The sequence below is a fragment of the Micromonospora sp. DT233 genome, assembly GCF_049841815.1.
Classification (GTDB): Bacteria; Actinomycetota; Actinomycetes; order Mycobacteriales; family Micromonosporaceae; genus Micromonospora.
Genome location: NZ_JBNCLB010000014.1, coordinates 1 through 54921, shown reverse-complemented (window position 1 = coordinate 54921; position 54921 = coordinate 1). Strand labels below are relative to the sequence as shown.

58 protein-coding genes, 3 tRNA genes and 1 pseudogene (1 of these 62 only partly in view) are annotated in these 54921 nt (G+C 73.2%); 22 read left to right on the top strand and 40 right to left on the bottom strand.

Translation table 11 applies throughout. The annotated features are described in order from the left end of the window. Positions 1 to 1637 carry the 3' portion of a phosphoribosylformylglycinamidine synthase subunit PurL gene (purL, locus tag ACLQ2V_RS23400; protein WP_425720703.1) on the top strand. 1129 nt of this gene lie to the left of the window's left edge, so 1637 of the gene's 2766 nt are visible here — the last part of the coding sequence; its start codon lies beyond the left edge, outside the window; the stop codon is at positions 1635 to 1637. Positions 1638 to 2470: 833 nt separating this feature from the next. Continuing rightward, positions 2471 to 2725 carry a hypothetical protein gene (locus tag ACLQ2V_RS23395; RefSeq protein WP_425720702.1) on the top strand — a complete coding sequence of 85 codons (255 nt, stop codon included), beginning with the start codon at positions 2471 to 2473 and terminating at the stop codon, positions 2723 to 2725. A 222-nt stretch (positions 2726 to 2947) separates the two neighbouring features. On the opposite strand, the gene ACLQ2V_RS23390 is transcribed toward ACLQ2V_RS23395, so the two are convergent. Continuing rightward, the gene (locus ACLQ2V_RS23390) at positions 2948 to 5098 is read right to left on the bottom strand and encodes a carboxypeptidase-like regulatory domain-containing protein (RefSeq protein WP_425720701.1); all 2151 of its coding nucleotides are present in this window, start codon (positions 5096 to 5098) and stop codon (positions 2948 to 2950) included. 157 nt (positions 5099 to 5255) lie between these two features. Between ACLQ2V_RS23390 and ACLQ2V_RS23385 the strand changes: the two genes are divergently transcribed. From ACLQ2V_RS23385 to amcA, 5 genes are all read left to right on the top strand, one after another. Further along, positions 5256 to 5621: a sterol carrier family protein gene (locus ACLQ2V_RS23385; RefSeq protein ID WP_425720700.1), complete on the top strand. Its 366-nt coding sequence runs from the start codon at positions 5256 to 5258 to the stop codon at positions 5619 to 5621. Between the two features lie 161 nt (positions 5622 to 5782). Further along, positions 5783 to 7321, top strand: coding sequence for an amidophosphoribosyltransferase (gene purF / locus ACLQ2V_RS23380; RefSeq protein WP_425720699.1), 1539 nt, complete (start codon positions 5783 to 5785; stop codon positions 7319 to 7321). 63 nt (positions 7322 to 7384) lie between these two features. Next, positions 7385 to 8536 (top strand): phosphoribosylformylglycinamidine cyclo-ligase, encoded by a 1152-nt coding sequence (gene purM, locus ACLQ2V_RS23375; RefSeq protein ID WP_425720698.1) that lies wholly within the window; start codon positions 7385 to 7387, stop codon positions 8534 to 8536. 129 nt (positions 8537 to 8665) lie between these two features. Continuing rightward, complete coding sequence (amcB, locus tag ACLQ2V_RS23370; RefSeq protein WP_425720808.1) at positions 8666 to 9772, top strand: cyclophane-forming radical SAM peptide maturase AmcB; 1107 nt, start codon at positions 8666 to 8668, stop codon at positions 9770 to 9772. Then, positions 9741 to 9977: a multiple cyclophane-containing RiPP AmcA gene (amcA, locus tag ACLQ2V_RS23365; protein WP_425720697.1), complete on the top strand. Its 237-nt coding sequence runs from the start codon at positions 9741 to 9743 to the stop codon at positions 9975 to 9977. The genes amcB and amcA overlap by 32 nt, the downstream gene beginning before the upstream one ends. Before the next feature lie 145 nt (positions 9978 to 10122). On the opposite strand, the gene ACLQ2V_RS23360 is transcribed toward amcA, so the two are convergent. Together ACLQ2V_RS23360 and ACLQ2V_RS23355 are read right to left on the bottom strand one after the other, a co-directional pair. Next, the gene (locus ACLQ2V_RS23360; RefSeq protein WP_425720696.1) at positions 10123 to 10338 is read right to left on the bottom strand and encodes a DUF3073 domain-containing protein; all 216 of its coding nucleotides are present in this window, start codon (positions 10336 to 10338) and stop codon (positions 10123 to 10125) included. 310 nt (positions 10339 to 10648) lie between these two features. Next, the gene (locus tag ACLQ2V_RS23355) at positions 10649 to 11731 is read right to left on the bottom strand and encodes a Glu/Leu/Phe/Val family dehydrogenase (RefSeq protein ID WP_425720695.1); all 1083 of its coding nucleotides are present in this window, start codon (positions 11729 to 11731) and stop codon (positions 10649 to 10651) included. 213 nt (positions 11732 to 11944) lie between these two features. Between ACLQ2V_RS23355 and ACLQ2V_RS23350 the strand changes: the two genes are divergently transcribed. Beyond that, positions 11945 to 12784, top strand: coding sequence for a hypothetical protein (locus ACLQ2V_RS23350; RefSeq protein WP_425720694.1), 840 nt, complete (start codon positions 11945 to 11947; stop codon positions 12782 to 12784). A gap of 276 nt (positions 12785 to 13060) precedes the next feature. Next, on the top strand, positions 13061 to 13270 hold the full coding sequence (locus ACLQ2V_RS23345) for a BldC family transcriptional regulator (protein WP_007073996.1): 210 nt from the start codon (positions 13061 to 13063) through the stop codon (positions 13268 to 13270). 204 nt (positions 13271 to 13474) lie between these two features. Here the strand turns inward: ACLQ2V_RS23345 and ACLQ2V_RS23340 are convergent, their stop codons facing one another. Then, a complete protein-coding gene (locus ACLQ2V_RS23340; protein ID WP_425720693.1) occupies positions 13475 to 13855 on the bottom strand; it encodes a PPOX class F420-dependent oxidoreductase in 381 nt (126 codons plus the stop codon). 54 nt (positions 13856 to 13909) lie between these two features. Here ACLQ2V_RS23340 and ACLQ2V_RS23335 point away from each other — a divergent pair, with 54 nt between their 5' ends. Then, entirely contained in the window at positions 13910 to 14689 is a 780-nt protein-coding gene (locus tag ACLQ2V_RS23335) for a class I SAM-dependent methyltransferase (RefSeq protein WP_425720692.1), read from the top strand. 146 nt (positions 14690 to 14835) lie between these two features. Here ACLQ2V_RS23335 and ACLQ2V_RS23330 read toward each other — a convergent pair whose 3' ends face one another. Continuing rightward, positions 14836 to 15123 carry a hypothetical protein gene (locus tag ACLQ2V_RS23330; protein ID WP_425720691.1) on the bottom strand — a complete coding sequence of 96 codons (288 nt, stop codon included), beginning with the start codon at positions 15121 to 15123 and terminating at the stop codon, positions 14836 to 14838. A gap of 160 nt (positions 15124 to 15283) precedes the next feature. Between ACLQ2V_RS23330 and ACLQ2V_RS23325 the strand changes: the two genes are divergently transcribed. Next, entirely contained in the window at positions 15284 to 16141 is an 858-nt protein-coding gene (locus ACLQ2V_RS23325) for a 3-hydroxyacyl-CoA dehydrogenase family protein (RefSeq protein ID WP_425720690.1), read from the top strand. Then, positions 16138 to 16881, top strand: coding sequence for an enoyl-CoA hydratase/isomerase family protein (locus ACLQ2V_RS23320; RefSeq protein ID WP_425720689.1), 744 nt, complete (start codon positions 16138 to 16140; stop codon positions 16879 to 16881). The genes ACLQ2V_RS23325 and ACLQ2V_RS23320 overlap by 4 nt, the downstream gene beginning before the upstream one ends. 63 nt (positions 16882 to 16944) lie before the next feature. Here ACLQ2V_RS23320 and ACLQ2V_RS23315 read toward each other — a convergent pair whose 3' ends face one another. Beyond that, on the bottom strand, positions 16945 to 18285 hold the full coding sequence (locus tag ACLQ2V_RS23315) for an ABC transporter substrate-binding protein (RefSeq protein ID WP_425720688.1): 1341 nt from the start codon (positions 18283 to 18285) through the stop codon (positions 16945 to 16947). A gap of 170 nt (positions 18286 to 18455) precedes the next feature. On the opposite strand from ACLQ2V_RS23315, the gene ACLQ2V_RS23310 reads away from it, so the two are divergent. Then, positions 18456 to 18845, top strand: a complete 390-nt coding sequence (locus ACLQ2V_RS23310; RefSeq protein ID WP_425720687.1) for a hypothetical protein — start codon at positions 18456 to 18458, stop codon at positions 18843 to 18845. Positions 18846 to 18904: 59 nt separating this feature from the next. Here the strand turns inward: ACLQ2V_RS23310 and ACLQ2V_RS23305 are convergent, their stop codons facing one another. Then, positions 18905 to 19360 carry a hypothetical protein gene (locus ACLQ2V_RS23305; protein ID WP_425720686.1) on the bottom strand — a complete coding sequence of 152 codons (456 nt, stop codon included), beginning with the start codon at positions 19358 to 19360 and terminating at the stop codon, positions 18905 to 18907. Between the two features lie 163 nt (positions 19361 to 19523). On the opposite strand from ACLQ2V_RS23305, the gene ACLQ2V_RS23300 reads away from it, so the two are divergent. Together ACLQ2V_RS23300 and ACLQ2V_RS23295 are read left to right on the top strand one after the other, a co-directional pair. Next, on the top strand, positions 19524 to 20240 hold the full coding sequence (locus ACLQ2V_RS23300) for a DUF2786 domain-containing protein (RefSeq protein ID WP_425720685.1): 717 nt from the start codon (positions 19524 to 19526) through the stop codon (positions 20238 to 20240). Between the two features lie 127 nt (positions 20241 to 20367). After that, positions 20368 to 21180: an alpha/beta fold hydrolase gene (locus ACLQ2V_RS23295; protein ID WP_425720684.1), complete on the top strand. Its 813-nt coding sequence runs from the start codon at positions 20368 to 20370 to the stop codon at positions 21178 to 21180. Between the two features lie 118 nt (positions 21181 to 21298). Here the strand turns inward: ACLQ2V_RS23295 and ACLQ2V_RS23290 are convergent, their stop codons facing one another. The 12 genes and pseudogenes from ACLQ2V_RS23290 to ACLQ2V_RS23235 form a co-directional block, all read right to left on the bottom strand. Further along, positions 21299 to 21808, bottom strand: a complete 510-nt coding sequence (locus tag ACLQ2V_RS23290) for an SRPBCC family protein (RefSeq protein ID WP_425720683.1) — start codon at positions 21806 to 21808, stop codon at positions 21299 to 21301. Positions 21809 to 21975: 167 nt separating this feature from the next. Further along, on the bottom strand, positions 21976 to 22320 hold the full coding sequence (locus tag ACLQ2V_RS23285; protein WP_425720682.1) for a cadmium resistance transporter: 345 nt from the start codon (positions 22318 to 22320) through the stop codon (positions 21976 to 21978). A gap of 34 nt (positions 22321 to 22354) precedes the next feature. Continuing rightward, positions 22355 to 22825 (bottom strand): hypothetical protein, encoded by a 471-nt coding sequence (locus ACLQ2V_RS23280; protein ID WP_425720681.1) that lies wholly within the window; start codon positions 22823 to 22825, stop codon positions 22355 to 22357. Between the two features lie 978 nt (positions 22826 to 23803). Further along, a pseudogene (locus ACLQ2V_RS23275) lies at positions 23804 to 23977 on the bottom strand (ImmA/IrrE family metallo-endopeptidase); the annotation flags it as partial. A 381-nt stretch (positions 23978 to 24358) separates the two neighbouring features. Further along, positions 24359 to 24432 (bottom strand) — tRNA-Phe (locus ACLQ2V_RS23270). Positions 24433 to 24534: 102 nt separating this feature from the next. Beyond that, positions 24535 to 24608 (bottom strand) — tRNA-Asp (locus ACLQ2V_RS23265). A gap of 40 nt (positions 24609 to 24648) precedes the next feature. Continuing rightward, positions 24649 to 24721, bottom strand: a tRNA-Glu gene (locus tag ACLQ2V_RS23260). A gap of 153 nt (positions 24722 to 24874) precedes the next feature. After that, on the bottom strand, positions 24875 to 25684 hold the full coding sequence (locus tag ACLQ2V_RS23255; protein WP_425720680.1) for a polysaccharide deacetylase family protein: 810 nt from the start codon (positions 25682 to 25684) through the stop codon (positions 24875 to 24877). A 70-nt stretch (positions 25685 to 25754) separates the two neighbouring features. Continuing rightward, a complete protein-coding gene (locus ACLQ2V_RS23250; RefSeq protein ID WP_425720679.1) occupies positions 25755 to 26714 on the bottom strand; it encodes a MerR family transcriptional regulator in 960 nt (319 codons plus the stop codon). Continuing rightward, positions 26704 to 27324 (bottom strand): isopentenyl-diphosphate Delta-isomerase, encoded by a 621-nt coding sequence (idi, locus tag ACLQ2V_RS23245; protein ID WP_425720678.1) that lies wholly within the window; start codon positions 27322 to 27324, stop codon positions 26704 to 26706. The genes ACLQ2V_RS23250 and idi overlap by 11 nt, the downstream gene beginning before the upstream one ends. 55 nt (positions 27325 to 27379) lie before the next feature. Then, entirely contained in the window at positions 27380 to 28861 is a 1482-nt protein-coding gene (crtI, locus tag ACLQ2V_RS23240; RefSeq protein ID WP_425720677.1) for a phytoene desaturase family protein, read from the bottom strand. A 29-nt stretch (positions 28862 to 28890) separates the two neighbouring features. Further along, positions 28891 to 30042: a polyprenyl synthetase family protein gene (locus tag ACLQ2V_RS23235; protein WP_425720676.1), complete on the bottom strand. Its 1152-nt coding sequence runs from the start codon at positions 30040 to 30042 to the stop codon at positions 28891 to 28893. A gap of 65 nt (positions 30043 to 30107) precedes the next feature. Between ACLQ2V_RS23235 and ACLQ2V_RS23230 the strand changes: the two genes are divergently transcribed. Both ACLQ2V_RS23230 and ACLQ2V_RS23225 read left to right on the top strand, forming a co-directional pair. Next, positions 30108 to 31028, top strand: a complete 921-nt coding sequence (locus ACLQ2V_RS23230; protein WP_425720675.1) for a phytoene/squalene synthase family protein — start codon at positions 30108 to 30110, stop codon at positions 31026 to 31028. An 82-nt stretch (positions 31029 to 31110) separates the two neighbouring features. After that, positions 31111 to 31953: a DUF2231 domain-containing protein gene (locus ACLQ2V_RS23225; RefSeq protein ID WP_425720674.1), complete on the top strand. Its 843-nt coding sequence runs from the start codon at positions 31111 to 31113 to the stop codon at positions 31951 to 31953. Positions 31954 to 32008: 55 nt separating this feature from the next. On the opposite strand, the gene ACLQ2V_RS23220 is transcribed toward ACLQ2V_RS23225, so the two are convergent. From ACLQ2V_RS23220 to ACLQ2V_RS23165, 12 genes are all read right to left on the bottom strand, one after another. Beyond that, positions 32009 to 33160 carry a LysM peptidoglycan-binding domain-containing protein gene (locus ACLQ2V_RS23220; protein ID WP_425720673.1) on the bottom strand — a complete coding sequence of 384 codons (1152 nt, stop codon included), beginning with the start codon at positions 33158 to 33160 and terminating at the stop codon, positions 32009 to 32011. Positions 33161 to 33175: 15 nt separating this feature from the next. Beyond that, positions 33176 to 33643 carry a pilus assembly protein TadG-related protein gene (locus tag ACLQ2V_RS23215; protein WP_425720807.1) on the bottom strand — a complete coding sequence of 156 codons (468 nt, stop codon included), beginning with the start codon at positions 33641 to 33643 and terminating at the stop codon, positions 33176 to 33178. 29 nt (positions 33644 to 33672) lie between these two features. Beyond that, positions 33673 to 34176: a TadE/TadG family type IV pilus assembly protein gene (locus tag ACLQ2V_RS23210; RefSeq protein ID WP_425720806.1), complete on the bottom strand. Its 504-nt coding sequence runs from the start codon at positions 34174 to 34176 to the stop codon at positions 33673 to 33675. 113 nt (positions 34177 to 34289) lie between these two features. Then, entirely contained in the window at positions 34290 to 34640 is a 351-nt protein-coding gene (locus ACLQ2V_RS23205) for a TadE/TadG family type IV pilus assembly protein (protein WP_425720805.1), read from the bottom strand. Positions 34641 to 34921: 281 nt separating this feature from the next. Continuing rightward, positions 34922 to 35122 (bottom strand): hypothetical protein, encoded by a 201-nt coding sequence (locus ACLQ2V_RS23200; RefSeq protein ID WP_425720672.1) that lies wholly within the window; start codon positions 35120 to 35122, stop codon positions 34922 to 34924. Positions 35123 to 35152: 30 nt separating this feature from the next. Further along, the gene (locus ACLQ2V_RS23195) at positions 35153 to 36022 is read right to left on the bottom strand and encodes a type II secretion system F family protein (protein ID WP_425720804.1); all 870 of its coding nucleotides are present in this window, start codon (positions 36020 to 36022) and stop codon (positions 35153 to 35155) included. A gap of 34 nt (positions 36023 to 36056) precedes the next feature. Further along, positions 36057 to 37013: a type II secretion system F family protein gene (locus ACLQ2V_RS23190; RefSeq protein ID WP_425720803.1), complete on the bottom strand. Its 957-nt coding sequence runs from the start codon at positions 37011 to 37013 to the stop codon at positions 36057 to 36059. Then, positions 36962 to 38596 carry a CpaF family protein gene (locus ACLQ2V_RS23185; RefSeq protein WP_425720671.1) on the bottom strand — a complete coding sequence of 545 codons (1635 nt, stop codon included), beginning with the start codon at positions 38594 to 38596 and terminating at the stop codon, positions 36962 to 36964. The genes ACLQ2V_RS23190 and ACLQ2V_RS23185 overlap by 52 nt, the downstream gene beginning before the upstream one ends. Beyond that, positions 38586 to 39386, bottom strand: a complete 801-nt coding sequence (locus ACLQ2V_RS23180; protein WP_425720670.1) for a ParA family protein — start codon at positions 39384 to 39386, stop codon at positions 38586 to 38588. The genes ACLQ2V_RS23185 and ACLQ2V_RS23180 overlap by 11 nt, the downstream gene beginning before the upstream one ends. 2 nt (positions 39387 to 39388) lie before the next feature. Continuing rightward, entirely contained in the window at positions 39389 to 40045 is a 657-nt protein-coding gene (locus tag ACLQ2V_RS23175; protein ID WP_425720669.1) for an SAF domain-containing protein, read from the bottom strand. Beyond that, positions 40042 to 40950: a hypothetical protein gene (locus ACLQ2V_RS23170; RefSeq protein WP_425720802.1), complete on the bottom strand. Its 909-nt coding sequence runs from the start codon at positions 40948 to 40950 to the stop codon at positions 40042 to 40044. The genes ACLQ2V_RS23175 and ACLQ2V_RS23170 overlap by 4 nt, the downstream gene beginning before the upstream one ends. A 17-nt stretch (positions 40951 to 40967) precedes the next feature. After that, complete coding sequence (locus ACLQ2V_RS23165; protein WP_425720668.1) at positions 40968 to 41534, bottom strand: hypothetical protein; 567 nt, start codon at positions 41532 to 41534, stop codon at positions 40968 to 40970. A 611-nt stretch (positions 41535 to 42145) separates the two neighbouring features. Between ACLQ2V_RS23165 and ACLQ2V_RS23160 the strand changes: the two genes are divergently transcribed. Beyond that, positions 42146 to 42919 (top strand): prepilin peptidase, encoded by a 774-nt coding sequence (locus ACLQ2V_RS23160; protein WP_425720667.1) that lies wholly within the window; start codon positions 42146 to 42148, stop codon positions 42917 to 42919. Positions 42920 to 42962: 43 nt separating this feature from the next. Here the strand turns inward: ACLQ2V_RS23160 and ACLQ2V_RS23155 are convergent, their stop codons facing one another. Together ACLQ2V_RS23155 and ACLQ2V_RS23150 are read right to left on the bottom strand one after the other, a co-directional pair. After that, on the bottom strand, positions 42963 to 43595 hold the full coding sequence (locus ACLQ2V_RS23155; RefSeq protein WP_425720666.1) for a phosphatase PAP2 family protein: 633 nt from the start codon (positions 43593 to 43595) through the stop codon (positions 42963 to 42965). 11 nt (positions 43596 to 43606) lie between these two features. Then, entirely contained in the window at positions 43607 to 44077 is a 471-nt protein-coding gene (locus ACLQ2V_RS23150) for a hypothetical protein (protein ID WP_425720665.1), read from the bottom strand. 162 nt (positions 44078 to 44239) lie between these two features. On the opposite strand from ACLQ2V_RS23150, the gene ACLQ2V_RS23145 reads away from it, so the two are divergent. Beyond that, the gene (locus ACLQ2V_RS23145; RefSeq protein WP_425720664.1) at positions 44240 to 45094 is read left to right on the top strand and encodes an SAM-dependent methyltransferase; all 855 of its coding nucleotides are present in this window, start codon (positions 44240 to 44242) and stop codon (positions 45092 to 45094) included. 50 nt (positions 45095 to 45144) lie between these two features. Here ACLQ2V_RS23145 and ACLQ2V_RS23140 read toward each other — a convergent pair whose 3' ends face one another. Then, positions 45145 to 45393, bottom strand: a complete 249-nt coding sequence (locus tag ACLQ2V_RS23140; protein WP_425720663.1) for a DUF6289 family protein — start codon at positions 45391 to 45393, stop codon at positions 45145 to 45147. Positions 45394 to 45482: 89 nt separating this feature from the next. Here ACLQ2V_RS23140 and ACLQ2V_RS23135 point away from each other — a divergent pair, with 89 nt between their 5' ends. Then, on the top strand, positions 45483 to 46043 hold the full coding sequence (locus ACLQ2V_RS23135) for a hypothetical protein (RefSeq protein ID WP_425720662.1): 561 nt from the start codon (positions 45483 to 45485) through the stop codon (positions 46041 to 46043). A 295-nt stretch (positions 46044 to 46338) separates the two neighbouring features. On the opposite strand, the gene ACLQ2V_RS23130 is transcribed toward ACLQ2V_RS23135, so the two are convergent. Beyond that, on the bottom strand, positions 46339 to 47454 hold the full coding sequence (locus ACLQ2V_RS23130) for an SGNH/GDSL hydrolase family protein (RefSeq protein WP_425720661.1): 1116 nt from the start codon (positions 47452 to 47454) through the stop codon (positions 46339 to 46341). 225 nt (positions 47455 to 47679) lie between these two features. Here ACLQ2V_RS23130 and ACLQ2V_RS23125 point away from each other — a divergent pair, with 225 nt between their 5' ends. Then, positions 47680 to 48393: a GAF and ANTAR domain-containing protein gene (locus tag ACLQ2V_RS23125; RefSeq protein WP_425720660.1), complete on the top strand. Its 714-nt coding sequence runs from the start codon at positions 47680 to 47682 to the stop codon at positions 48391 to 48393. Further along, positions 48390 to 49094 (top strand): GAF and ANTAR domain-containing protein, encoded by a 705-nt coding sequence (locus ACLQ2V_RS23120; RefSeq protein WP_425720659.1) that lies wholly within the window; start codon positions 48390 to 48392, stop codon positions 49092 to 49094. Before ACLQ2V_RS23125 ends, ACLQ2V_RS23120 begins: the two co-directional genes overlap by 4 nt. A 66-nt stretch (positions 49095 to 49160) precedes the next feature. On the opposite strand, the gene ACLQ2V_RS23115 is transcribed toward ACLQ2V_RS23120, so the two are convergent. The 5 genes from ACLQ2V_RS23115 to ACLQ2V_RS23095 form a co-directional block, all read right to left on the bottom strand. Further along, the gene (locus ACLQ2V_RS23115; RefSeq protein ID WP_425720658.1) at positions 49161 to 50060 is read right to left on the bottom strand and encodes an SDR family oxidoreductase; all 900 of its coding nucleotides are present in this window, start codon (positions 50058 to 50060) and stop codon (positions 49161 to 49163) included. 49 nt (positions 50061 to 50109) lie between these two features. Further along, a complete protein-coding gene (locus tag ACLQ2V_RS23110; RefSeq protein ID WP_425720657.1) occupies positions 50110 to 50691 on the bottom strand; it encodes a hemerythrin domain-containing protein in 582 nt (193 codons plus the stop codon). Next, positions 50684 to 51898 (bottom strand): hypothetical protein, encoded by a 1215-nt coding sequence (locus tag ACLQ2V_RS23105; RefSeq protein ID WP_425720656.1) that lies wholly within the window; start codon positions 51896 to 51898, stop codon positions 50684 to 50686. The genes ACLQ2V_RS23110 and ACLQ2V_RS23105 overlap by 8 nt, the downstream gene beginning before the upstream one ends. Positions 51899 to 52150: 252 nt before the next feature. Then, positions 52151 to 53545, bottom strand: a complete 1395-nt coding sequence (locus ACLQ2V_RS23100; RefSeq protein WP_425720655.1) for a M20/M25/M40 family metallo-hydrolase — start codon at positions 53543 to 53545, stop codon at positions 52151 to 52153. Beyond that, complete coding sequence (locus ACLQ2V_RS23095) at positions 53542 to 54090, bottom strand: STAS domain-containing protein (protein WP_425720654.1); 549 nt, start codon at positions 54088 to 54090, stop codon at positions 53542 to 53544. Before ACLQ2V_RS23095 ends, ACLQ2V_RS23100 begins: the two co-directional genes overlap by 4 nt. Positions 54091 to 54921 lie beyond the last annotated feature (831 nt).

Here is a 54921-nt window from a genome sequence, read left to right as displayed (position 1 = left end):
TCCTGGCCAGCGAGTCCCAGGAGCGGATGCTGCTGGTCGTCGCCCCCGAGAAGCTGGAGGCGGTGCTCAAGACCGCCGAGAAGTGGGGCGTCTGGGCCACCGCGATCGGCGAGGTCACCGCGCCCTCGGCGGACGGCCGGCCGGGCCGGCTGGTCATCACCTGGCGCGACCAGCTCGTGGTGGACGTCCCGCCGGGCTCGCTGGTCGACGACGGCCCGGTCTACGCCCGGCCGATGCGGGAGCCGGCCGACCTGATCCTGATCCAGGCCGACCGGGCCGAGACGCTGCCCCGGCCGACGAACCCGGAGGCGCTGCGGGAGACCGTGCTGCGCATGATCGCCTCGCCGAACCTGGCCGACAAGACCTGGGTCACCGAGCAGTACGACCGCTACGTGCTGGGCAACACCGTGCTCGCCCAGCCGGAGGACGCCGGCGTCATCCGCATCGACGAGCGCACCGGCCTGGGCGTCGCCCTGTCGCTGGACGGCAACGGCCGCTACGCCCGCCTCGACCCGTACAACGGGACGAAGCTGGCGCTGGCCGAGGCGTACCGGAACGTGGCCGCGACCGGCGCGAAGCCGATCGCCGTGACCAACTGCCTCAACTTCGGCTCGCCGGAGGACCCGGGCGTGATGTGGCAGTTCGCCGAGGCCGTGCGCGGCCTGGCGGACGGCTGCCTGGAGCTGGGCATCCCGGTGACCGGCGGCAACGTCAGCTTCTACAACCAGACCGGCGCGGCGGCCATCCACCCGACCCCGGTGGTCGGCGTGCTCGGGGTGCTGGACGACGTCGCTGACCGGGTGCCGATGGGCTTCGTCCCGCGCGCCGCAGGCGATCACGACCAGCTCTTCCTGCTCGGCGAGACGCACGTGGAGCTCTCCGGCTCGGAGTGGGCCTGGGTGACCCACCAGCACCTCGGCGGCATCCCGCCGCAGGTGGACCTGGGCCGGGAGCGGCAGCTCGCCGAGCTGCTGGCCGAGGCCGCCCGGGTCGGGCACGTCAGCGCCGCCCACGACCTCTCCGACGGCGGGCTGGCGCAGAGCCTCGTCGAGTCCTGCCTGCGGCGCGGCGTCGGCGCGCAGATCGCGGTGCCGGAGCAGTTCACCGGCGGCTCGATGCCGTTTGTCTTCCTGTTCAGCGAGTCGGCCGGGCGGGTCCTGGTCGCGGTGCCGCGCGGCCACGAGAAGGCGTTCACCGCGCTCTGCGCCGAGCGCGGGGTCCCGTGGGAGCTCATCGGGGTCACCGACCAGGCCGGCGGCGCCCTCGAGGTGCGCGGCCAGTTCCGGATCGGCCTGGACGAGCTGCGCGCCACGCACGGCGCGACGCTGCCCCGGCTCTTCGGCGGCACCGAAGTTGCTGGTGCCGAGGTTGCCGGTGCTGCCGGCCTCGGCTCCGCCGAGGCGACCGGCTCGGCGGAGCCCGCCGGTGCGGTGGGCGACGAGGCGGAGCAGATCGCCGCGCCGCCGGCCGATGCGGGGCACGCCCGCGCCGCCGAGCCGGCCGAGGCCCCCGCCTCCCAGCCGGACGCGGATGTCCCGGGCGACGCGTCCGTGACCGGTCCGCAGGCCGAGACGGAGCGGGCCGACGGGGCGACCGGCCCGGCGGCCCCCGGCGACGGCGGGCCCCACCAGCGCTGAGCAGGTGACCCCGGTCGTCCTCGCCCAACCCGGTTCCGGTGCCCGGTTCCGGCGAGGGCTGGCCGGGGCGGCGAGGCGCTTGCCTCGTTGGCCAGCACCCCGGGCGTGCCGGTGAGGGCTGGCCGGGGCGGCGTTGGCGCTTGCCGCGTTGGCCAGGACTTCGGGCGTGCCGGCCACCGTGCGCGGCTGCGTCTTCGGCCGGGACATGGCCGAGCGCGGCTTCGCCGGTGACGTGACGGGGTCGCCGTGGAAGTGGCCGTGTCGGCGGTCGTACCGGTGCTGCGCCGAGCCGTCCTCTCCGCCGCCTGATTCCAGGCCCCCGGCCTCGGCGTGCGGCCGGCCTCGGCGGCCCCTGGTGACGGCGGGCCGGGCCAGCGCTGAGTGGGTGACCTTTGGGGTCTTCGTCCACCCCGGCCACGGTGCCCGGTGCGACCGCGCCGGCCGGAGCCACGCCGGCGGGACGACCTGTGTCGCCAACCAGGGAACCGTCAGTTCTTTGCCGGCGCGGTCAGGAACGATTCATTCACCCTTGGGAAAACGGGGCGGGATTGGAGTCCCTGAATGAAAGAGCGCGCGTGGGAGTTGCATTCACGGCCAACAGTATTGTGTGATGGGCCAGAATTGCGAGACAGTGTCCCTTGTTCCAAGGGCACTGATGCGACGCCGGCTCGTGGAGGTCGTCCTGTCGTGCCGATCAGCGTCGGCTGAGCGACCGGCCTGCAATATCGGGCCGAGGCGGCGAGGCCCCCGGGCTGCAACCCGGGGGTCGCCTTGACCGACGCCGCCCGTGACATGTCCCAGGCAAGGACCGATTACAGGAGGAACGACGTCAGGTGACTACGGTAACGAGAGGAACCGGGCAACACCAGCCCGGAGAGCCGGTCAGCACGGAGAACGCTCTGATCGGCGCGCTTGTGCTGGTCGTGGTCATGTCCATCGGGGCGGTGCTCTGGATCGCCCTCGCGTACGGCCAGAGCATCGACACGATCGGTCAGGCGGCGATCACCGCGATCGGCGGGGTGGCGGTCGCCTCGATCAGTGCCATCACGGTGGTGCTGCGGAGGAGACCGGCCAGGAGGCGCACGTAGTCGTGCGCGTTGGACCGATTTGGAGACCGTGGACACTCCACGTTCACCGGTGACGTGAACTTCCGAGAATCCGGGTGTGGCTGCGCCGCTTGGTCCGCGCACCGGTTTGGTCGGAGGTGGTGGCGGTGCGGGAGGGGCGATCGCCGAAAGACGAGGAGAGCGGTCGCCCAGCCGGGCAGCCGCTCTCCTCGTTCGAATGCGGGGCGAAGTCGCCCGCGCCGGTCAGTCGTTGTCCAGCCAGTCCAGCCGCCGACCGGTGCGATCCTGTTGCTGCGGCGGCGGGCCGTCCGGCCGGCCCCGCTCCGCCGGGGGCTGGTCACCGTAGTAGCCGCCGCCCGGCTGCTGGTCGTAGCCGGCCGGCTGGTCGTAGCCGGCGCGCTGCGGGGCGGCCTCCTGGCCGTACCCGCCGGGCTGACCGTAGCCGCCGGGCTGACCGCCGTAGCCCTCGGCACCGTAGCCGCCGCGCTGGTCGTAGCCGCCGTACCCGCCCTGCTGGCCGGCCTCGTAGCCGCCCTGTTGGCCGTAGCCGCCGCCCTGCTGGCCGGCACCGTACCCGCCTTGTTGGCCGTAGCCGCCGCCCTGTTGGCCGGCCTCGTACCCGCCTTGTTGGCCGTAGCCGCCGCCGGCGGGCTCGCCGCCCTGGGCGCCGTACTGCGCCGGCTCGGGCTGGCCGTAGCCGTGCCCCTGGTCGGCCTGGTAGGTGCTGGTCGGGTAGGGGTCGGCCGGCGGGGTGTAGGAGGAGGTGCCCTCGCCGGTGTACCGCCCGGTCGGCTCGTCGTAGCGTTCGCCGTAACCGCCGCCGCCCTGGCCCTGGGCCGGGTAACCGGCCGCGCCGCCCGCCGCGCCGTAGTCACGGCTGCCGTATCCGCCGCCGGACGCCGGGGCGTCGGCGCCGTAGCCGCCAGTGCTGCCGTAGCCCGCGCCGGAGGCCGGTGCCGCGCCGTAGCCGCCGTCGGCCGGTGCGCCGCCGTAACCACCGGCGGCCGGCGCTGCGCCGTACCCGCCGCTGGGGGAGGCGCCGCCGTACCCGCCGCCGGAGGCCGGGGCGTCGGCGCCGTAGCCGCCCGCCCCGCCGCTGCCGTACCCCGCGCCGGAGGCGGGGGCGCTGCCGTAGCCGCCGGCCGCGCCGTAGCCGCCCTGGGTCTCGGAGCCGTAGCCGCCGCTCGCACCCCAGCCGCCGGTGCCGTAGGGCTCCGGCGGGGCGCCGTACGGGTCCGGCGGGACGTCGTCGACGACCGGTCGGTGCATCATCGTGGGCGCGTCGCTGAGCGAGGCGCCGCCGACCATCGTCGGGTCGGGGCCGGCACCCACCCGGTCGACCACCCTGGTCCGGTCGTCCGCGCCGGCGAAGGCACCCCGGGCGGCGGGCACCGCGGCGGCACCCCCGGGCGGGGCGTCGTCGGGGTCGTCGCCGTTCTCCCGACGCTTCATCCAGAGCAGCACGAACGTGCCCACGCCGATGGCCACGAAGAGGCCGCCGAGCAGGATGAGCAGCCAGGAACCGAAGCCGCCGGAGTCCTCGTCCTCGGCGGCGGCGTTCTCCGGTGCGGCCGGTGCGGCCTCGGTGGGCTCCTCGGCGGTCTCCTCGAGCGGCCCCTCGGTGGGCTCCGGTTCCTTGGTGGCCGACGGCGTGGGGCTCGGGGTCGTCTCGACCCGGATCGCCAGGATGATCCGCTGCCCGCTCACGCTCTGCCCGGCCGAGGCGGTGAAGAACTTGGTGGCCCGGACCTCGCCCTGGATCGCGCCGAGGTCGATCCGGCCCGGCGCGATCGGCCTCGACGTGCTGCCGGAGAAGCGCCAGTTGCCGCTGTCGTTGCTGGTGGTCTCGTAGCGGTGCCCGGCGCTGTCCTGGAGCATGACGACGGCGTTCGGCACGGACTGGCCGTTGGCGCTCGCCACCACCTTGCCGGAGACGGACTTGACGGTCTGCACCTGCGGCTTGGTCGGCTCCGGCTCGGCCTTGCCGCGGACGGTGATCCGGAGGGGGGCGGAGGCGGCAGCGCCGCCCTCCGGCGCGATGCCGACCGAGGCGGTGACGCCGCTGGCGTCGGGCGCGTTGTCGCCGGCCCGGATCTTCAAGGGTTGGATCCGCGGGCCACCGGTGAACTTGATCGGGCCGCAGCCGTCGGCGCAGCTCACCCCGGCGGGCAGGCCGCTGAGGCTGATGGTGGCGGCCGCGTCCTCCTCACCCTCGCCGGGCGTCACGCGGACCACCACGGTGGCGTCGCTGCCGGCGTTCAGGCTGATCGAGCCAGGGACGACGGTGATCTCGGCCGCCAGTGCGGGTGTGGCGGGGACGGCCAGCAGTGCGCCGAATGCCACCGCCACGACCACACCGGCCCGCTGCTTCCAGGCACGTCGGTGTGCTGACACGTCCACCGCCTTCCGGGCTACTTCCCTGGCCGCGGGGCACCGGGCCGGGGATGATCACGGTTCGAATACGCCGACGGCAACTATGCCTTGTCTGACCGGATCGGCGCGACCCAGGGGCAGTGGCGAAAGCGTCGGACGCGAGTCGTATCGTCCCGTTGTGTCCTCTCCGCACAGCAATTCACCGGCCGTCGCCGTCGCCCTGGCCGCGCTCGACGAGGGCCGTACGCCCGAACGGCCGGTGTTCCGGGAGGCGGTCCGTGCCCTGTTGACCGCCTTGGTGGAGCGTGCACCCGGCCGATCGGTGGAGGTGCGGGTCCCACCTTACGGTGCAGTTCAGTGCATTCTCGGTCCCCGACACACCCGGGGCACCCCGCCGAACGTGGTCGAGCTGGACCCGGCGACCTGGTTGGAGTTGGCCACGGGGCGGCGAAGCTGGTCGGAGGCCGTGGCCGAAGGGCGCGTGCGGGTCAGCGGGGCGCGGGCGGACCTCTCCGCGTACCTGCCGCTCCAGGCGGGTGGGTAGTCCGGCGCGCTGATCACGCAGAGGGAGCGATTCGTGACTTTATGTGTCGACATGGATTCGCGTACACTGTCAGCCGACGACAGTGGTCCCCGGCCGAGGAAACGCGGATCCGCCCCCGAGATCCCGCCCGGCCAGTCCAGACCAGCATGAGGGAGCGGTAGGTGCCCCGAGGCGACGGCCGGCTGAGCCACGACCTTGACCCCCAACGACCCGGCCCACAGGACGCCTGCGGCGTCTTCGGCGTCTGGGCGCCGGGGGAAGAGGTCGCCAATCTGACCTATTTCGGGCTCTACGCCCTGCAACACCGTGGCCAGGAGGCCGCCGGGATCGCCGTCAGCGACGGCTCGGGCGTGGTGGTCTACAAGGACCTCGGCCTGGTGGCCCAGGTCTTCGACGAGCCCACCCTGGCCAGCCTGCGGGGGCACGTGGCGATCGGTCACGCGCGCTACTCGACCACCGGCGGCTCGACCTGGGAGAACGCCCAGCCGACCATCCGCTCCACCACCAGCGGCACCACGATCGCGCTGGCCCACAACGGCAACCTGGTCAACACCGCCGAGTTGCAGCGCGAGGTGGCCGAGCGGGGCCTGGTCGCCGACGGCTCCACCAACGACACCTCGCTGGTGACGATGCTGCTGGCCAGCCGCCCCGACCTCTCGGTCGAGGCCGCCGCGCTGGAGGTGCTGCCCCAGTTGCGCGGCGCGTTCAGCTTCGTCTTCATGGACGAGTCGACGCTCTACGCGGCCCGCGACCCGCACGGTGTGCGGCCGCTGGTGCTGGGTCGGCTGGAGCGGGGCTGGGTGGTGGCCAGCGAGACCGCCGCGCTGGACATCGTCGGCGCGAGCGTCGTGCGCGAGGTGGAGCCGGGCGAGCTGATCGCGATCGACGAGAACGGCCTGCGTTCGGCCCGGTTCGCCGCGCCGGAGCCGAAGGGCTGCCTCTTCGAGTACGTCTACATCGCCCGCCCGGACGCGACCATCGCCGGGCGCAACGTGCACTCCGCCCGGGTGCAGATCGGCCGCCAGCTCGCCAAGGAGCACCCGGTCGAGGCCGACCTGGTCATCCCGGTGCCGGAGTCCGGCACCCCGGCCGCCATCGGCTACGCCGAGGAGTCCGGCATCACCTACGGTGCCGGGCTGATGAAGAACCCGTACGTCGGGCGCACCTTCATCCAGCCGTCGCAGACCCTGCGTCAGCTCGGCATCCGGCTCAAGCTCAACCCGCTGCGGGAGAACGTGCGGGGCAAGCGGCTGGTCGTCGTGGACGACTCGATCGTGCGCGGGAACACCCAGCGGGCGATCGTGCGGATGCTGCGCGAGGCCGGTGCCCTGGAGGTCCACGTCCGGATCTCCTCCCCGCCGGTCAACTGGCCGTGCTTCTACGGCATCGACTTCGCCACCCGGGCGGAGCTGCTGGCCAACGGGCTCGACAACGAGGGCATCCGGCGCTCCATCGGCGCCGACACCCTGGGCTACGTCTCGTTGGCCGGTCTGATCGCCGCGACCGAGCAGCCGAAGACCCGGCTCTGCCGGGCCTGCTTCGACGGGGAATACCCGATCGACCTGCCGGCCGGCAACCTCATCGGCAAGCACCTTCTCGAAGGAGTGGGACGCCGGGTCGCCGATGCCCCGGACGTCCTCGGCCACAACGCCGCACCGCTTGTCGCCACTTCGGGCGGCGCGACCGCACACCGCCCGTAGCACCGCCCGACGCGGGCGGACCGGTCACCGCCGGACCCCGCGAGAACCACAAAGGGGAGAACCGTGACGCACGTGTCCGAGCGCAGCGGCACAGAGAGCAGCCCGACCGGCGGCGGCGACCGCCAGCCCTGGACGGCCGGCGGCAACCGCCCGGCGCGCAAACGCTCGGCCTCGTACGCTGACGCCGGCGTCTCGATCGAGGCGGGCGACCGCGCGGTCGAGCTGCTCAAGTCCAAGGTGAAGCAGACCCGCCGCCCGGAGGTCATGGGCGACCTGGGCGGCTTCGCCGGCCTCTTCCGGCTGGACACGAAGAAGTACAAGAACCCGATCCTGGCGTCCTCCACCGACGGGGTGGGCACCAAGCTGGTGATCGCCCAGCAGCTCGACATCCACGACACCATCGGCATCGACCTGGTCGCCATGGTCGTCGACGACCTGGTGGCCTGCGGCGCGGAGCCGCTCTTCCTGCTCGACTACATCGCCTGCGGCCAGGTCGTGCCGGACAAGGTCGCCGAGATCGGCGCCGGCATCGCCGACGGCTGCCGGTACGCCGGCTGCGCGCTGCTGGGCGGCGAGACGGCCGAGCACCCGGGCGTGCTGCGCCCGGACGAGTACGACGTCTCCGCCACCGGTGTCGGCGTGGTCGAGGAGAGCGACATCCTCACCCCGGACCGGGTGGAGATCGGTGACGTGGTCATCGCGATGCGCTCCTCTGGCCTGCACTCCAACGGATACTCGCTGGTGCGGCACGTGCTGCTGGGCGCGGGCCGGATGCGGCTGGACGTGGTGCTCGACGACTTCGGCCGGCAGCGCACCCTGGGCGAGGAGCTGCTCACCCCGACCAAGATCTACGCGCAGGACTGCCTCAAGCTGATCGCCGAGGCCGAGGTGCGCTCGATCGCCCACGTCACCGGCGGCGGCATCCCGGGCAACCTGGTCCGCATCCTGCCGGAGCACGTCGACGCGGTGGTCGACCGCTCGACCTGGAAGCCGCAGCCGATCTTCGACCTGATCCAGTCCAAGGGCCGGATCGAGGACGCCGAGATGGAGTCGACCTTCAACATGGGCGTCGGCATGTTCGCGATCGTCTCCGCCGAGGACGCCGACCGGGCGTTGGCCACCCTGACCGGCCGGGGCGTGGACGCCTGGCCGGCCGGCGAGATCATCGAGGGCACCGGCAAGGTCCAGATGGTGGGTCAGCACACCCGGGGCTGATCACCCAGCGCTGATCATCCGAACACCTGATCGGGGGTTCACCCGAGCGGCCGTCGCCGCCTAGCCTGAAGGGCACCCATCGGGCCAGGGAGGAGGGTGATGGCTGCTCGGGACCGGCCGGCGAGCGGGATGCGGGGTCTGGCCCCGGTCCCGTCGTACGTGGTGATGCAGCCGACCACCCTGTGCAACCTCGACTGCGCGTACTGCTACCTCCCGCACCGCTCGGCCGACCGGCGGATGCCGCTCGCGGTGGCCGAGGCGGTCGCCGCGTCGGTCAACCCGTGGGCGGCGGCCGGCCGGTTCTCCGTGGTGTGGCACGGCGGGGAGCCGCTGGCGGCGGGCCGGGAGCACCTGGCCGCGCTGCTCGCCCCGTTCGGCCCGCAGGTCGAGCACCACGTGCAGACCAACGCGACCCTGCTCGACGACGACTGGTGCCGGTTCCTCGCCGAGCGCCGGGTGCGGGTCAGCGTCAGCGTGGACGGCCCGCGCGGGCGCAACGGCGACCGGGTGACCCGGGCGGGCCGCCCGGCGTACGACCGGATCGTGCGCGGGATCGACGCGCTGCGCCGGCACGGCCTGCCATTCTCGGCGCTGGCGGTGGTCGGTGACCCCGCCCCGGGCCGGGCCGCCGAGCTGTACGACTACTTCCTCGGGCTGGGCTGCGACGTGCTGGGCGTCAACATCGAGGAGACCGAGGGGGTCAACACCCGCAGCAACGCCCACGACGCGGCGACGGTGCGGGCGTTCTGGGCCGAGCTGGTGGCCGCGTGGCGGCGCGACCCGCGCATCCACCTGCGCGAGGTGGAGTGGTCGCTGCGGTACACGGCGGCGGTGCTCGACGGCACCGCCGACGGCCTGCTGCCCCGCCACCTCGACCCGATCCCCACGGTGGCCTACGACGGGTCGGTGATCGTGCTCAGCCCGGAGCTGGCGGGCTTCACCGACGCCCGGTACGGCGACTTCAGCAGCGGCAACGTGCTGACCGCGCCGTTGGCCGAGATCCTCGCCGGGGCACCGCGCACGACGCCGTGGGTGGGCGAGTTCCTGGCCGGCGTGGAGGCGTGCCGGGTGTCCTGCCCGTACTTCGGCTTCTGCGGGGGAGGGCACGCCGCCAACCGCTACTTCGAGCTGGGCCGGTTCGACGGCACGGAGACCGAGCACTGCCGCAACAGCAAGATCCGCCTACTGGAGGGAGTGTTGGACCATGCCCGAGATCACCGGACACCGGCAGTCTGAGCGCAGCGGGAGAGTCACCGGCGACCCGGTCGGCGACCGGGTGCGGGACACCGCCACCGGCCTGGCCGAGCTGCTGCAGGAGGCGGCGGACGCGCGTCGGCTCCGGTCGGAGGCGGCGGGGGGCGAGGGGGCCAGCGCCGTCTGCGCCTGGAACCACTTCGAGAACATCCCGACGTTCTACAACTGGAACAACCGCCCGCGCTGAGGGTACGCCTCCGAGATCAAGGACCTGCCGATCGGCCGGCTGGGTGCCCGGCGAGGCAGATCCTTGATCATCGGTTGGCAGCCGGCTCCGGGACGTACGCACACGCGAGCACGCGGACTACCGCGTGCTCGGTTGTTCCCGGAGGTCAACGGGTTGGACGGGCCCAGGTATCCGGGTCGTCGTCCGTGTGGTCCTCGTCGTCGTCGTCGACATACTCTTTGTAGTCGTCGTCGAAGTCGTTGTTCGACTTACCAGCACCCGCCAGTTCGCGCTGCAAGGCGGTGAGGTCGGTGTTCGGGGTGTTGTACTTCAACTCCCGGGCCACCTTCGTCTGCTTGGCCTTAGCACGGCCGCGCCCCATGGCTCGACCCCCTCGCACAGAATTCGGGGCAGCCCAAAGGCGGTCCCCGATGACGTCAGGCATCTCTCGTGGGTCTTACGGTACATGGGGATGCCGGCCTTCGACACCTCGGGTTACCGCAGGCCGCCTCTGCGCGTCGCAGTCGCCCCGCACGTGGGCGATTCCGCCGCCGTAAGGGGCGTGCGCCGAGCCGCCCGTGACGCGGGCCGGACCGGCCGGCGGAGACCGGCCCCGTCGGCGTCGGTGTCGGTTGTCCGCCTTAGCCGCCGGATGTCCCGTCCGAGGCGATATCGCCCCCGGGCGGGGCGCATCAGCGCAGGTGGATGCTGCGCAGCCGGCCGATCTCGGTCATCCGGCGCTCGGCGAGCCGATCGGCGGCCACCGCCGGGGGGACGCCCTCCTCGTCGGCCAACCCCAGGATCTGCCGGGTGGTGTCGTAGATCCGGGTGGCCCGCAGCTTGGCCCGGTCGAAGTTGAAGCCCTCGATCTCGTCGGCGACCTGGATCACGCCGCCCGCGTTGACCACGTAGTCGGGGGCGTAGAGGATGCCCCGGTCGGCGAGGAGCTTGTCGATCCCCGGGTGGGCGAGCTGGTTGTTGGCCCCACCGGCGACCACCTTCGCCCGCAGCGCCGGCACCGTGTCGTCGTCGAGGGCACCGCCCAGCGCGCACGGGGCGTACACGTCGATGTCGGCGGCGACCAGCGTGGCCGTGTCGTCGACCAGCTCGACCTGCGGGTGGTGGGCGCGGGCCCACTCCCGCGCCCGCGGGTCGACGTCGGTCGCCACCACCTCGGCGCGGTCGTCGAGCAGGTGCCGGGTCAGGTGCTTGCCGACCTTGCCCAGCCCGGCGATCCCGACCCGCCGGCCGCGCAGCGTCGGCGCGCCCCAGACGTGCTCGGCGGCGGCGCGCATGCCCTGGAAGACGCCCCAGGCGGTGAGGACCGAGGAGTCCCCGGCGCCGCCGTGCTCGACGCTGCGGCCGGTGACGTAGCGCGTCTCGCGGGCGATCACGTCCATGTCGGCGACGGTGGTGCCGACGTCGCAGGCGGTGTAGTAGCGCCCGTTGAGCGACTCGACGAACCGCCCGTACGCGCGCAGCAGCGCCTCGCTGCGCAGCCGCTGCGGGTCGCCCCAGATGACCGCCTTGCCGCCGCCCAGGTCCAACCCGGCCAGGGCGTTCTTGTACGCCATGCCGCGCGCCAGGTCGAGCACGTCGGCCAGCGCCGCCGCCTCGTCGGGGTACGGGTAGAACCGGGTGCCGCCGAGCGCGGGACCCAGCGCGGTGGAGTGGATCGCGATGATCGCGCGGAGGCCGCTCTGCGCGTCCTGGCAGAACACGACCTGTTCGTGACCCGCGGCCGATGGGCCGTCGGTGCTGGCGAATACGCCCATTGCTGGCTCCCGTGTCGGTGTGCGTCCGGTGGGACGCGGCCCCTGTGGCACCGGCGGGGTGTTGCCGGTGGGGTCGAGCCTAGTGTCGGCCGTTCCGTACTGTCGCCGACGTCACTTTCCGGTGCGGACGTTCGGTGCCTGAGCAGCGGCATCGGCCGGGCGATCGGGGGCGCTGCCCGCGTCCGGCTTCGATGCTCGTGGGAGGATCGCGCAGTGCCGTCGCTCTTTGCTTCGTACCTGCGGGTGTACGAGCCGCTGACCGCCTTCGACCGAGACCGTCAGTCCTACTGGCGGCGCTACGCCGCCGAGGGGCGTGCCGTGGCCCCCTCAGAGGGGCCGGGGCGGCAGCGCACGGCGGTCATCGAGGCGCTGGGCGCGGGCTGGACCAGGCTGCCCGACCTGCCCGAGGAGGCGTACGTCCTGGAGACCGAGGACACCCTGCTGGTCTGCCCGTGGAACCTGCGGATCCGGGTGGCCGAGGCGGCGTTGAGCGCCCGCGAGGGGGTGCCGGCGGTGCTGGCGGACGCGTTCGTCCCACCGATCCTGGCCGGCCAGGCCAAGGCGGTGGTGGAGGACTGGCGCAGCGGGGCGCGGGTGCTGGAGCACGGCGTCCCCCGGGTGCACGAGCAGATCGCCACCTGGGGCGTGCCGCTGCGCTGGTTCGTGCTGTTCGACGCCGAGGAGCGGGACCTGGTGGCCGAGGCGGAGCGGCGCTCGCTGCGCTACCGCACGGAGATCTCCAAGGCGCGTCGCCGGTCGTCGCGGGCGCTGTCGGTGTTGCGCAAGACCGTCGGCGAGGCGCCGATCACGGAGGCGGTGGAGGAGGCCGCCCGGTGGCTGGAGGAGTTCCACCCCCGTTCGATGGTGGAGCTGGACTACGGCGGTCTGGTCCAGTTGCTCTCCGCCGAGACGCTCGCCTCGGACGACTCCCCGGCGCTCGTCGCGGCCGGGCTGGCCGGGCTCGCCAAGGGCGAGGCGGAGGAGGCTTCGACGGCGTACGACACGCTGGTGGCCCGCTGGCGGGCGATCCAGCTGCTGGAGCGTTCCAACTAGGCGTGACCTGGTGGAAGTTCCACCTCGGCGGGCCGGGGGGAGCGCTCCCAGTCGGAAGGCGGGTCGTAGTTGGAGCATCACGACCAGTGAATATGAGTCCGAATAAGATGGGTTCTGACGCGTATTAGTCGTATATATCGGGCATGGTTCATCCGTCCGTCTAGGGACCTTCGGCCGTTCGGCCCATGTCGGACATCGGGGACTAGCCGGACCATGGGAGGCGCGTCGGCCGGCGGGACCCCGGCCGATGTCTATACCTGTGGAGGAGTGACCGATATGGCATCGCGAACGCACGAACCGGAGCCGCTGCTCACACCGGCCGAGGTGGCGTCGATGTTCCGTGTCGACCCGAAGACGGTGACCCGGTGGGCGAAGGCTGGCAAGCTCAGCGCCATCCGGACCCTGGGGGGGCACCGCCGATACCGTGAGTCGGAGGTTCGCGCCCTGTTGCAGGGGCAGATCCCCCAGCAGCGCCAGGGGGACTGAGCAACCCCCGCTACCACCAACAGTTCTCCGCCAGGGGCGGCAGGCCGACGGCCTGCCGCCCCTGGCGCGTCCGGCCTTAGCCCCGCCCCGACGACCCCAGCCACCGCAAACGCCCGTGGCGACCCAAGGTGATCAGGACGCCATGGACCCTACGACGCCCGTTCGACGTCCATGGCGTCCTGACCACCGGGAGCTGGGCCGGGCTCAGGCGGAGAACGTGATCCGGATGCCCGCCCGCGCCGCCTCGCCCCGCCGCAGCCGGCTGCCCAGCAGGCTCAGCCGGCCCAGCAGGCCGTACTTCTTCTTCAACAGCTCGCAGATGTGGCGGGTCTCCGCCGGGTCGCAGATCCGGGCGTGACCGGGGACCGCCTCGCCGTGCGGCCGGCCCCGCATGTCGCACGGGGCGACCGTCACCTCGCCGCTGCGCCGGATCCGCTTCACCTTGCCCGACTCGGCGGCGGTCCAGACTCCCAACGCGTCGCCGTCCCGGACGGCCCACACCGGGGTGGCCACCGCCCGCCCGTCCTTGCGAAACGTCGTCACGAGAACGTACTTCTCCGCGCCGAGGCGGTCCAGGGTGGTCACGCCCTCAAGAATACGACCGCGCGGGCCGACGCCGCCGGGGCTAGCGTGGAGCCCGTGACCGGGCAACCAAAGATCGGCGACGTCTTCGGCGAGCTGCTGCGCGACGCGCTCGCCGTGCAGACCGGCATCGGCCCCCGCCCGCTGGCCGGCGGCCGGCTGCCCCGACCCGTCATCGAGATCATCGAGCGCGACGACGGCCTGATCAACGGCGCCCCCGCCGCCCACTACCTCGCCGGCCCGGAGCAGTGGGAGCCGTACGACCACCGGGCGGTGGAGCGGGTGCGCGGCGAGACGCTCGACATCGGCGTCGGCGGCGGGCGGATCGCGCTGCTGCTCCAGGAGCGCGGGGTGGCGGTGACCGGGCTGGACACCTCGCTCGGGGCGCTGCGGGTGTGCCGCCGACGCGGGGTCGGTGACCTGGTGCACGGCACGGTCGAGCAGCACGTCGCCGACGGCCGGCGGTACGACACCTTTCTACTGCTCGGCAACAACCTGGGGCTGATCGAGGGCCGGGACCGGGCCCCGGCGTTCCTCGCCGCGCTCGCCGCGCTCGCCCGGCCCGGCGCGCAGGTCATCGCGCACGGCACCGACCCGTACGGCACCACCGACCCGGTGCAGACCGGCTACCACGAGCGCAACCGGCGGCGCGGCCGGTTCGGCGGCCAGCTCCGGCTGCGGCTGCGCTACCGGGAACTGGGCACCGAGTGGTTCGACTACCTGTTCTGCTCGGTGGCGGAGCTGGCCGAGCTGGTCCGGGGGACCCCGTGGCGGCTGACCGACGTGGACGACCGGGACGCCCCGTACTACCTGGCGACCCTGACCCTGGCCGACTAGACCGACCCCGCGCCACGCCGGCTCTCCCGCCGCCCGCCGCCCGCTCCTGCGCGCCCGGTGGCCGGGACGCGGCCGGCCGGCCCCCGGGCGCCAGCAGGGCCCCTGTGCTGCCGCCGGTGGCGACCACAGGGGCCCTTACTGCTGCCTCAGACCTGGACGGTCGGGGTGTGCTGCTCGGGCGGGAGGCCGCCGTCGCCGTCGACCACCTCGTCCGGGGTGCCGTCCTCGTCGAGGTCGACCATGGTGATGTCCACCTTGCCGTCGCCGGTGGTGTCGAACTGGAACAGGTCGGCCCGGCCGTCGCCGTCGGTGTCGACCACCCAGACGTCGGCCTTGCCGTCGTTGTTGGTGTCCGCGCGGAGCAGATCGACCCGCTCCTCGCCGCGGGTCTCCACGGTGGCCGCGTTCTCCACACTCTCCGGTGCCTGGCTCATGTCCGGTCCTTCCCTCGGTTGACGCCGTCTGTACCCGATCCGCCGCTCCCCCACGCCTGCCGACGTGATCGATGCTGCATAGGGTCGCAGCCAAGGGCCAGCGAAGCGGGCGGCCCGGCGCGGCGGGGACCCCGCGCGCCGCCGCCCGCGGCGAGGAGAAGTGATGAGTCGTTTTGTCGTCGTCGGGGCGGGCACGATGGGCCTCGGCATCGCCTACGTGGCGGCCGGCGCGGGATACCGCGTCGAGCTCGTCGAGGTCGACCCCGACCGGGCGGCCGCCGCCGGGGCGCGGCTGGGCGAGCTGTGGGAACGGGCGGTGGGGCGGGGCAGGCTCACCGCCCACGAGGCGAGCGCGAACCGGGAGCGGGTGCGGCTGCTCGCCTCCCTCGCCGAGGCCGCGCCCGAGCCCGACGTGGTGGTGGAGGCCGTGCCGGAGCGGCTCGACCTCAAGCGTGCGGTGCTGCGGGAGGCCGCCGCGCTGCGCCCCGCGCTGCTGGGCAGCAACACCTCCAGCATCGCCATCGGTGAGCTGGCCGCCGGGCTGGACCGGCCCGAACGCTTCGTCGGGCTGCACTTCTTCAACCCGGTCTGGGCCATGGCGCTGCTGGAGGTGGTGGTCGGCCCGGCCACCGCGCCGGAGACCACCGCGGCGGCCGTCGCGCTCGCCGGCCGGCTGGGCAAGGACCCCGTCGTCGTACGCGACCTGCCCGGCTTCGCCACCTCCCGGCTCGGGGTGACCCTGGGCCTGGAGGCCATCCGGATGGTCGCCGACGGGGTGGCCGAACCCGCCGACATCGACAAGGCCATGGTGCTGGGCTACCGGCACCCGGTGGGCCCTTTGGAGCTGACCGACCTGGTCGGGCTGGACGTCCGGCTGGACATCGCCCGCACCCTGCAAGCCGCGTACGGGGACCGCTTCGCGCCGCCGCCGCTGCTGGAGGAGATGGTCGCGCAGGGGCGCCTGGGCAAGAAGTCCGGGCAGGGCTTCTACCGCTGGGAAGCAGGCGAGAAGCGGTGAGCGGGCTGCGCATCGAGGAACGCCCCGACCGGCTGGTGGTGACGCTGGACCGGCCGGAGAAGCGCAACGCCATCGACGCCGACCTGATCGGCGAGCTGCACGCCGTCTGCGCCGAGCTGGAGGCGCGGCCCCGGCTGCTGCTGCTCACCGGCGGCACCGAGGGGATCTTCGCCGGTGGGGCCGACATCGGCCAGCTCCGCGAGCGGGGCCGGCTCGACGCGCTCGCCGCGATCAACAGCGCCGCCTTCGCCCGGCTCCGGGCGCTGCCGATGCCCACCGTGGCTGCCGTGGACGGCCCGGCGTTGGGCGGCGGCGCCGAGCTGGCGTACGCGTGCGACCTGCGGGTCTGCACGGCCCGCGCGGTCTTCGGCCAGCCGGAGGTGCGGCTGGGCATCCTGGCCGGCGCCGGCGCGACCCACCGGCTCCCGGCGCTGATCGGCGAGGCCCGCGCCAAGGAGCTGCTCTTCACCGGCCGCCGGGTCGACGCGGAGGAGGCGCTGCGGATCGGCCTGGTGAACCGGGTCGTCGCCGAGCCGGCGGAGCTGCTGCCCACCGCGCACGGGCTGCTCGACGAGATGGCCAGGGGGTCGGCCCTGGCGCTGCGGCTGACCAAGCTGGCCGTGGACGCGCCGCCGGCCGCCCACCCGCAACTCGACCTGGTCAGCCAGGCGGTGCTCTTCGAGGACGAGGAGAAGCGGCGGCGGATGACCGAGTTCCTGGAACGCCGCCGGCCCCGCTGACGCCGGCCCGGTGCCCGACGCCCCGCCCCTCGTCTTCTCAGGGGCGGGGCGTCGGGTGGGGGCTCAGTGCTGGATCTGCACCCCGGCGTCGGCGAGCGCCCGGATCACCTGGGCGGACTCGGCGAAGCCGATGATCAGCACGGCTTCCGCGCCGAAGTCCTTGACCTCCCGGGCGCCGGTGCGGAAGTCCAGCGGCGGGGCGCCCGGGTCCGCCGGCGGGTCGTAGGTCAGCAGCTTCACCCGGTCGCTGCCGACCCCGGCCCGGTCCAGCTCGGCGCGGACCGTCTCCTGCAGACCCTCGCCGTAGGAGTCCTTCCGGGCGACCAGCACGATCCGGTGCGGGCCGTCGCGCAGGATCACGTCGGCCAGCGCCCGACCCTGCAGGCTGTCCGGCGGGGCGGTACGGAAGTAGAGCCCCCGGTCGTCCATCGAGGTCAGCCCGGCGTCGGTGTTGGACGGCGAGAAGAGCACCCGGCCGGCGGCCACCACGTCCGGCAGCACGGCGCGGGAGATGCCCGAGCCGCCGGCACCGATGATGACGGGTACGCCGTCCTTGACGTGCTCGGCGACGGTGGCCTTGGCGACGGCCGGGTTGGTGCCGTCGTCGCCGTCGCGCCAGCGGACCGGCTCGCCGAGCACCCCGCCCACGGCGTTGATCTCCTTGATCGCCAGCGCGACCCCGGCGGCCAGCGGCGGGTACGCCAGCGCCAGGTCGCCCGTGCGGGGCAGCAGCCCACCGAGCACCAGCGGGGCACCGGCCGTCCCGCCGCGCTTCGCGCGCGGCCGGGGCGGGTTCCTGGTGCTGGCCGCCGACTCGTCACCCGCGCCGACGAACTCGGTCTTGCCGTCGTCGAGCTTCTGCGGCCCGAAGGTCAGGGTGGCGTAGCTGGCCGTGGCCGGCTCCCCGGCGTCGGTGAACCCGGCCCGGTTGAGGGAGATACCCCGGTACTCGATGTCCCGGCCCTCGCGGGCCAACTTCAGGCAGTCCGCCACCTTCTCGCAGCGCTGGCCGTTGTTGGTGACGCCGACGATCTGCTTGGCGATCTCCGCCGGCTCGGTGCTGCCGGCCAACTGCGTGGCCAGGGCGCTGATCACCACCGCGTCGTACGACTCGGCGGAGTAGAGGTAGTCGCCCAGCTTCGGGTCGACGACCCGGAGCCGGTTCTTGAAGGAGTCCGGCAGCGGCGTGGACGGGACCGTGCCCTTCATGCCGTCGACGAGGTCGGCGCGTTCCTTCAACTCGGCGATGTAGGCGTTGGTCATGTTGCCGTCGGAGCCGTAGAGGCGGACCCGGGGGGTGGTGGTCGCCTCCTCGGACTTGTCGGGGCCGCAGCCGGCACCGGCGAGGAGCAGCGCCCCGCAGGCCACCAGGGCGGCGGCGCGCGAGCCGGGTGATACGAGCATGGGTCGTCCTTCCTCCGACGAAGGTCCGCTGCGCACCTTAGCGTGCCGAGCTGGGCTGCGGGGCCGTGGACGCCGGTCAATCGCCTGCTCGGCCCGTCCGGGTGCCGGTGCTGATCGGGCGGCTGCTGTCAGGTGGTCACGGGTTGACCACCCGTCGTACAGTTCGCCGCGTGACGGACGTACCGCAACAGACAGTCGACGACGCGACCTCCGTGCTCCACTGGGCCCTCGACGGCGACGGCGAGGCGGTGGTGGGCGCCTTCGACAAAGTCGTCGACCGCTCCGGCCTCGCCGGCGCGTACGGCGTGGCCTGGTGTCTGGCGGCCACGATGGTCGGGGACGTCTCCGCCGCCACCGGCGCGGCGCTGGACTTCCCCGGCATCGACGAGGCCGGCTACGACACCCGGTGGGTGGCCCGCTTCGTCAGCGCGTACGCCAACGCCGACGCCGACACCGGGGAGGCGCTCTTCGGTGCGGCGGTCGCCGACGGCCTGCTCCCCGACTGCCTGCTCACCCTGGCCGGCTCGACGGTGGCCACCCTGCGCAGCCGGGCCGGCTGACGCCCCGGCGGCCCGTCCGGGCCCGAAGCTCGCGCGGGTGGCGCCGGGGCGCGCTCGACTCAGAACGCGTGGTACGCGGTCAGCGGCTCGTACTCGTAGCGCAGGTTGGAGAAGCGGACCCGGAACCGTGCCCCGTCCCGGACGTTGGTGGCCACCGTGATCCATCCCGACTTCGCCGGCAGGTAGGTCCAGTAGTTGCAGGCGTTGGTCTTGTCGACGAACACCACGCAGGCCTGGGTGCCGAAGCTGCTGGCGTTGCGGACGTTGATGTCCCCGCAGCGGCTGCTGGCCCGGTAGGTGCCGGCCTCACCGCCCCAACCCCCGGTCTGGAAGTACGAGCGGACGGCGCCGCCGTAGCAGGTGGCGTCGGTGCCGAAGAGGTTGACGCCGATCTCCTGCGCGGCGGGGGCGGCCTGCTGCGGGGCGGGGGCGGCCTGGGCGGGCACGGCGAGGGCGAGCACCGACACCGCCGTGGCCGTGGTGGTGGACAGCAGGCGGACGACCGGGGACGACATGGGGTGCCTCCAACTGTTGACGTGACCGTCCGCGTGGGGACGGCTGACCGACCGCGACGATGATACGGGTCGATTCCGCCCGGCGTCGGCCCGTAGCCCGCCCCCCGCCGCCCGCCGGGCGTCGGCCCGAGCGCCGTCGGCGGGGTGTGGTAGCTCTGGTGACATGTCGGAGGCCATGCTCGCCAAGGTGCGCAAACTGCTGGCGCAGGCGGAGGACCCCGCCTGCACGCCCCAGGAGTCGGCGGCCTTCACCGCCAAGGCCACCGAGCTGATCGCCCGCTACGGCGTGGACCGGGCGCTGCTGGCGGCCCGCGACCCGGCCACCGACCCGGTCGGCGACCGGGTGGTCGAGGTCGTCGCCCCGTACGCCCGGGACAAGGCCGGCCTGCTCGCGGCCGTCGCCGACCCGATGCGGTGCCGCTGCGTGCGCCGCCGGCAGGGCAGCGGCTTCGCGATGCACCTCTTCGGCTTCGCCAGCGACCTGGAACGCGTCGACCTGCTCTTCACCTCCCTGCTGGTGCAGGCGGCGCACGGGCTGGCCGGCGCGGCCGTCCCGGCGCACGACCACCCGGCCGCGTTCCGGCGGTCCTGGCTGGCCGGCTTCGCCCAGGTGGTCGGCGCCCGGCTGGCGCAGGCGGAGGCCGGCGCGGTCGCCGAGGCCGCCGGGGCGGGCGCGCCCTCGGTCGCGCTGGTGCTGGTGGACCGCTCGGACCGGGTCCAGCGCCGGGTCGCCGAGGTGTACCCACGGCTTCGCTCGGCCGCGCCCCGGCGGCTCGCCGGCTCCGGCTTCGGCTCGGGTGCCGCGGCGGGCCGCCGCGCCGACCTGGGCACCCGTGGTTTGCATCCCGCCGCCGGGCAGCCCCGACCACTCGACCGCTGATGGTCGGGCCCCGCGCGTCGTCTGCGGCACATCGGTGCGCTTCGGCATTGTCGCACTGCACAATACGACGACGCGTGTCCATGGGTCGTACTGAATTGTCGCGTCGAGTGTCTGGTGGAGAGGCGATATGGAATTTGCGTTGCCGGACGGCCGGGTTCTGAGCTGGGCGGAGTACGGCGATCCGGCCGGGCCGCCGGTGGTGTTCCTGCACGGCACGCCGGGCTCTCGGCTCAGCCGCCCGGACAACGCGGCGTTGGCGGGCGTCCGCCTGATCACCGTGGACCGGCCCGGGTACGGTCGGTCCACGCCTGTCCGACGGCCGACGCTCCTCGGCGTCGCTGACGACGTCGGTTCGCTGATGAGTTTTCTGCGGCTCGAGCGCTTCGGTCTGGTCGGGTTCTCCGGTGGTGCGCCGTACGCCGTGGCCTGTGGGGCCCGGTTCCCGCATCGACTGACCGGGGTGGTCGCCGCAGGCTTCACCGGCCCGTATCGAGAACTGGGCACGGTGCGTGGCTGGCAGCGGTTTCAGGCGGGCGCCCTGCGGACCGTTCCGGGGCTCGGGCGCCGCTACGTGACCCGCGCCGCCGCATGGTTCGCCGAGGATCCGCTCAAGCAGCACCGGCAACTGTTGGCCGCCGGCCAGGACCCCTGGATGCGGCCCTACGAGGAGGCGAACCGCGAAGGTGCCCGCCAAGGGGCGGCCGGGCTGGCCGGCGACTGGCTCGCCACCGACCTCCGCCCATGGGGGTTCCGCCTGCGTGACGTGCCCTGCCGCGTCCTCATCTGGGCCGGTCGACACGACCCCGGCCGAGCCGTTCCCGACGCACCGCTGATCGCTGCACGGCTGCCCAACGCCAAGATTCGCATCAGCGAGGACGCAGCCCACACACCATCGCCGGCCCACTGGCAAGCAATGCTGACGTGGGTGACGAGCGGCTGATAACCGGCGCTGCCCAGGTGGCCGCGGAACCGGGTAGAACAGTCGCGAGTACCCACCCGGCAGCAGGGGCTGTGCACGTGGTCGCGGTGTGGCGCTGCGTTCCCGGTCAGCGGTGTGGTCAGGGGCGGGTGACCGTGGTCAGGTAGCGCGAGAGCAGCTCGTGCCAGCCCGCCGTGAGCGCGTGCCGGTATCCCTCGGCGGCCGCGCCGTGCCGGTCGAAGTGCCGGTGCTCGACCTCGACCCGGGTCTGATCCGTGCCCTCGGGGACGAAGCTCACCTCCACCTCGCTGGCGCGGGCGGGATCGGGGACCGGCACCCGGTCCGGGCCGATCTGCCAGACGAACGTCAGGTGCCGGGGCGGTTCCCAGGTGAGCACCCGGCCCCAGTCGATGCGGAAGCCGTACGGGCCGATCTCGTAGAGCATGCCGTCGGTGCGGGGCTCGATGCCCAGCTCGGCCAGCGCCCTCGGCCCGGACCAGGTGTATTCCGGCACCCACCAGTCGGTGAGCGAGCCGGTGAAGACCGCGAAGGCCCGCTCGGCGGGGGTGGGAACGAGGAGACTGCTGCGGAGCGAATACCGCTCGACGTGCTGCCGGATTCCTGTCGGACCAGCCGTTTCCTGTCCCATAGGCCCGGACCATACCGGCTGATGCCTTGAAGTGCAGCTCCGTCCACGACCGCTTTACGGCCCACAACGCCCGAATACCGGACAGTAAGGGCCCCTCGGCCCGGTTCGTCGTGCTCGCTATGCCAGTCGGGCAAGAACACCGGAACCGAGCACGATCCCGGCGCCGATCAGCATGAGCACGACCGGCACGATCCAGTGTCCGCGCCGTTGGCCACCGTCAGTCCCATGACGGACACCACGCCGGAGGCCACCGTCGGAGCGGCCGGCTCCTCGTCGCCCCGGCTGCGGATCGTTCCCACCAGTCCCCACGCCCCGAGGCCGAACGGGACCAGGCTTAGCAAACCCAACCATCGGTCGGGGATGAGGGGCAGTCCGAGGGCAGCCAGGGCGGAGGCGGTCACCAGGGTTGCGACGCCGGCGTACTGGCCGGCCCAGATCTGCCACGGCTGCGGCCGGCCCGCCGCTCGAGCGGGCCACGGATTGTCGGCCGAAACGCACGAACCGCTCCTCACCCAAATCAAGGGTTGGGAGCGGCACGTGAAGTAGTTAGCAGTCAACAAGATGACGCACAGCTTCCTGCGCCTTCTTGTAATCCTCTCTCCTACTGGGCGGCAGCCCTTCGTCTATTGCGACTTGGAGAGCATTCGCGACGTCCTCAACCAAGGAGTGAAGAATCTCGCCATGCTTGGTTCCTGCCGGAATGCTCCACTCGCGCTCAAAAGTGAGTCGGTTGAAGTCGGCCACGCCAAAAGCTGCATAGCGCCGCCTGGGCGACTGATAGACAATCCCGTCCAGAAGGCCAGGACCCTCATCGCCCCCAAGGGAATCTTCGTCGCCGTCTGATAGAGGAACGTACAGCCAGAGAGATATATCGCCGGTATAGCCAAGCACGCGCCAGAATAGATGGGCTTGCCCGCCCGTTCTAAACACGCCCAGTGTAGGTACACCGTTGTACCGGTCGAAGATCTCGACCTTCTCAACCGAAGTGACCGGCGCCCATGCCAGGTTGCCCAACATTGGGAGAACGGACTTACTCACGAGTATCACCTCCCGTGCAGTCAGTGAAGCACTTGTCGAAGCTCTCCGCCATACCGTCATCCCACTCGGCAGGTCCGTGTGGTCCAGACGGTGGGAACACTGAGACATGAAGGGGATTGCCTCGGGTGGGTGAGTGGATGACCTCGAAGCCGGCCTGACGCAGCGCGCCAGCGCTGGTGTACCGAGCCTTAGCCCAAGGTGGCGCAGCCTTGGTGACCAGGAGTGCGACTGCCATCTTGGTCTGCCGACCGATGATCAAAGACATCTCCGTCTCACCTCTGCTTACCCGCAGCCGGTTGCGAAAATCCTCGCCATCCTCTCCGTACTGAGTCAGCTCTACGTCGTCCCGTAGTTCCTGGACCTCGGCTGCGCTGCCTTTACCGGGCACTCGGGTCCACCTTCAGTAACTTCATCGATCAGGGGTTGCATGAAGTTACCAACGGCACACCAAAGGTAGTGTCAGAAATCTGACAGTCAGCGTGTCTGGATGCCTCGATCATCGTTGACAAGATCAAGTGCTAGCCTAACCCCCATTTCGGCTATAACAAGGCAATCCGGGCAAGGGTGGTGCGCGTCAGAGTTGTGCCCGCTATGCTCTGCGCCGCATCGCCCGGTGCCCCGCGCCGAAATCGACCACCTTCGCACCGTCGTTGTGAGTCGGGTCGGCTTGTTTGCTTGTGGCAGGGGTGCGCTGAGGGATCGGTGCGATTGACCTCAGAAGGGCCGAATAAATCGCAAGCTCGTCTGCTCCTTGGGCATAGGGGCGAGAGCCGTAGCGACGCGACAATAGGGTCCATAGCAGCTTAGGTGATCCTTGTCCCACCGAAACTGGTTCCTGTCGCCGCCATCCCTTTGCGGGCAAATGCGCGAATAGGGAGTTCTTCCGCGTGTCGCCAATGCCTTCCACAGCATGGCCACGCATGATTAGGGCCTGGATGGAGGCGCCCCGAGTCGCCTTCAGTCGTGCGTAATCGTCAGTGACAACCTGTCCGACGTGCTGGACTGTGCGCGGTCGAGGGGCGCCAGCAGGGCGGTGGCGAAAATGTTGCTCTCATCCTCGGGTTGGCTTTGGGTTGTTCTTGACCGGAACGTGTGCAGAACCAATTGCCCGAGTTCGTGAGCAAGGGTGAAGCGGTCGCGGTCACCCTGGTGGCCTGGGAAAGCCGATCAGTGTAGAGGCTCCGAGGTCACCCTAGTAGGAGACTCCGAAGTGCCCGACAGCTGCCTGCTCGTCTCCATCGAGGTCTGGGAGGACCATGCGAACCTCGCTCACTCTGATCGGATCGGCCCCAGGGCAGCGTCGCGTACCGCAGCAGCGCGGGAGTGCCAGAGCTACCACTAGGCGACAAGTGGGCGAGCGGCATGCAGTGGGCGTGCAACAAGCGGTGTTGATCCGGGGTCAAGGGCGGTCAACCCTGGGCCAGCGGCGATCGAAGTGGCCTGACGGAAACAGCAAGATCCCCACCTGCGTCTCCGCTGGTGGGGATCTCTGTAGCCCGGCGAAAGGCTATGTGGCCAGGGGCGGGGTCGAACCGCCGACCTTCCGATTTTCAGTCGGACGCTCGTACCAACTGAGCTACCTGGCCGTGCCGCTCGGGTCATGGTACCCAAGAGGCGGGGTGACCGCCGGTAGGGGACCTGCTCCGATACGCAGAACGCCGCGCATCGTACGCGCGGCGTCAGCGCTGCGGTCCTGACGGGACTTGAACCCGCGACCTCCGCCTTGACAGGGCGGCGAGCACTCCAACTGCTCCACAGGACCTAGCTGGTGTTACTGGTGTTGCTCCGGCTTGCGCCGGTCGTGCCCCCAACGGGATTCGAACCCGTGCTACCGCCTTGAAAGGGCGGCGTCCTGGGCCGCTAGACGATGAGGGCGGCCCCGCCATCATTGCACACTCGCAACTTCTGCGGACTTGCTCCCATCCGGCCCCGCCGGAGGCTTCAAAAGCATACGTGACGGCCGGCCCGCCGAACAAATCGGTATGGCAGTGAGCGGGCCGGCCGGTAAAGCCGCAGGTCAGGGGCGGTCTAGGTGAGCCGGACGAGGCCGTAGTGCCGCTTCAGGGCACCGATCAGGTGGGCGCAGGCGGCGATCGTGGCGGCCCGGTTCCCGCCGCCGTCGTGCAGCAGCACGACCGCGCCGGGCCGAACCGCGCCGTTCACCCGGCGCTTGATCGTCGTGCTGGTCGGTTTGTCCCAGTCCTGCGGATCGACGCGCCAGTGCAGCGACTGCATGCCGAGTTGTTTGCTCACCGCCACGACCCGCGCGCTCCACCGCCCGCCCGGCTGCCGGTAGAACGGCACCTTGGCGCCCGGCGCGGCCGCCTGGATGGCCCGGTTGGTCCGGGTCAGGTCCGCCCGGATCTCGGCGGTCGACCGCCGGGCGAGGTCCATGTCGTGCCGCCAGCTGTGGTTGCAGAGCTGGTGTCCCTCCCGCACGATGCGCGCCACCAGCTCCGGGTACTCCCGAGCCCGGGTGCCGACCACGCAGAAGGTGGCCTTCGCCTTGGCCCGGCGCAGCTGGTCGAGGATCTTCGGCGTCCAGACCGGGTCGGGCCCGTCGTCGAAGGTCAGCGCCACCGCCCGGACGCCGGTGCTGCGGCGCAGCCCCTCCGGGAGCTTGTGGGGCAGCGGCCGTAGCGGTGCCGGGGTGATCTTGGTGGGCTTCGGCGCGACGCTCGGTTTGGGGGGTGGGGGACTCGGCTTCGGTGACGGCGGTGCCGAGGCATGCGGGGAGGGGGCGGCGGCCTTCGACGGGCCGTCGCTCTTGCGTTCCCCGCAGGCACCGAGGAACAGGATCAGGGTCATGCCGAACGCCAGGACGGCGCGTGCACTCATCGTCGCTCCGTGAGGCCGGGTACGTGGGCCACCCGACGCTAGTGGAAGCGACGCACTGATCGCACACCGGTCAGTCTATTGTCGACTGTTGCAGAGAGTGACGTACCGCCAGGATGAGCGAGACCGCCTCGGTCAGGTCGAGCGGGCGGACCACGCCCGCGGGCAGCGAGTCGGCCAGCCAGCCGGGGCCGGCGCCCAGCACGAGCAACGGCCGGCGCGGGCTGGCCAGCAGGGCGGTGAGCTGCCCCGGGTCGGCAGTCGCCCGGGTGTGCGACCAGACCACCACGGCAGCCGGGCCGGTGCGGTTGACCGCCTCCACCAGCGCCGCCACCGGCACCCGGGCACCGAGCATCCGGTACGCCACGCCGGCCTCGGCCAGCGCTGCGGCCAACGCCTCCAGGGGAAGGGTGTGCTGCTCCTCGTCGGCGCAGGAGAGCAGGATCCGGGCCGGTCCGTCGGGCGCGTGGGCCCGCGCGGTGGCGGCGAACGCCTCCGACACGCACCGTGACATGAGGTGTTCCACCTCGACCAGAGCGGCCGTGGCGGCGTGCCGCTCGCCGATGCCCACGAGCACCGGCCGCAACAGCCCGTCCCAGGTGGCCACGACGCCCTCGGCGGCCAGGGCGCGGGCGATGGTCGTACCGATGGCCACCGAGTCCAGCCGCATCGCGGCCCGCGCCAGCCCGCGCGCCGCCGGGCCGGCGCGGCCGACCGCGATGGTCTGACCGCCGCCGTCGCGGGCGGCGACCGGACGGGCCGTGTCTAGCACGCCGACGGGCGGCCGGCCGGGCGTCGTCGGGGCGGGCGACTGCCGGGCCCAGCGGGCCGCCTCGGCCGGCGTCACCCCCTCGGCGGTCAGCCGACGCATGATCTCCAGGCGGGCCAGGTCGGCCGGGGTGTACCGCCGGTGGTGGCCCGGGACGTGCTGGCTGGGGCCGAGCCCGTAGCGCTGGTGCCAGGTGCGCAGCGTGGTGACCGCGACGCCCAGTCGGCGCGCCACGGCCCCCGCGCTCAGCGCCTCATCGGCCACCCGACCGCTCCGACGCGTCGTCCGCCGGGGAGCCGGCCGGGGCCGCGCTGGGGCCGGGAGCGTCCGCCGTCGGCCCGGACGGGTGCAGCAGGCGGTTCACCACCCCACCCAGCCAGGGCGCGTACGCGCGGGGGTCGGCGTCCAGGTCGGCCGCCACGGCGACCGGGTCGGCCCAGCGCAGCTCGGCCACCTCGTCCGGAGCGGGGTGCAGGGGGGTGTCGGGCGGGACGTCCGCGCGCAGCACGTGGTCGTACTCGTACTCGACCCGGCCCGTGGAGGGGTCCTCGGCGTAGTAGACGTACACCCCGACCTCGGTGAGGTCGACGGGCCCGGCGCCCAGCTCCTCGCCGAGGCGTCGGTTGGCGGCCTCGACCAGCGACTCGCCCGGCGCGGGGTGGCCGCAGCACGAGTTGGCCCAGCGCAGCGGGAAGCGGGTCTTGCAGGCGGCCCGGCGTTGCAGCAGCACCCGGCCGTCCGGGTCGACCAGCAGCACCGAGAAGGCGCGGTGCAGCCGGCCCGGCGGCTGGTGGGCGGCAGCGACCGTGATCTCGCCGTGCGCCCGCCCGTCGTCGTCGACCAGCTCGACCAGGTGGTCCTCCCGGGCACTCATCGGAACTCGCCTTCGTTCGCGACTGCGGGACTCCGCTTCGCTGCGTTCCTCGCGCTCACTGGTCACCCCCCGTGACGCGGGCGGCGGCCAGCTTGCCGGAGATCAGGACCATCGGCACGCCGACGCCCGGCTGGGTGCCGGAGCCGACGAAGACCACGTTGTCCAGGCCGCGGTGCAGGTTCGAGGGGCGGAACGGGCCGGTCTGGAAGAGGCTGTGCGCCGCCGCGAACGGGGTGCCGGCCGCCATGCCCTGCTCGGCCCACTCCGCGGGGGTGACCGAGCGTAGGACCTCGATGCCGTCGCCGAACCCGACGTACCCGCGCTCGGTCAGCGTGTCGATCAGCTGGTCGGTGTAGCGGCGGGTCAGGTCGCCGCGCCAGTCGAAGGGGGCCCGTTCGAGGTTGGGCACCGGGGCGAGCACGTAGTAGGTGTGCCGGCCGGCCGGGGCCACCGACGGGTCGGTGCGGCTGGGGTTGGTGACCAGCAGTGACGGGTCGGTCATCAGCTCCCCCCGCCGGATCACCTCGTCGAACGTGCCCTTCCAGGACCGTCCGAAGTGGATGTTGTGGTGGGCGATCTTCCCATAGCCCTGCCGCGAGCCGACGTGCAGCACCACGCAGGACGGGGAGTAGGTGAGCCGGCGCTGCCGGGTCGGTGGGAGCAGGTCGCGGTAGGCGACCGGGAGGTCGGGATTGAGCACCACCACGTCGGCCGGGACGAACTCGCCGTCGGCGGTGACCACGCCGGTGGCCCGGCCGTTGGCGGTCTCGACGCGGGTCACGGTGGTGCCGTAGCGGATCTGCACGCCGTGCTTCTCCGCCGCGCCGGCCATCCCCCGGGAGACCGCGTGGATGCCGCCGCGCGGGAAGTAGACCCCGGCCACCGAGTCGAGGTACGCGATGACCGCGTAGATCGCCAGGGCGTCGTGCGGCGCGAGCCCGGCGTACATGGCCTGGAAGGAGAAGATCCGCTGGGTGCGCGGGTCCCGGAAGAACTGGTTGATCTTCGTCTGGAGCCGGCGGAACGCGCCGCCCGCCAGCAGCCGCAGCAGGTTGCCGGTGAGCAGGTCGGTGGGCGCGTCGAGGTTGCGCTCGATGAAGTCGGTGCGCTCCAGCCGCCACAGCTCGCGGGCGTACTCGACGAAGCGCAGGTAGCCGTCGGCCTCCCGGGGGCCGCAGACCGAGGCGATCTCGGCGGCCATCCGGGTGGTGTCGGTGAGCACGTCCAGCGTCGAGCCGTCCGGGTAGTACGCCCGGTACGCCGGGTCCAGCGGCATCAGCTCCACCCAGTCGGCCAGCTCCTCGCCCACCGCGCCGAGCGCCTCGGCGATCAGGTCGGGCATGGTGAGCACGGTCGGGCCGGTGTCGAACTCGTACCCGTCGACGCCGAGCCGCCCGGCCCGGCCGCCGGGCACCGCCTCCCGTTCGAGCACCGTCACCTGCCGGCCGCTGCCGGCCAGGTGCAGCGCGCAGGCCAGCCCGCCGAGCCCGGCACCGACGACCAGCACCCGGTCGGTACGTCCCGTCACGGTTCGCACTCCGACCACCTCCTTCGAAACGTCGCTCATCATGCCCGTCGGTCGGTGGCGGCGGTGGCGAGGCCCGTCAGTGCGGTGCGCGCGGTCTCGTCAACCGGCGCGGTGTCGAGCGCCGCGAGCCCCTCGGCGACCCGCTCGGCGATCATCGCCTCGACGCGGGCGACCGCGCCGGTGTCGGCGACCAGCTCGGCCAGCCGGGCCACCTCCCGGGCGTCGGTGACCGTGCCGGCCCGCTCCAGGGCCCGCCGCTGCGCCCCGGTGGCGAGCTGCCGGGCCAGCATCAGCAGCGCGGTCGGCTTGCCGGTGCGCAGGTCGTCGCCGGCCGGCTTGCCGGTGGTCGCCGGGTCGCCGTAGACGCCGAGCAGATCGTCGCGGAGCTGGAACGCCTCGCCGACGGCCAACCCGTAGCGGGTGTACGCGGCGGCCAGCGGCGCCTCGGCGTCGGCGCCGGCCAGGCACGCGCCGAAGAGCAGCGGTCGCGCGACGGTGTAGCTGGCGGTCTTGTACCGGGCGACCCGCAGGGCCCGGCCCACCGACCAGTTCGCCGCGTCGTGCTCACCCAGCACGTCGAGGTACTGCCCGGCGATCGTCTCGATCCGCATCCGGTCGTAGCAGCGCCGCACGTCGAGCAGCCGGGTCGCCGGCACGGCGGCCTGGGCCATCAGCCGGTCTGCCCAGACCATGCAGAGGTCGCCGACGAGCACGGCCACCGCCTCGCCGAACCGGTCGGGGTCGCCGGTGTGACCGGCGGCGACGTGCCGGGCGGCGGCGGCCCGGTGCGCGGTCGGCCGGCCGCGCCGGGTGTCGGAGGCGTCCATCACGTCGTCGTGCACCAGCGCGAACGTGTGCAGCAGCTCCAGGGCCGCCAGGGCCGGCAGCACGCGCGGCAGCGGCTCGTCGCCGCCGACGCCCCGCCACCCCCAGTACGCGAAGGTCGGGCGGACCCGTTTGCCGCCGGCGAGCACGCAGTCGCGCGCCGTCGCGGCGAAGCCGCCCATCGCCGGATCGATCTCGGCCAGCGTGGCGACCTCGGCGGACAGGAAGGCCGAGAGGGTGTCGTCGATCCCGCCGAGCAGGTCCCGGGTGAAGGCGGCCAGCACGCCGCGGACCGGATCGTCGGTCGCTCCCGGCTGCGCCGGTGCGACGCGGAGTGCATTACCCGCCGCTGCGTCGTTGGCCATGTGGGCGAGCGTACCCTAGGGTTACGAGTTGCGTCGATTGATGCGTCGATTTGAGGAGGGGCCCGGTGGACGTCGACCTCACCGCTGCCTACGAACGCTGCCGTGAGCTGCACAAACACCACGGCCGCACCTACTATCTCGCCACCCGGCTGCTCCCCGCTTGGAAACGGCGACACGTGCACGCCCTGTACGGATTCACCCGGTACGCCGACGAGATCGTCGACCGCACCGAGGACCTGCCGCCCGCCGAGCGGGCCGCCCGGCTCGACGACTGGTCGTCCCGCTTCCTGGCCGGGCTGCACGGTGCGTCGGTCGACGACCCGCTGCTGCCCGCGGTGCTGCACACCATCGCCGTCTTCGACCTCGACCGGGCGGACTTTGCGTCGTTTCTGCGCAGCATGGCGATGGACCTGACCGTCACCGCCTACCCCACCTACGAGGACCTGCTCGACTACATGGAGGGCTCGGCGGCCGTCATCGGCACCATGATGCTGCCCATCCTCGGCAGCTCCGACCCGGCCGCCGCCCGGGAGCCGGCCCGCCAACTCGGCCTCGCCTTCCAGCTCACCAACTTCATCCGGGACGTGGCCGAGGACCTGGCGCGCGGCCGGACGTACCTGCCCGACGAGGACCTGGCCAAGTTCGACGTCACCCGTCAGGACCTGCTCGCCGCCGCCGCGCGCCGCCGCTCCACCCCGAAGATCCGCGAGCTGATCGAGTACGAGGTCAGCCGCGCCCAGGCCCACTACGCCGCCGCCGCGCCGGGCGTCACCCTGCTCAGGCCCGCCTCGCAGGCCTGCATGCGGACCGCGTACGCCCTCTACGGCGGCATCCTCGACGAGGTGGCCGCCCAGGGCTACGACGTCTTCGTCCGGCGGGCCCAGGTGCCCCAGCGGCGGCGGATGGCGGTGGCGGGCCGGGCCCTGCTCACCCGGGCGGGCGTCCCGGTCGTCGTCCCCGGCCCGAAGGGGAGGCGCCCTCGCTGATCTCGCGCCCGGCGTCGGACTCGTCACCGCCGCCCGGTTTGGGGCCGCTCCTGCCGGGAAGTCGTACGGCGTGCGGGAACTCATGACGAAACTCGAACAGGCGTCGGGGCTGGACCGGGTCGGCGACCGGTTGCAACGCGCCGTGCTCTCCACCATCCGCCCGCGACGGGTCCGTGACCTGCTGCACGGCGTCTTCCTCGGGCACCCGTTGCACCCGGCGATGGTGCAGGTGCCGGTCGGGGCCTGGATCAGCGCCGCCGTGCTGGACCTGATGCCCGGCCAGCGCCGGGCGGCCACCACGCTGGTCGGGGTCGGCACCGTCGCCGCCCTCCCGGCGGCCGTCGCCGGGCTCAACGACTGGGCCGCCCTGTCCCGGGACCAGCGCCGCGTCGGCCTGGTGCACGCCGCCTCGAACACGGTGGGCCTGGCGCTCTACGCGGGCTCGCTGGCGGCCCGGTTGCGCGGGCGGCACGGGACCGGGCGCGCGCTGGCGTACCTGGGGCTGACCGCGGCGAGCGCGGGGGCGTACCTCGGCGGGCACCTGGCCTACAAGCAGGGCGCGCAGGTCAACCAGAGCATCTCCGAGCTGCACCGGATCAGCGACGGCTGGCACCCGCTGGCGGACCTGGCCACGCTGCCGCAGCGGAAGCTGATCACCCGGGAGGTCGACGACGACGTCTCGGTGATCCTCTACCGGCACGGCGACGAGGTCACCGTGATGCTGGAGCGCTGCCCGCACCAGAGCGGCCCGCTCAGCGAGGGCGAGGTCAGCGAGATCGACGGGCACGCCTGCGTGGTCTGTCCGTGGCACGGCAGCGCGTTCCGGCTCAACGGCGGCGAGGTCGTGCAGGGCCCGTCCGCGAACGATCAGCAGATCCTGCCGACCCGGATCGTCGACGGGGTGTTGCAGACCCGGCTGCCCTGAGCCGGCGGTTGTCGTCCGGCTCAGGGCGGCGCGACCGGCTCGGGGCCGGCGGCGGTCAGTCCCGGCGGTGCCGGCCGGAGATCAGCGACCGCCCGCCGCCGGGCCGGGCCGCGACGGGTCGGCGACGCAGCCCGAGGAGCGCGCCGATCTGCGCCCCGACGATGCTGGCCACGGCCAGCACCGCCGAGACCGCGAGCGGCCGGTTCACCTGGTCGTCGTCACCGGCGCGGGCGGCGCCGGCGGCCATCGCCGGCTGCTGCCCGGTGGTCGGCTGACCGACCTGCTGGCTGCGGGACGACTGCTGGCTGGCCGACGGTGCCGGGGCCGGGCGGGTGACCTGCGGCGCGGGCGGGGTCGCCGCCGGGGGCGGGGGCGTCTCGGCGGCCGGCGGCTTGGCCGGGGCGGCCGGCGGCCTGGGAGCGGCCGGGGCGTCGGGGGAGGGCGTGCCGGGCATGGCCACCAGTCGGCCGGTGGCGTGCCGGCGGGCGCCGTCGTCGTCGGCGCCCCCGGGGAGCCGGATGAGCTGCCCCGGGTGGATGCGGTCGGGGTCGGGCAACCGGTTCAGCTTCGCCACGTCCTGGTACCGGTCGAAGTCGTCCAGGTAGCGCTCGGCGACCTCGCCCAGGTAGTCGCCCTTCGCCACCCGGTACACCGCCGGGTCGTCCTCCTGCGGCAGGTTGGCCGCCCTGGTGACCATCGTCGTCGGCTGCGCGCCGTTCGGCAGCGCCACGGTGACCGGACGCGCGGCCGGGGCCGCGACGGCGGCGGCCGGTTGGGCCAGGCTCGGGTACGGGCCGGCCAGCACCGTCGCCGCGCTGGCGGCGGCCGGGCTCGCCGCGATGATCAGGGCCACCGACCCGACCAGCGCCGCCGCGGCCCGCTGCTGCCGGCTGATCCCGGGCAGCCGGGGCGCCGGCCGACGCAGCGTCTGCGCGCCGAGCTCCACCAGCACCGAGAAGGCGAAGGTGGCCCAGCCGAACCAGCCGACCAGGGCCAGCGCCCGCAGGAAGAGCTGCCCGTCGTCCCGGCTGGTCAGGGCGGTGCCGATCTCGGCGAAGGTGGGTATGTGGTCGGGCAGCGGGTTGCCGGCGAACGCGATCAGCGCCACCGGCCCCCCGACCAGCACCGCGATCAGCACGACCAGCGCGCCTAATCCGGTGAGGACCTGTCCGGTCCGTCGTGCGGCGGAGCGGCCCGGTGCGGCCATGGGTGCCTTCCCTTCCTACGGGCCCTCGGTGAGGGCCCGCGCGGTGGCCTCACCGGAGACGGTGACGGTGTTGCCGAAGCCGAAGAAGCCGAGCAGGTACCGCTCGTAGGTGACCGTGACGCGCACCCGGACGAGGGTCTCCCCGCCGACGACCGGGAACTCGACGGAGGAATCCGTCGCCCCGGCGGCGGCGAGGTAGCTGCGCACGGCGGCCGTGGCCGCCGCCTGGTCGATCACCTTGGGGCCGCCCTCGATGGCGGTGGCCCGGTCGATGGACTGGCCACCGGTGCGGGCCGCCTCGGCAGCCAGGTTGTCGGCCCGTTGCAGGGACCGCAGCTGGCCGGCGCCGTCGAAGGCCAGCCCGATGATCACGAGTACGCCGATCATGCCGGCCGCCAGGAAGAGACTGACCCGGCCGTCGTCGCGTGTCCGGGTGCCCGGCCACGCCGTGGTCTGGACCGGGCGGCGACGCGCGCCCGGCACCGGACCGGCCGCCGACACCGGGCGGGCCGTCACGACCGGCTCCGGTAGCGGTCCAGCGGGGAGGTGAAGCTGGCCGAGATCGTCCGGGTGGCCGGCATCGCCGGCAACAGCGACAGCTCGATGTCGGTGAAGGAGACCGTGCACTCCACCCGCACCGTCACGGCGGCGGCCTCGCCGAGATCGCCCGTGAACGCCTCGTCGAAGCTGGCCGCCGCCCCGCCGACCGTGCCGCTGAACGTCAGCGCCGGCGGGGTGGCGCAGTGCGCCCGCTGCCAGTCGAGCTGGCTGCGGGCGGCGGTCAGTGCCTGCGTCCGGGCCGTGCCGGCGTCGCGGGAGATGGAGGCGGCGCGGGCCGCGTCGTGCGCCGCCGACTCGACCGCCTCCTGGGCGATGGCGGTCCGCCCGGCCACCCCGGCCAGCACGATCAGCGCGATGAACGCCGGGGCGAGCACGGCCACCTCGATGGCCACCGAGCCCCGTTCCACCCCTGCCGGCCCCGCGCCGGCCCCGCGTACGCGGGGCTGGTCCCGCACGGCGCCGGCCGGCGGGCCGTTGCGGAGTCGTCGGCGGCGCACGGCGTCCCGAACCGTCCGCAGGAACCGGGGGCGTCGGTCGCCGCCCGGCGGGTGGTGCCCGCGCATGCCGCTCACCCCGTCGTCCAGCGTTCGACCGTGCCGTGGGCGGTCTGCCGCACGGGGAAGCTGACCAGCGGGATGACCGACAGGGAGGTGCCGGTCACCGTGCAGACCACCTCGGTGGCGTCGGCCACGCACTGCGGCCCCGGGCTGTCCCAGCCGACCAGCCAGTCGCCCGCCGCGGTGAGGAAGGCGACCGCCCGCGCCTCCCCGGCCCCGTCCGGGGCCTGGTGGACGCGCTGGGCGTTGACCGCGCTCTGGGCGGCGTTCAGCGCCGTGGCGCGGGCCACGAACCAGACGGCGGCCTGGATCGAGGCGAAGAGCAGCACCAGGATCGCCGGCATCACCACGGCCAGCTCCACCGGGTTCGCGCCCCGGTCGCCCGCCGGCCACCGGCCGACCCGGCCGAGCTGACCGAGTCGGCCGAGCCGGCTGAGTCGGCCGAGCTGCCCGAGTCGGCGGCCGAACCAGCCCCGCGCCGGGGTCGGCGCCCGCCGCTTCCGGGCCTCGTCGCGCGGTCGCCGCCGGGCCGCGCCGGCCGGCCGCCGTACGCCGTCGTGGCGCCGGCCCGTCCCGCGCAGGGTGGCGGGCCGGTCGGCGGGTGCCGATCGGCTCCGGTTCGCCTGCGCCGGGCGGGGCGCCACTACGGCGAGCTGTGGCTGGGGATGGCGTTCATCCAGTCGTTGGCCTTGGTCAGGGCGATGGCGGTGACCGCCATCGCGACCGCGACCAGGCCGAAGATGATCACAGCGGTCGGCACCGGGCTGTCGCCGCGCTCGCCGTCGCGGCGCAACTCGGCCAGTCGCCTCGTCAACGCTACGTGCAGATAGGCGATGAGGTGCATGACGTGCTCCTTGTGGATCGGAGAGGGGATTCATAACCGGGCGAGGAACGGATAGACGGCGAAGCCGAGCAACACGAAGACCAGCAGCGAACCGGGGATGTCCAGCCGGCTGGTGACCGCCTCGGCGCGGGCCAGGTTGTCGGTGCGGATCTGGTCGCGCAGCGAGTCCGCCCGGCTGCGCAGGGTCTCGTGCACCTGCGCGCCCTCGCTGCCCGAGGCGCGCATGATCGCCCCGACGTCACCCAGCTCCGGAATGCCGATCTTGTCGGCCAGCTCCCGCAGCTCGTCCCAGGGCGAGTGCATCTGCATCTGGGCGATCCGCAGCGCCTCCCGGATCCGGTCGAAGACCCAGCCGTCGCAGACCGTCGCGGCCCGCTCCAGGGCCTGCACCGGGCCGTGCGCGGCGGAGAGCTGCAACGCCACCAGGTCCAGGTAGGTGCAGACCGCCTGGCGGAACTCGTCGCGGGCGGCGTCCGCGCGGGTCAGCACGTTGCGGTGGGCGACCAGCGCGGCGGCCGCCGCCATCACCAGGCTGCCCAGCAGCGGCACCGCCACCGGCACGGAGATTCCGCCGAGGAAGAGGATCGCGCCGACCACGGTCGGGGTGGCCAGCCCGATCAGCGCGGAGAGCAGCAGGGAGAGGGCGTACTGCTCGGGGGTGCGGCCGAGCAGGGCGAGCTGCTGGTGCGGCGGGCGCAGCCAGCGGGCGAACCCGCCGATCCACTCCGGGCCCGACCCGCCGCCCGGCACGGCCCGGCCGGTGCCCGCCGGCTGGTGCAGCCGGCGCAGGGCGGGGCCGAGCGCCGGGGCGGCCGGCAGCGCCTCCCGGAGCACCAGGAACAGCCCCAGACCCACCGCCGCGCCGCCGCAGACGGCGAGGGTGAGCTGCCAGTTGAGGATCATCGGGGCCCCCTCGCGGGCCCGTTGCGCGCGCTCATCCGATCGCCCCCGTCGGCTCGGGGGCGGGCAGGAAGCGCGCCGGCCGGGGCGGCTGGCTCAGGGCTCGCACCCAGACCAGCAGCCCGACGAACGCCGCGCCGAGCACGGCCATCACGAGCTGCCCCACCGGCGTGCCGTACGGGCGGATGTACTCGGTGTTGACCAGCCCGTACGCCAGCGTCACCAGGGTCATCCCGGTGAGGAACCGGACCGCGAAGCGCGGCTGGGTCCGTTTGGCCTCGATCTCCCGGCGGGTGGCCACCTCGGCCCCGGCGGCCGCTGCGATCGCGCCCAGCACGTCGCCGAGCCGCTCGCCCCGGTCGCTCAGGTGCAGGATCAGCGCCGCCACCACCTGGTCGCAGACCGGGTCGCCGATCTCGTCGGCGAACGCCAGCAGGGCCGACCGGGCCTGCCAACCGGCCTGGAGCCGGGCGGCCAGCAGCCGTACCTCCTCGGCGATCTGCTCCGGGGCGGTCGCGATGGTGCCCTGGATGGCCTGCTGGAGGCCCTGGCCGGTGGAGGAGACGTCCTTGAGCCGGCGGGTCCACTCCCCGACGGCCTCGATGCGGGCGATGGCCCGCTGCTCGGCCCGGCCGACCCCGAACAGCCACGGCGTGCCGGGCACCGCCACGGCGACCAGCAGGCCGACCACCGGCAGCCCGGTGAGCAGGAACGCCACCGCCCCGGCGAAGACCGCGCAGCCGAGCAGCACCTGGTGGTTGCGCTGCTCGCGGGCGCTGGTGCCGGCGCCGAGCCAGAGCCGGCGCAGCCCCCGGCCGGCGCCGACGCCCGGCGCCGGGCCCCGGGGCCGGGTGGTGCCGACCAACGCCACCACGGCCAGCACCAGGCCCGCCACGCAGGCCGCGCCGGAGACCACGGCGACGAGTTCGATGTTGGCCGTCACCGGGCCACCTGCCGCGCGCCGAGCCGGGTGTGCCGGGGCCGTTGCCAGGCCCCGGCGCGGGCCTCGATCCACCGGCCCAGCAGGCGGGCGTCGTACCCCACCCGGAGCAACTGGTCGCGGACGCGTTCCGGCAGGTGACGGGGGATGGCCCGGCCGTCCGGCCCCGGGCCGAAGACGGTGGTGGTGACGATCCGGCCGGCCTCACCGACCCCGATCACCTCCTCCACGTGGGAGACGAAGCGGTACTTGCGGCCGCCGATCGCGGTCTCGTCCTCGACGGTGACGTAGACGATCAGGTCGAGGGCGTTGCCGGCCATCCGGCGGGCCTGGTCCACCGTCATCTCCCGGCCGTGGGAGAGGGCCAGCTCGACGATCCGCTCGCCCACCCCGCCGGGGCTGCGGGCGTGGATGGTGCACATCGAACCCCGGCTGGTCGTCATCGCCTGGAGCATCGGCACGATCTCCCGGGACCGCACCTCGCCGACGATGATCCGCAGCACCCCCATCCGCAGCGACACCGGGATCAGGTCGGCGATGCTCACCTCGCCGGCCGGGCGGCCGTCGAGCCCGCGCTCGCCGTGGCCCTCCCGGGCCTCGAAGCTCATCACCGCCCGGTGCTTCTGCCCCCGGCGGGCGGGCAGCAGCTCGCGGCTCTCCTCCAGCAGCACGTACGGCTCGTCGGCCGGGATCTCGTCCATCAGCGCCCGGATGACGGTGGTCTTCCCCGCGCCGGCCAGCCCGGCGACCATGATGTTCAGCCCGGCCCGCATGGACGCCCGCAGGAAGTCGCGCAGCAGCGGGTCGATCATCTCGTCCAGGTCGGGGCGGGCACCGGCGAGGTCGTCGAGGCTCACCTCGAGGGTGTTGTGCTTGCGGATCACCGCGTACGGGCGGTGGCTGACCAGGAACACGGCGGCCAGTCGGCTGCCGTCGGGCAGTTGCAGGTCCAGGGTGGGCTTCGAGGTGGAGAGGGAACGCTCGGTCGCCCCCGCCCGGCGGGCCGCCGCCTGCAGGATCTCCACCAGCTCGTCGTCGCTGTCGGCGATCGGGTCGGCCCAGTCGACCCCGCCGCCGTGCCGGGTGATGCGCACCTGGTCGCAGCCGAGGATGTGCACCTCCTCGATGGTGTCGTCGACCAGCAGCGTCTGGAGCCGCCCCAGGCCGACCAGCTCGGCGGTGACGTGTTCGAGCAGCATCCGCTCCTCGCCGGCCGGCATCGGGGTGCCGGCCCGGCGGATCGCGTCGGCGTACTCGGCGACCACCGCGACGGCGAGCCGGGCCCGCTCCACGTCCTCGGCCTCGGCGTCGAACTCCCGGCCGCGCTGCCAGAGCGTGAGCCGCTCGGTCAGCTCCCGGCGCAGCTCCCGCACCACGGCGAAGTCGATCCGGGGCTTCGGCGGGGCAGCGGCGGGCTCCGCCGCCGGGGCGTCGGGCGGCGGGGCGACACCGGCCGGGGGTGGGTAGTCGCCGGCCGGCGGTGGGGCGACGCGGGCCGGCGGCGGCGCACCACCCGCCGGCGGTGCCGCCGGGTGCGGGCGCGGTCGCCCGTTCGGCGGCAGCGGCGGGGCGATGGAGGTCGCGTTCGGCTGCCGGGGTGCCCGGGGGTCGTGGGAGACCGGCTCAAACCGCATCCGGCACCCCCCGGTTCACCGGCCAGGCCAGCCGGGCGCGGCGGTGTTCCAGCAGCGCCCGCACGGGTGCCTCCAGGCCGGCGGCCGCGCGCATGAGCGGCCGCCCGGCCCGCACGGTCCCGCCGAGGGTCAGCACCTGCGCGGTACGCGGATCGTCGGGCAGCCGGGCGATCACCGGCAGCCCCAACGCCTTGCTGATCTCGCCGGGGCGGTGACCGTCGCCGACCGGCAGCAGGTGCAGGGTGCCCGGCGGCACCCGATGGTCGGTGAAGTCCCGCTGGATCGCACCGATCATGGATCGGGCGGCGGAGAGGTCGGGCAGCCGCGCGCGGGTGACCACGAGGACCACCGCGGCGGCCCGCAGGATCGGCCACGGCGGCCCGGCCACCTGGAGCCGCCCGCAGTCGACGAGCACGTCGTACGAGGGCTTGCCGCGTTCCAGGTCGACGAAGAAGTCGGCGAACCGTCGCCAGAGCGGGGTGACGCTGCCGGCCTGCGCCGGATCCACCACGCCGGGCAGCAGCAGCCGCTCCCGGCGGGGCGCGTCCAGGTCCACCAGCTGCGACCAGAACGTCGAGTCCATGCTGCCGTCGCGCAGCTCGCCGACGGCGAGCTCGCCGATGCCCCGGGGGCCGTCCAGCGCCCCGCCGAGGTAGCCGGCGAGGACCGACCCGCCGGACGGGTCGCACTCGGCGAGCACCAGCCGGCGGTGCCAGCTCAGGGCGCAGGCCAGCGCGGCGGTGGTCACGCCGGGCGAACCCTTGGCCGAGACCAGGGCGACGATGGCCATGCTCAGGCCGCCTTGGTCAGCACGACCGCGATCCGATCCTGGGCGGCCAGCGCCACCACGGCCGGAACGTCCCGGGCGGTGAGCGCCACGTAGAGCACGACGCTGCTGGTGCTCGGGGTGGACGTGTCGATGACGGTGGCCTCGAAGCGGGTGCTGCCGGAGCTCTGCCCGTTGGCGTTGCGGCTGGGGGTGCTGACCAGCAGCACCCGGTCGCCGGGGTGCAGCCGCTTCGCCGGCACCTGACCCGGGTCGAGGTCGAGCGAGAGCTGCTGCTGACCGGGGCCGAGCAGCGGGTCGTCGGTGAGCTGGGCGGGGGTGAGCAGGGTGCCCGGGGCCAGCGAGACGGCCGCCCGCCGGCCCACGACCTCGTCGAGCTGCGTCGCCGGCACCGGCCGCAGCCCCTGCCCGCCGGCCACCTGCACGGTGATCAGGTCGTCGGCGCTGAGGGTGCGGCCCACCTCCACCGGCCGGGCGACCGCCAGGTAGGTGCCGGTGGCCCGGACGGAGGTGACCGCGAACGCCGCGCCGAGGCCGCCGAGGGCGATCAGCAGCACCGCGAGGCCGAGCAGCCCGGGGCGGACCCGGCGCTGCCGGAGCACCTTGGGCGGGGCGATGGGGGCGTCCACCGGGCCCATGTCGTTGCGCGTCGCGAGGCTCACCGGGTTACCACCTGAAGTTCGTCGATTTCGATCTGCACGGTCCCGCTGGTCCGGGTCTGGGGGATGTCGCCGCTCTCGCCCCCGCCTTCCCAGTGCACGTTCCAGAAGGTGGTGGCGCTGACCCGGTACGTGCCGGACTTGGGGTAGCCGTCGGGGTAGCCGCAGTCCGGGGAGGGCTGACCGGCGTGCCGGCCGCCGGCCGCGTACGGGGTGCCGGGGCCGGCGCAGCTGACCTTGTCGCCGTTGCCCATGGTCCAGACGATCTCGTTCACCTTCGCGGTGATGGTCACCGTCAGGCCCCGGTCCGAGGCGGAGGCCTTCAGCGGGCCGAAGTAGCCCTCCCCCGGGCTGGCCCACATCCAGACGGGCAGGCCGACCAGGCCGGGGCCCTTGCTCTTGCGCGGGGCCACCGAGGCCCGGGGCGGCAGCAGCGAGATCGAGGCGAGCGCCCGCCGGGCCAGTTCCTCCGGGTCGGGCGGCGTGCCGAAGCCGGGCGGCGCGGCGTCCAACAGCTCGGGCTGCTGGCTGCCCAGGTCGCCGTGGCAGGTGACCAGGTACCACTGCTTGCCCTCGGGGGTGCCTTCGCGCTGCGGCTCCTCCAGCTTGTAGTAGCAGCCGTTGCCGTTGTTGAACCAGCCGAGGACGTCGTCGTAGCAGGGCAGGACCTTGCCCTCCCACTGGCACTTGCCGGCCGGCGCGTCACCGCCCCCGCCGCCGTCGTCTCCGCCGTCCCCACCGCCGGGGTTGCCGCCGCCGCCCGGGGTGCCCGGGTCGTCGTCCCAGATGTTGCAGTCGTTCTGGCCGATGGGGCACTCGACCCCGCCCTCCCGGGCCGCCGCCGCGACGCCCGTGGTGGGCGGGCCGGCCGCGACCACGAGCACGAGGGCCAGGCCGACCCCGGCCATCAGCCGTACGCCGCGGGTCAGCACGGCTGGTCCTCGTGCGCGACGGCGACGCTGATCAGCCAGCGGTCCTTCGGGTACCGGGTGGCCGTCGCCGTGGCCAGGTGGCGTCCGCCGCCGGAGCCGGGGACCACCTTCTTGGTCTTCGTGTAGACCAGCCGGTAGCCGCTGGCGTCCACGCAGTCCTGGATCTCCACGGTCGCCGGGACGCCGTCCAGGCTCACGGAGGTGACGGTGGGATCGGAGACGAGCTTTCCGGTACGCATGGCACCGTGCTCCTTCGCGTCGCGAATTGCCAGTCGAACCCGGGTGAGCAGGGGATCTGCCAGGAACCGGGTCAGCTCCGGGTGGTGCGGATCGCCGCGCCGACTCGCCGTCCGGGACGCCGCGAGATATCCGGCATAGGCGGTGAGTGCCGCTTTACGGGCGGCCTGCTCCTCGACCGCCGAATGCGTGGGAGCCGCCTTCCGGGTCGCCGGCAGGGGTTCCGTGGTGGGCGTGGGTTGCGTCCCGCAGGCGGTGACCAGGCCGGTCGTCAGGGCCGCGACCAGGAGGATCGTCCTTCGGCCGGGGTGCCGTGTACGCAACGCCGCGCCTCCCTGCTGGCGGCCCGGGTGGGCGGCGTCGACCGCCACCGGGCTTACGGCGACGCGGCCGTCCGACGTCCTCCGGGTCCCACCTCGCGCCACCGCGGTATGTGCCTTCGCTGATCTTCGTAAAGCCGTGAACCAATGTCCTCGTGCTGCCGCCGACGCCTTTGCCGGGGTTGTGTCCTACCCAAGGGGCGAGCATAAGCTGACACCTGCCGATGCGACAGGGGCAATTTGCGCTAATACTCTCGGTGATGGGGGGCGGTGCCGGGAATGGTGGGTGGGAAAGCCGGTCTGCACGGGCGGGCATTCCGCTCCGGGTGTATGGTGCCGGCCGCCACCTCGACCGTCAGGTGCGCCGTCGGCGTGGAACTCGTCGTCCGTTCGGTCGGCGCACCGGCCCGATCCGGGGCGTTCGGCCCGAAACACCAGCCCCGGGCGGCGGTCGCCGGGGCCCGTGGGCCGGCCGACCCGCAGGGTGCGCGGCCGGGGCGGGGGCGGGCCCGCCCGGGGTCCGATTCCGCGCCATCCGCTACACCGGGGTCAGGTGAGCGTGACTCACAGTGTCCGCGCCGACCCCGTGGCCGCCCCGTCCCGCAGGACCGGGCATGACCGTCGACCGCCCCCGCCCGGCCACCGCCGGGCCGCGTCGGCGGGGGTGGGCGCGGCTGTCGGCCGTGCTGGCCGTCGCCCCGGTGCTCCGCCTCGCCGTCGCCCGGTACGCCGTACCGGCGGGGGAGCCGGACCGCACGGGCTGCCCGGCCTGCGGCGCGGCGCTGGCGCTCGACCGGCCCTGGCCGGCGCTCGGCCCGGCGGCGCGCTGCCCGGCCTGCCGGTCACGGATCGGCGCCCCGCCCGGCGCGGTCGAGGCCGCCGTGCTCGCGGCGCTCGCGGCGCTGGTCGTCGTGGGCGGCTCCCCGGCCGAGCTGGCGGCCCTGGCCTGGTGGCTCGGCTGGGCGGTGCCGCTGGTCTTCGTCGACGCCGCCGTGCACCGGCTGCCCGACCGGCTCACCTGGCCGGCCGCCGCCGGCCTCGCGGCGCTGCTCGGGGTCGCGGCGCTGACCGGGGCGGGCCCGGCACCGTGGCTGCGGGCGGCGGTCGCCGGGGTGGGCCTGGCGCTCTGCTTCGCCACCACCACCCTGCTGCTCGGGCGGCGCGGCTTCGGCCTCGGCGACGCCAAGCTGGCGCTCGGTGCGGGGGCGCTGCTCGGCTGGTACGGCTGGCCGGTCCTCGTGCTCGGGATGTTCGTGACGTTCACGCTCTCCGCGCTGACCAGCCTGGCGCTGCTGCTGGCCGGGCGGGTGCGCTGGTCCGGTCACCTGCCGTTCGGCCCGTTCCTGGCGCTCGGCACGGTCGCCACCCTGCTCCTCACCGCCCACTGAACCCGCTGAGCGGGCCGGCCACTGAACCCGCTGAGCGAGCCGGTCAGCGGCCCCGGCGGGCGGTGTCGGGGACCGGGTGGTCGACCCGGCGGTCCCGGCGGCGACGCAGCACCTGCGCGACCGGGCGGGCCAGCAGCGGGGCGACGACGGCCACTACCAGCGCGCCGAGGAGGAAGCCGGCGATCACGTCGTGCGGGTAGTGCACCCCGACGAAGGTGCGGGAGAACGCCGACAGGGCGCCGACGGGGATCGCGAACCAGGCGAGCCGGGGGGAGAGCAGCAGGACGGCCACGGCCAGCGCGCCCGCGATCGTCGAGTGGTTGCTCGGGAAGGACCAGTCGCCGACGGGCGGGCACTGCTCGGCGATGATCACCAGCTCGGTGGGGACGCGGCAGGGCCGGTCCTGGTCCACCACCGTCTTGAGCAGCTCGCTCCCGCCGTACGCGAGGACGACCGCGAACGGGGCGGTCAGCGCGAGCGCCAGGTTGCGCGGCCCGGCACCGAGCTTCGGCAGGGCCGCGGCCACCAGGAGGAGCCCGAGCAGGATGATCGACCACTCGGTGAAGTGCCCCGCGAACCACTGCACCGATTCCGGTGTGTCGTCGGCGAAGTCGACGATGTCGCGGTACAAATCAACGCTGACCTGCGGCGCGTCTGACAAAATGCCCTGAATCACAATTCACCTTATCAACTGTCCGCGCCCCGATCACCGCCGGTCATCCGATCCACGACCGCCTCCAGCGCCTCGAAGGCGTACGCCCAGTTGTGGCACTTGAAGCTGCGCAGCCCGTCGATCGGGGTGCGACAGTCCACGCAGTACACGCCGGGGATCGCGGCCGGCACCTCCGTGTTGACGTACCGGCGCTCGCCGAGCATGACCCGCGCGATCATCGCCGGGTCGTGCACGCCGTGCAGCGCCGACGAGACGATGTCCAGCCAGGTCACCCGCCGGGCGCACTTCGGGCAGTCCGGCTCGTCGCCGCTGACCCACAGCGGCGCGCCGATGCTGCCCGCCGGCATTCCGAGCAGCTTCTCGATCCGGCGTACGTCGTGGTCGGACGTCACCCAGCGATGCCGGCCGGGCAGCGCGGCCGGGGAGTCGTACACGGCGCGGAACAGGACCGGATCCACCTCGACGGTCTTGCGTTGACGGGTCATCGCGCCCTCCTCGCACCTGGTGGCACCGGCCGGGCCGGCACCCCACCGTCGCCCCGGTCGGGCGGCGGTCACAACCGGATCAACGACACGGCGGGTGAGTCGGGGATCGCGCAGGGTGCTAGACATTCAGGGCCCCAGCAGACCGTCCCCGTGGAGGCACCCGTGACCAGTGAGCAGACCCCGACCGCGTCGGCCGCGACCGCGCCGGCCGACCCCGCGCCGGCCGCGACCGCGCCGGCCGACCCGGGAAGCGACGAGAACAGGCCGAACGTCGCCCGGATGTACGACTACTACCTGGGTGGTTCGCACAACTTCGGCGCGGACCGGGCCGCCGCCCGGCAGGTGCTGGAGATCTTCCCGGACACCGGCGTCGCCGCCCAGACCAACCGCGCGTTCCTGCGCCGGGCCGTCCGCTACGCCGCCGAGCAGGGGGTACGTCAGTTCATCGACATCGGCGCGGGGCTGCCCACCCAGGGCAGCGTGCACGAGATCGTGCAGGCGGTCGCCCCCGAGTCGCGCGTCGTCTACGTCGACTACGACGAGGTCGCCGTCGCGTACGCCCGGCGGTTGCTCGGCGACGCGGCCCGCACGGTCGTGGTCCGCGGTGACCTGCGCCGCCCCGACGAACTGCTGGCCCACCCCGACGTGACCGCGTCGATCGATCTCACCCAGCCGGTGGCCGTGCTGCTGGTGGCGGTGCTGCACTTCGTGCCCGACGCCGACGACCCGTACGCGGCGGTCGCCCGGCTGCGCGACGCCACCGCCCCCGGCAGCCAGCTGCTGCTGTCCCACCTGACGCTCGACGGCGCCCCGCCGATGCCCGCCCAGCAGGGCCGGGCGGTCTACCAGCGCAGCAGCGCCCCGCTGACGCCACGTACCCGCGCGGAGATCCTGCGCTTCTTCGACGGGTACGACCTGGCCGAGCCGGGCCTGGCCTGGCTGGCCGACTGGCGGCCCGACGGCGAGCCCCGCGACCGGGTGTCGCACGGCTTCGGCGGGGTCGGGGTGCGGCGCTGACCGGTGCGGGTGCCGATGGGGTCCGGTCCCCCGGACCCCGTCGGTCAGCGCTACGGCAGGTCGCGCGGGCAGGTCGTCCGGCTCCAGGTGGAGTACGAGGTGCGCACGCCCCACTGGAAGTCTTCCAGGCAGTTGCCGTACACGTGCATGCCGACCTGGACGGTCTTGCTGGCGTCGGAGTAGTAGACGAAGGTGATGCTCTCGTTGTCGTTCGGGTACGGCAGGGCCATGGCCGGGCTGGCCACCACCGCCGTCGTGCCCGCAACGGTCAGGAGCGTGGCCAGGACGGCATTGCGCACGAACCTCTTCAACTCAGGGCCTCTCGATCGAGCGGTCTGGATACGCGAATGATAGTCGCATGTGGACGGGCGGGAGTGAACCAACAAAGATGACCGATCCGGACGACGCCGCCCGGCTGGCCGAGTCGCTCTCCGCGCGCCTCGCCGCCCTGACCTTCGTCGACCTCACCACCGAGCGGCTGACCGAGCTGCTCATCGAGACCATCGCCGACTGGGCCACGGCGCGGGGCTGGCGGGTCTACCGGCGGGCGGCCAGCGTGGTGCCGCTGCCCCCGCCGATGGCCGGGCAGCAGTCCGTCATCGACGTCGCCTGCGCCCGCCCCGCCGCGCCACCCGTGGTGATCGAGATCGACCACACCGACCGGCGACGCACCGTCGACAAGCTCCTCGCCGAGGCCGAGGCCGGGCGGGTGCCGATCTGGGTCCGATGGGGCGTGCGCGGCTTCGTCACCCCACCCGAGCCGATCCGGATGGTCACCCTCACCGTCACCGCACGGCGCGGCGCGGCGGGCGTACGCCTGCACACCCGCCAACCGGCGCGGCAGCTCCCGCCGCCGGAGCACCGCGCCGCCCCGGTCGCCGCCGCCCCACCGGACTCCCTCTTCGACCCCGCCGCCGAAGCCGACGCACCCCCCACCGCCCCCCAATAAGCGAAAATCCGGCCCGCCCGCGCCGAATCTTGGCCGCTTCCCCCCGGCCGGCGGGGAAGTCGTTCGCGGACGCTATGGAGCTGATGTCGCAAACGAATCACCCGAGGGAAGGGCTGGGCGATGTCGTGAACGAATCAGCTCCATAGCGTCCGGAACAGGAGGCACCTGCCGCCCTTGGCGCGGGTGACCGGGCCAAGAACCAAGCGGACGATGTCCCGCCTCGGCTAGGCCGGCCTGATCCGCGGGGCACGACCAGTGGAGCTGCGGGGGAATCGAGTGCGGGTCGCGCCGGGAGTCACCAGCGCAGCGGCAGGGTGTCGATCAGGTCGGTGAGCTGGTCGGCCAAGATCTCGTGGTCGTGCAGCGACGGGTGCCAGTGGCAGCCGAGCAGGTCCCACCCGCTGGTGTCCTGGTGCCAGAACCGGAGCCGGTCGTCGCCGGCCTGCGTACGCTCCCCGACGACCTGCCGGACGCTGTCGACGAACGCGGCGTTGCCCATGTCGCTGGCGCTGACCACGATGACCGTACGGCTGCCGTAGCGGGCCCGCAGCTTGTCGAGGAAGCCGTGGTAGGCGGCCCGGTACGCGGTCGCCAGGCTCTCCGGCGTCCACTCCTCGCCGGGGTTGACGGCGGTGGAGAAGTCGTTGATGCCGAGGCCGACCACCACGAGCTGCGGACGCCAGGTGGGCGGTCGACGCCAGACGTCACCGGCCTCGCTGAGCAGGGCCCGGTCGTAGAAGGTGCGGTAGTTGACGCCGGGGTCGCTGCCGTTGTAGTTGCGCACCATGCCCCGGCCGGAGTACGCGTTGATCTGGTAGTCGGCGTGCAGCCGGCGCGCGGTGGCGGCGCCGAAGCTGCGGTCGGCGTTGGTGGTGCGGTTGACCTCGTCGCCGGTGCAGTCGCGGGTGGTCGACTCGTTGCCGTACCCGGCGGTGTGCGAGTCCCCGATGAACTCGATCTGCCGCCGCCGGGGCGCGGGGGCGGGCAGGATCCGGCCGCCCGGCGCGGCCACGAAGCCGCCGAAGGAGCTGGTCGCCCAGGGGCTCTCGGAGCGCTTGACCAGCCGGACCCGGTGCGCCCCGGCGGGCAGGCCGTGCACCCAGTGGGTGATCCGGCCCGGCGTCACCAGGGTCTGCACGGTCCGGCCGTCGATCTGGACGTCGTAGTCGGCGGCGGAGTCGTCGAGCACCATGCCGACCCCGGTGCCGAGGAACCGGCCCTCGAAGTAGACGCCCGGCCAGCTGTAGCGCAGAGCGTCCGGGGCGACGCTGACCCGACCGGCGGTGTGCGCCGAGAAGAAGGGGTGCGCCGGGGACGACCGGGGGGCCGCGCCGGCCGCGCCGGCGGCGTCGGGGAGCAGCGCGGCGGCCAGCACCGCCGCCACCACCGCTGTCACGCGTACGGAGCGCACCGCCCACCCCCTAAAGAAATCACCTTCGTCGATGCAATCGTCCGACTGTAGCGAGCACCGTGCAACGGCACAACACCGAGCCGCGCGGTGGCGGGGTGTGAGGCGCGGTACGCGGGGTAGGGCTAGAACAAGACCATTACGTCCCGGCCGTGGGCCGGGACCGTGGTGGTCGAGCGCTCAGGTGCCCCGACCCGCCGGCCCGCCCGGCTGACAAGGACTTCTGCGATGGTGCAGCCGACAATGGATCCCGCCGAGGCGTTCAGCGAACTCGGCCGGATCAGACTCGACCAGTCCAGCCTCGACGAGATGTTGGGCCGGGTGGCCGAACTGGCCAGCCAGACCGTCCCCGGCAGCCGGGACGTCTCGGTCACCATGATCCGGGGGCGGGCGGGGACGACGGTGGCCTACACCAGCGAGCTGGCCCGTGGGCTCGACGAGTGGCAGTACGAGCACCAGCGCGGGCCGTGCCTGGACGCCTCCGCCAGCGGCGACAGCGTCTCGGTGCCGGACACGACGGCCGAGCGGCGCTGGCCGATCTGGGCGGGGCGGGCCCACGCCGCCGGGGTCGGCAGCTCGCTGTCGATCGGGCTGCCCATCCAGGAGGCGGTGGTGGGTGCCCTCAACGTCTACGGCAGCGACCCGCACGCCTTCGACCCGGCCGCGATCGCCCTCGCGGAGCGCTTCGCCGCGTACGCCGCCGTGGCCCTGGCCAATGCCCACCTCTACGACAGCGCGACCACCCTGGCGGAGCAGATGCAGGAGGCGATGCGCAGCCGGGCGGTGATCGAACAGGCCAAGGGGATCATCATGGGGGAGCGGCGCTGCTCGCCGGAGGAGGCGTTCGCGCTGATGTCGAAGGTCAGCCAGGACAGCAACCGCAAGGTCCGGGATGTCGCCGAGACCCTGGTGGCGCGGGCGATGAAGAAGGTCCGCCGATGACCGCATCGACCACGGGTGAGCTGACGGCCGCCCTGCTCGGCCTCGCCGAGCTGCCCGACGACTCGGCCGCCCTGCCCGGCCGGCTGACCACGATCGTCCGGCTCTGCCCGAGCCTGGTGGGCCCGGTCGACTTCGCCTCCGTGACCGTGTTCGCCGAGGACGGCCGCCGCACCCAGGCCGCCAGCGGCGAGACGGCCGAGGCGGTCGACCGGGCCCAGTACGCCGACGATGCCGGCCCCTGCCTGGCCGCCCTGGAGACCGGCTCGACGGTCGGCGTACCCGATGTGGCCGGCGCGGTGGTCTGGCCCGGCTTCCGCGACGTGGCCTGGAGCCACGGCGTGCGGGCGTCGCTCTCCATTCCGCTCTTCGCCGGCAGCGGGAACCTGGTCGGGGCCCTGAACCTCTATGCCCGCGACGCCGACGCCATGCGGCCCCTGATCCACCGGGTCGAGTCCCTGTACGGGGAGGCGGACGAGTCGCCCGCGCCGCTGCCCCGGCTGGACGCCGGCAGTGAGCAGCTGCTCGCCGGCCTCGCCGGTGCGCTGCACCGCCGCGACCTCATCCAACGGGCCCTCGGGCTGCTGATGGACCGGGAGCAGATCCCCGCCGACCGGGCCTACCGGCGGCTGGTCGAGGCGAACGTGCCGGACACGCCGCTGACCGAGACCGCCGCCGCCGTCCTGCGCCACCACCACGCCTGACACCCCGCCGGTACGGCGACGGGCGCCCACGCTTTCGCGTGGGCGGCCGGTCGACGGGACAGTCCGTCAGGCGAGCGGCTTGCCGCCGGTGACGCCGAGCACCTCACCGGTGACGTAGCTGGACTCCTGGGAGGCGAAGAAGACGAACGCCGGGGCGAGCTCGGCCGGCTGCCCGGCGCGGCCCATCGGGACGTCCTTGCCGAACGACTCGACCTTCTCCTCGGCCATGGTGGCGGGGATCAGCGGCGTCCAGATCGGCCCCGGGGCGACCGCGTTGACGCGGATGCCCTGCTCCGCCAGGCCCTGCGCGAGGCCCTTCGTGAAGGCGATGATGCCCGCCTTCGTGGTGGCGTAGTCGAGCAGGTCGGGGGAGGGCTGGTAACCCTGGATCGAGGCGGTGTTGATGATCGTGGAGCCGGGCCGCAGGTGCGGCACCGCCGCCTTCGACAGCCAGAACATCGCGTACAGATTGGTCTTGAGGACCCGGTCGAACTGCTCGGTGGTGATGTCGACGATGCCACCCGGCTGCGACATCTGGTACGCCGCGTTGTTGACCAGGATGTCCAGGCCGCCGAGCTCGCTCACCGCGCGCGAGATGATCTCGCCGCAGTGCGCCTCGTCGCGGATGTCGCCGGGCACGGTCACCGCCCGGCGGCCGGCCTTCTCGACCAGCCGCGCGGTCTCCCGGGCGTCGTCCTCCTCCTCCGGCAGGTACGCGATCAGCACGTCCGCGCCCTCCCGGGCGAAGGCGATGGCGACCGCCCGCCCGATGCCCGAGTCACCACCGGTGATCACCGCCCGCTTGCCGGTCAGCCGGCCGGTGCCCTGGTAGCTCTCCTCGCCGTGATCCGGCTCGTCGGGCATCGCCGCGGTGGTGCCGGGTGCCGACTGCTGGCCGCCGGTCTGCTCCTCCGGCCCCCGGTACTGCTCCTTCGGGTCCTGTTCCTGGTACTGGTTGCCGCTCACGGCACTGTCCTTTCCTTCCTGGGTCTTCCGTGGGCCGCCGGTGGCGGGGTCAGCTCTCGGAGGGTTTGCGCATCGCGTCGCGGACGCGGTCGATGACCGCGAGCGCGGGCCCGGCCGCGAGGTTGCCCTTGGCCGTCTGGGCGCTGGGGTGCGGCCGGGTCGGTGCGGTGGCCTCGGCCGCCCTTACGGCCGTGGCGAGGGCCCGCAGCCGGTCCGCCGGCACGTGCTGGCGAAGCAGCGGGAACTCGTAGCGTTCCTCGTAGCGGGCGTGGGTGAGCACGGCGTCGCGGAGCAGGATGATGCCGGTGTCGAAGCCGTCGGCGTCCACGCCACCGGCGATGAGGGTCTGCAGGGTCTCCTTGGCCTGGCGCTCCTCGGCGAGCCGCTCGTCGACCATGGCGTCCCCGCCGCCACCGGGCAGGTCCCGGGCCAGCGGGTGGACCACCTCCTCCTCGGCCGTCTCGTGCACGGCGAGCAGCTTGACCAGGTCGTCGAAGGCATCCCGCCGCACCTCGCCGGTGCCGCCGATGACCAGCAGGAAGAGCTGCTCGATCCGGGCGTGCTGCTCCAGCAGCAGGTCGACCACGTCCAGTTCGGGGCCCGGGGTGGCCGGGGTCGCGATCTCAGGCATGGGTGCCTCCCTGGGCGCGCAGCGTCTCCACCGGGTGCGGGCCCTCGGTCTCGATGCGGTACTCGTCGCCGAAGCGCTCCCGGTGCATGTCGATGACCTGCTCGCTCGGCGGCTGCTGGCCGTCGTGCAACTGCTGCTGCATCCACTCGAAGCGCTCGTGGGCGTCGCGGACGTAGCCCTCGCCGAGCTTGGTCAGGTCGATCTGGGTGGCCAGCAGGTGCCGCAGGTACTCCTTGTTGGGCTCGAAGGTCAGCGGCTCGGGCAGCCCGGCGCTGCCCACGATCTCCTCGGGCTCCCGGCCGTCGTGGCGACGCAGCAGGTCGACGGCCTGCTGCAGGTGGCCCAGCTCCATCTGCAGGTGCAGCTCCCAGACCGCCTTGACGCGCGGGTCGCTCTCCTGCTGCAGGAACGAGTAGTAGAGCCAGCATTCGTTGTACTCGTGGGTCAGCAGCCGCTCCCACCACGTCTCACCCGGGTCGACCAGCGACTCGTAGTGGGTGACGTGCTCCTGCTCGATCAGACTGATCTCCTGGTAGAGCTGGCGGGCGATCGGCTCCATGTACTGCGGGCCGACGTTCATGTAGTAGAACATCACCTGCTGCTCGGCGGAGAGAATCGTCAAAGCGTGCAGCTTCGACCGGGGGTCGACGCTGTTGCGGTCGTACGGGGTGCGGATCTCGTCGAACGGGTGCCGGTGCTCCTGCACCGTCGGGCGGCCCGGCATCACCTCGGTCAGCCCGTCGACGATCTTCTCGGCCTTGCGCCGTTCCACCATCTCGTAGAGGTTGGCGTAGCGGTAGAGGTGGTCGAAGTCCTCCAGCACGCCGAACTCGTACGCCTGCTTCAGGTACGGGTCGGGCTCGTGCCGGGCCACCCAGGCGGTCAGGTCCACCGCGACCTGCTCGTAGCCCAGGGTCGTCTCCAGGACGCTGGCCTGGCCCGGCAGCATCCAGTTCACCACCCGCTGCTGCTGGCTCTCCACGTAGTTCACGTACGCCAACTGCCGGCGGACCTCCTGGTCGGGGCAGTTGCGCACGAACTGGTGCTGGAAGTTGATCGCCTCGACCTCGATGCCGTTCATCGTGATGATCCGGCACCGCGTGTACGGGTCCACGGCCTCCGGGTCGATCGGCTCGACGTTCAGTTCCCGCCAGTTACGGATCTGGTCCTGCAGGGCGATGCCCTTGTGTTCCAACGGATTGAACACGGCTGCTCCAGTTCGGCTCGGGGGATGGTCAGGCCCTACCCGAGGGCTCGGGAGAAGGACACGCGCGTCGCGATCTCTTGGCCCGGCACGAAGGAAGCCAAGCGCACGGACCAGCGCCGCGGCCATGGCCCCGAACCGTGGGGGATGGACCTTCGCGGGCGCTTGTCTTGACCCGTTCAACTCCCTACCCGCGGTCCGGGGCCCTACACCTACCGCCCGTCGGCTTATTTCCGCGCCGGTTCAACGGTCTGGTTACTTCCGCGCCGGGGCCGGCGTCGCCTCGGCGAGCCGGGACCAGAACCCGGCGAGGGTGGCGGCCCCGGCCAGCAGCACCTCCACGGCGACGCTCTCGTCGCTGTCGTGCCAGCGGTCCTCGGGCAGGCCGGTGCCGAAGAAGAGCACCGGCGCGTCGAGCTTGCGGGCCAGCAGCTCGGCGGGGCCGCCACCGGCGTTGCCCATCCGCCCCACCGGGCGGCCGAACCCGTCGCGCATCGCCGCGTCGAGCACGGCGACCGCCGGGTGCTCCGGCGGGGTCCGGTACGGCTCCTGAGCGGTCTCCTCCGAGACCGTCAGCTGGTATTCCACCCGGTCGCCGATGGTGTCGGCGACCCACTTGCGCAGCTGCGCCGCGACGCCGGCGATCCGCTGCCCCGGCACCGTCCGGATGCTCAGGCTGGCGGAGGCCACGGCGGGCACCGCCGCGCGGGAGGCGCCGGTCAGGTCACCGGCGGCGACGGTCAGCACCTCGACGGCGGGGCGGGCCCAGAGCCGTTCGAGCACCGTGAAGCCCTCCTCCCCGCCGACGCTGCGGGTCTCCGAGCGGGCCAGCCAGTCCTCGTCGCTGTACGGCAGCGCGGCGAGCTCGGGCCGGAAGCGCTCCGACGGCTCGGTCACGTCGTCGTAGAAGCCGGGCAGGGTGACCCGGCCCTTGTCGTCGTGCAACGCGGCGATCAGCCTGCTCAGCTCGACGACCGGGTTCGGCGCCGGCCCGGAGACCGCGCCGCTGTGCACGTCGCGCAGCGGCCCGTACACCTCGATCTGGGCGCTGATCATGCCGCGCACGCCCAGGCAGAGGGCCGGGTGCTCGCGGTGCCAGAGCAGCGTGTCGGAGAAGAGCACCAGGTCCGCCGTGGGTCGGTGCTCGTCGAGCAGTTCCGACAGCTGCGGCGAGCCGGCCTCCTCCTCGCCCTCGACGAGCAGCTTGATGTTGACCGCCGGGGCGCTGCGCCCCGTCGCCGCCAGGTGCGCCCGGATGCCCCACAGGTGCGCCAGTACCTGGCCCTTGGCGTCGGAGGTGCCCCGGCCGTAGACCCGCCCGCCGCGCTCCGCCGGCTCGAACGGCGGGGTCTCCTCCCACTGCTCGTCCTTGGCCGCCCGGACGTCGTGATGGCTGTAGATCAACACGGTGGGCGCGTCGGGGGCTTCGCACCACTGCGCGTACACGGCGGGTGCCCCCTCCCGGTTCCAGACCTGCACCTCCGGGAACCCCAGGTCACGCAGCTGGCCGGCCAGCCAGTTGGCCGACCGGAGCACCTCCACCGCGCGCTCCGGCAGCCCCGCGACCGACCGGATCCGCACCCAGCCGATGAGCTCGGCGATCAGGTCGCGGCGGTGCGCGTCGAGGTAGGCGTGGATGTCGGACGTCACGCGAGCCTCCGCTGGGTCTCGATGCTCGGTGCGGGGCGCGGGGGGCAGAACGCCGTGCCCGCCGCCCACCCGGTCGTACTCCGACCGCCGTCGAGCGCCGGCGCGACCGCGCGGAGGACGCCGTCGGATGTGCGAAGTGCACCTTCGGGCGCGCGGAGGGCGCCGTCGGGATCGAAGAGGCCCAGGACGCCGGTCGCGGCGAGGATGTACGTCACACAGGGTGCCGGGTCGGGCAGGCGGAAGTCGGCCTCCGCGCGGGCGACGGCGTCCTGGGCCCGCAGCAGCGCGCTCACCCCGTGCGCGCCGAAGAACGTCACCGCGGAGAGGTCGACCGCGATCGTCGGCGTCGGCGGATGGCAGGCGAACTCCACCATCTCGGTGAGCAGGTGGGCGTTGCTCATGTCGATCTCGCCCGAGACGGTGATCAGGGTGGTGGCTTGGTCGCAGGTCAAGGCCAGCGACATGATCGGCTCAGTGGGCCAGGCGTAGTCGCCGTCGAGGGGTCGGCGGCTCTTGTGAGTGCGGGAAATCCCATCGGTCGACATGGCACCTCCACTCCTGGGACTGGCCCGTCTACCACGGCGTGAGCTGCGGCGAAGACGGGCACTGGAGGGCACATGGCTTGACCCGGAGTCACCCCTACCCTAGCCGAACCGGCCGTACACCCTCCGCGAACGCGCTCCGCGAACGCGCTCGGCGGGCCCTGGGAACAAGGTGAGTCAGGGGCTGTCGGCTTTCACTTTTCGGGGTATCGAACTCGGAGTGCCGCTTCGAGACCTATGTGGCCGGCGGCTTCGCCGCCGCAGCGCCGAGCGCCCGGCAACCGGGCCCTGCCGCTCTGCCAGGATGAGGCCCGGGAACGAACTGGCGGCGTTTCGGGCCGAGGCCCGGAAGAGAGGCGGCACCGTCCACCTCGCGTCGATCGACCTCGCCGCGATTCCCCGCAGCGAAGAGCCGCCCACCCCGACCAGCCCACTCGGACCCGTAGCAGTTCGGGTCCCGACTCCCGCTCTTCTGATCCGTAGATAGCGCCCCAATCAGAAGAGCTCAATGCCATGGTCAGGACGATCGTCGTAGTCCGATTACCGACGTTTTAAAGATTCCTATGCTTGTCAAGTCCCGAGTCTCATTTGTTAGGACCTCGACCGATATGCCCTTCGCCGTCGCCCTGTCGGTCGGCTGGAGTGGCGCCGGTCCCGGCGCGTCAGACGAGAATGTCGTGGGTGTGGCCTAACCGCAGCTGGGTGACGCGGTGTTCGCCGCCGCAGACGGGTCTGATCAGCCGTGGGTTCGCCGTTCTGAGGTTCCCCCGGTTTGCCGGAGGGTTGTTTACCTGGCGCCGGTTGGCTCAGGTTGAACGATAGCTGTCTCGGTCT

Excerpts from the sequence above, each read along its gene's own strand:
- ACLQ2V_RS23120 (WP_425720659.1), top strand. The coding sequence starts at position 48,390 with ATGACCGCATCGACCACGGGTGAGCTGACGGCCGCCCTGCTCGGCCTC.
- amcA (WP_425720697.1), top strand. The coding sequence starts at position 9,741 with ATGCCCGAGATCACCGGACACCGGCAGTCTGAGCGCAGCGGGAGAGTC.
- idi (WP_425720678.1), bottom strand. The coding sequence starts at position 27,324 with ATGAGTGCCCGGGAGGACCACCTGGTCGAGCTGGTCGACGACGACGGG.
- ACLQ2V_RS23170 (WP_425720802.1), bottom strand. The coding sequence starts at position 40,950 with ATGGCCGGGGTCGGCCTGGCCCTCGTGCTCGTGGTCGCGGCCGGCCCG.
- ACLQ2V_RS23305 (WP_425720686.1), bottom strand. The coding sequence starts at position 19,360 with ATGTCGTCCCCGGTCGTCCGCCTGCTGTCCACCACCACGGCCACGGCG.
- ACLQ2V_RS23095 (WP_425720654.1), bottom strand. The coding sequence starts at position 54,090 with ATGTCGACCGATGGGATTTCCCGCACTCACAAGAGCCGCCGACCCCTC.
- ACLQ2V_RS23295 (WP_425720684.1), top strand. The coding sequence starts at position 20,368 with ATGGAATTTGCGTTGCCGGACGGCCGGGTTCTGAGCTGGGCGGAGTAC.
- ACLQ2V_RS23300 (WP_425720685.1), top strand. The coding sequence starts at position 19,524 with ATGTCGGAGGCCATGCTCGCCAAGGTGCGCAAACTGCTGGCGCAGGCG.
- ACLQ2V_RS23160 (WP_425720667.1), top strand. The coding sequence starts at position 42,146 with ATGACCGTCGACCGCCCCCGCCCGGCCACCGCCGGGCCGCGTCGGCGG.
- ACLQ2V_RS23330 (WP_425720691.1), bottom strand. The coding sequence starts at position 15,123 with ATGAGCCAGGCACCGGAGAGTGTGGAGAACGCGGCCACCGTGGAGACC.
- ACLQ2V_RS23125 (WP_425720660.1), top strand. The coding sequence starts at position 47,680 with ATGGTGCAGCCGACAATGGATCCCGCCGAGGCGTTCAGCGAACTCGGC.
- amcB (WP_425720808.1), top strand. The coding sequence starts at position 8,666 with ATGCGGGGTCTGGCCCCGGTCCCGTCGTACGTGGTGATGCAGCCGACC.
- ACLQ2V_RS23355 (WP_425720695.1), bottom strand. The coding sequence starts at position 11,731 with ATGGGCGTATTCGCCAGCACCGACGGCCCATCGGCCGCGGGTCACGAA.
- ACLQ2V_RS23315 (WP_425720688.1), bottom strand. The coding sequence starts at position 18,285 with ATGCTCGTATCACCCGGCTCGCGCGCCGCCGCCCTGGTGGCCTGCGGG.
- ACLQ2V_RS23235 (WP_425720676.1), bottom strand. The coding sequence starts at position 30,042 with ATGGCCAACGACGCAGCGGCGGGTAATGCACTCCGCGTCGCACCGGCG.
- ACLQ2V_RS23135 (WP_425720662.1), top strand. The coding sequence starts at position 45,483 with ATGACCGATCCGGACGACGCCGCCCGGCTGGCCGAGTCGCTCTCCGCG.
- ACLQ2V_RS23150 (WP_425720665.1), bottom strand. The coding sequence starts at position 44,077 with ATGACCCGTCAACGCAAGACCGTCGAGGTGGATCCGGTCCTGTTCCGC.
- ACLQ2V_RS23345 (WP_007073996.1), top strand. The coding sequence starts at position 13,061 with ATGGCATCGCGAACGCACGAACCGGAGCCGCTGCTCACACCGGCCGAG.
- ACLQ2V_RS23290 (WP_425720683.1), bottom strand. The coding sequence starts at position 21,808 with ATGGGACAGGAAACGGCTGGTCCGACAGGAATCCGGCAGCACGTCGAG.
- ACLQ2V_RS23110 (WP_425720657.1), bottom strand. The coding sequence starts at position 50,691 with ATGCCTGAGATCGCGACCCCGGCCACCCCGGGCCCCGAACTGGACGTG.
- ACLQ2V_RS23220 (WP_425720673.1), bottom strand. The coding sequence starts at position 33,160 with ATGGCCGCACCGGGCCGCTCCGCCGCACGACGGACCGGACAGGTCCTC.
- ACLQ2V_RS23360 (WP_425720696.1), bottom strand. The coding sequence starts at position 10,338 with ATGGGGCGCGGCCGTGCTAAGGCCAAGCAGACGAAGGTGGCCCGGGAG.
- ACLQ2V_RS23185 (WP_425720671.1), bottom strand. The coding sequence starts at position 38,596 with ATGCGGTTTGAGCCGGTCTCCCACGACCCCCGGGCACCCCGGCAGCCG.
- ACLQ2V_RS23255 (WP_425720680.1), bottom strand. The coding sequence starts at position 25,684 with ATGAGTGCACGCGCCGTCCTGGCGTTCGGCATGACCCTGATCCTGTTC.
- ACLQ2V_RS23200 (WP_425720672.1), bottom strand. The coding sequence starts at position 35,122 with ATGCACCTCATCGCCTATCTGCACGTAGCGTTGACGAGGCGACTGGCC.
- ACLQ2V_RS23180 (WP_425720670.1), bottom strand. The coding sequence starts at position 39,386 with ATGGCCATCGTCGCCCTGGTCTCGGCCAAGGGTTCGCCCGGCGTGACC.
- ACLQ2V_RS23225 (WP_425720674.1), top strand. The coding sequence starts at position 31,111 with ATGACGAAACTCGAACAGGCGTCGGGGCTGGACCGGGTCGGCGACCGG.
- ACLQ2V_RS23280 (WP_425720681.1), bottom strand. The coding sequence starts at position 22,825 with ATGTTGGGCAACCTGGCATGGGCGCCGGTCACTTCGGTTGAGAAGGTC.